At 73.3% G+C, this 55684-nt stretch carries 48 protein-coding genes (1 of these 48 cut by a window edge); 10 read left to right on the forward strand and 38 right to left on the reverse strand.

The genetic code is table 11. From position 1 onward, the window contains the following. The first annotated feature begins 127 nt into the window (after nucleotides 1-127). The 6 genes from ACFOY6_RS06520 to ACFOY6_RS06545 all read left to right on the forward strand — a co-directional run bounded on the left by ACFOY6_RS06520 (nucleotide 128) and on the right by ACFOY6_RS06545 (nucleotide 8250). Nucleotides 128-1285, forward strand: a complete 1158-nt coding sequence (locus ACFOY6_RS06520) for a beta-glucosidase (protein WP_379649659.1) — start codon at nucleotides 128-130, stop codon at nucleotides 1283-1285. A 125-nt stretch (nucleotides 1286-1410) separates the two neighbouring features. After that, the gene (locus ACFOY6_RS06525) at nucleotides 1411-3102 is read left to right on the forward strand and encodes an ABC transporter ATP-binding protein (protein WP_379649661.1); all 1692 of its coding nucleotides are present in this window, start codon (nucleotides 1411-1413) and stop codon (nucleotides 3100-3102) included. A gap of 86 nt (nucleotides 3103-3188) precedes the next feature. Then, nucleotides 3189-4409 carry a glycosyltransferase family 1 protein gene (locus ACFOY6_RS06530; RefSeq protein WP_379649663.1) on the forward strand — a complete coding sequence of 407 codons (1221 nt, stop codon included), beginning with the start codon at nucleotides 3189-3191 and terminating at the stop codon, nucleotides 4407-4409. Further along, the gene (glf, locus tag ACFOY6_RS06535) at nucleotides 4402-5547 is read left to right on the forward strand and encodes a UDP-galactopyranose mutase (RefSeq protein WP_379649665.1); all 1146 of its coding nucleotides are present in this window, start codon (nucleotides 4402-4404) and stop codon (nucleotides 5545-5547) included. Before ACFOY6_RS06530 ends, glf begins: the two co-directional genes overlap by 8 nt. Before the next feature lie 11 nt (nucleotides 5548-5558). Beyond that, nucleotides 5559-7640 (forward strand): sugar nucleotide-binding protein, encoded by a 2082-nt coding sequence (locus tag ACFOY6_RS06540; protein ID WP_379649667.1) that lies wholly within the window; start codon nucleotides 5559-5561, stop codon nucleotides 7638-7640. Between the two features lie 91 nt (nucleotides 7641-7731). Then, the gene (locus tag ACFOY6_RS06545) at nucleotides 7732-8250 is read left to right on the forward strand and encodes a ferritin-like domain-containing protein (protein WP_109518158.1); all 519 of its coding nucleotides are present in this window, start codon (nucleotides 7732-7734) and stop codon (nucleotides 8248-8250) included. An 86-nt stretch (nucleotides 8251-8336) separates the two neighbouring features. Here ACFOY6_RS06545 and ACFOY6_RS06550 read toward each other — a convergent pair whose 3' ends face one another. The 14 genes from ACFOY6_RS06550 to ACFOY6_RS06615 form a co-directional block, all read right to left on the reverse strand. Continuing rightward, a complete protein-coding gene (locus ACFOY6_RS06550; protein ID WP_379649668.1) occupies nucleotides 8337-8663 on the reverse strand; it encodes a DUF3325 family protein in 327 nt (108 codons plus the stop codon). Then, nucleotides 8660-10240 carry a PepSY-associated TM helix domain-containing protein gene (locus ACFOY6_RS06555; protein ID WP_379649670.1) on the reverse strand — a complete coding sequence of 527 codons (1581 nt, stop codon included), beginning with the start codon at nucleotides 10238-10240 and terminating at the stop codon, nucleotides 8660-8662. The genes ACFOY6_RS06550 and ACFOY6_RS06555 overlap by 4 nt, the downstream gene beginning before the upstream one ends. Next, on the reverse strand, nucleotides 10237-10500 hold the full coding sequence (locus ACFOY6_RS06560; RefSeq protein WP_379636626.1) for a DUF3649 domain-containing protein: 264 nt from the start codon (nucleotides 10498-10500) through the stop codon (nucleotides 10237-10239). The genes ACFOY6_RS06555 and ACFOY6_RS06560 overlap by 4 nt, the downstream gene beginning before the upstream one ends. Before the next feature lie 82 nt (nucleotides 10501-10582). Next, nucleotides 10583-12862 carry a TonB-dependent siderophore receptor gene (locus ACFOY6_RS06565; RefSeq protein ID WP_379649672.1) on the reverse strand — a complete coding sequence of 760 codons (2280 nt, stop codon included), beginning with the start codon at nucleotides 12860-12862 and terminating at the stop codon, nucleotides 10583-10585. A gap of 219 nt (nucleotides 12863-13081) precedes the next feature. Beyond that, on the reverse strand, nucleotides 13082-13663 hold the full coding sequence (locus ACFOY6_RS06570; protein ID WP_379636630.1) for a cytochrome b: 582 nt from the start codon (nucleotides 13661-13663) through the stop codon (nucleotides 13082-13084). A 107-nt stretch (nucleotides 13664-13770) separates the two neighbouring features. Beyond that, nucleotides 13771-14508, reverse strand: a complete 738-nt coding sequence (locus ACFOY6_RS06575; protein WP_379649674.1) for an SDR family NAD(P)-dependent oxidoreductase — start codon at nucleotides 14506-14508, stop codon at nucleotides 13771-13773. A gap of 82 nt (nucleotides 14509-14590) precedes the next feature. Beyond that, nucleotides 14591-14914: a DUF2218 domain-containing protein gene (locus tag ACFOY6_RS06580; RefSeq protein WP_109518164.1), complete on the reverse strand. Its 324-nt coding sequence runs from the start codon at nucleotides 14912-14914 to the stop codon at nucleotides 14591-14593. A gap of 111 nt (nucleotides 14915-15025) precedes the next feature. Beyond that, on the reverse strand, nucleotides 15026-16168 hold the full coding sequence (locus tag ACFOY6_RS06585; protein ID WP_379649677.1) for an ABC transporter substrate-binding protein: 1143 nt from the start codon (nucleotides 16166-16168) through the stop codon (nucleotides 15026-15028). Further along, on the reverse strand, nucleotides 16165-17013 hold the full coding sequence (locus tag ACFOY6_RS06590) for an alpha/beta hydrolase (RefSeq protein WP_379649679.1): 849 nt from the start codon (nucleotides 17011-17013) through the stop codon (nucleotides 16165-16167). Before ACFOY6_RS06590 ends, ACFOY6_RS06585 begins: the two co-directional genes overlap by 4 nt. Further along, nucleotides 17010-17723: an ABC transporter ATP-binding protein gene (locus ACFOY6_RS06595; protein WP_379649681.1), complete on the reverse strand. Its 714-nt coding sequence runs from the start codon at nucleotides 17721-17723 to the stop codon at nucleotides 17010-17012. The genes ACFOY6_RS06590 and ACFOY6_RS06595 overlap by 4 nt, the downstream gene beginning before the upstream one ends. Before the next feature lie 11 nt (nucleotides 17724-17734). Then, the gene (locus ACFOY6_RS06600) at nucleotides 17735-18484 is read right to left on the reverse strand and encodes an ABC transporter ATP-binding protein (RefSeq protein ID WP_379636836.1); all 750 of its coding nucleotides are present in this window, start codon (nucleotides 18482-18484) and stop codon (nucleotides 17735-17737) included. Beyond that, on the reverse strand, nucleotides 18481-19416 hold the full coding sequence (locus ACFOY6_RS06605) for a branched-chain amino acid ABC transporter permease (RefSeq protein ID WP_379636838.1): 936 nt from the start codon (nucleotides 19414-19416) through the stop codon (nucleotides 18481-18483). The genes ACFOY6_RS06600 and ACFOY6_RS06605 overlap by 4 nt, the downstream gene beginning before the upstream one ends. After that, complete coding sequence (locus ACFOY6_RS06610) at nucleotides 19413-20282, reverse strand: branched-chain amino acid ABC transporter permease (RefSeq protein ID WP_379649682.1); 870 nt, start codon at nucleotides 20280-20282, stop codon at nucleotides 19413-19415. The genes ACFOY6_RS06605 and ACFOY6_RS06610 overlap by 4 nt, the downstream gene beginning before the upstream one ends. A gap of 22 nt (nucleotides 20283-20304) precedes the next feature. Continuing rightward, a complete protein-coding gene (locus tag ACFOY6_RS06615; RefSeq protein ID WP_379649684.1) occupies nucleotides 20305-21543 on the reverse strand; it encodes an ABC transporter substrate-binding protein in 1239 nt (412 codons plus the stop codon). Nucleotides 21544-21723: 180 nt separating this feature from the next. On the opposite strand from ACFOY6_RS06615, the gene ACFOY6_RS06620 reads away from it, so the two are divergent. Then, entirely contained in the window at nucleotides 21724-22824 is a 1101-nt protein-coding gene (locus tag ACFOY6_RS06620) for a YncE family protein (RefSeq protein WP_379649686.1), read from the forward strand. An 80-nt stretch (nucleotides 22825-22904) separates the two neighbouring features. Here the strand turns inward: ACFOY6_RS06620 and ACFOY6_RS06625 are convergent, their stop codons facing one another. From ACFOY6_RS06625 to ACFOY6_RS06655, 7 genes are all read right to left on the reverse strand, one after another. Then, on the reverse strand, nucleotides 22905-26807 hold the full coding sequence (locus tag ACFOY6_RS06625) for an amino acid adenylation domain-containing protein (protein ID WP_379649688.1): 3903 nt from the start codon (nucleotides 26805-26807) through the stop codon (nucleotides 22905-22907). After that, complete coding sequence (locus tag ACFOY6_RS06630; RefSeq protein WP_109518172.1) at nucleotides 26800-27063, reverse strand: phosphopantetheine-binding protein; 264 nt, start codon at nucleotides 27061-27063, stop codon at nucleotides 26800-26802. Before ACFOY6_RS06630 ends, ACFOY6_RS06625 begins: the two co-directional genes overlap by 8 nt. Nucleotides 27064-27081: 18 nt before the next feature. Then, nucleotides 27082-28710, reverse strand: coding sequence for a (2,3-dihydroxybenzoyl)adenylate synthase (locus ACFOY6_RS06635; RefSeq protein ID WP_379649690.1), 1629 nt, complete (start codon nucleotides 28708-28710; stop codon nucleotides 27082-27084). A gap of 111 nt (nucleotides 28711-28821) precedes the next feature. Further along, a complete protein-coding gene (locus ACFOY6_RS06640; RefSeq protein ID WP_379649692.1) occupies nucleotides 28822-29739 on the reverse strand; it encodes an alpha/beta hydrolase in 918 nt (305 codons plus the stop codon). Continuing rightward, nucleotides 29736-30926 (reverse strand): amidohydrolase, encoded by a 1191-nt coding sequence (locus tag ACFOY6_RS06645; protein WP_379636663.1) that lies wholly within the window; start codon nucleotides 30924-30926, stop codon nucleotides 29736-29738. The genes ACFOY6_RS06640 and ACFOY6_RS06645 overlap by 4 nt, the downstream gene beginning before the upstream one ends. 47 nt (nucleotides 30927-30973) lie before the next feature. Continuing rightward, nucleotides 30974-32200 carry an MFS transporter gene (locus tag ACFOY6_RS06650; protein ID WP_379649694.1) on the reverse strand — a complete coding sequence of 409 codons (1227 nt, stop codon included), beginning with the start codon at nucleotides 32198-32200 and terminating at the stop codon, nucleotides 30974-30976. A 155-nt stretch (nucleotides 32201-32355) separates the two neighbouring features. Beyond that, on the reverse strand, nucleotides 32356-32748 hold the full coding sequence (locus ACFOY6_RS06655) for a winged helix-turn-helix transcriptional regulator (RefSeq protein WP_379636667.1): 393 nt from the start codon (nucleotides 32746-32748) through the stop codon (nucleotides 32356-32358). A gap of 100 nt (nucleotides 32749-32848) precedes the next feature. On the opposite strand from ACFOY6_RS06655, the gene ACFOY6_RS06660 reads away from it, so the two are divergent. Continuing rightward, the gene (locus ACFOY6_RS06660) at nucleotides 32849-33868 is read left to right on the forward strand and encodes a zinc-binding alcohol dehydrogenase family protein (RefSeq protein WP_379636669.1); all 1020 of its coding nucleotides are present in this window, start codon (nucleotides 32849-32851) and stop codon (nucleotides 33866-33868) included. A gap of 264 nt (nucleotides 33869-34132) precedes the next feature. Further along, nucleotides 34133-34960 carry an alpha/beta fold hydrolase gene (locus ACFOY6_RS06665; protein ID WP_379636671.1) on the forward strand — a complete coding sequence of 276 codons (828 nt, stop codon included), beginning with the start codon at nucleotides 34133-34135 and terminating at the stop codon, nucleotides 34958-34960. A 151-nt stretch (nucleotides 34961-35111) separates the two neighbouring features. On the opposite strand, the gene ACFOY6_RS06670 is transcribed toward ACFOY6_RS06665, so the two are convergent. The 15 genes from ACFOY6_RS06670 to ACFOY6_RS06740 all read right to left on the reverse strand — a co-directional run bounded on the left by ACFOY6_RS06670 (nucleotide 35112) and on the right by ACFOY6_RS06740 (nucleotide 50234). Next, on the reverse strand, nucleotides 35112-35519 hold the full coding sequence (locus ACFOY6_RS06670; protein ID WP_109518178.1) for a cytochrome C oxidase subunit IV family protein: 408 nt from the start codon (nucleotides 35517-35519) through the stop codon (nucleotides 35112-35114). Next, nucleotides 35516-36145 carry a cytochrome c oxidase subunit 3 gene (locus ACFOY6_RS06675; protein WP_379649697.1) on the reverse strand — a complete coding sequence of 210 codons (630 nt, stop codon included), beginning with the start codon at nucleotides 36143-36145 and terminating at the stop codon, nucleotides 35516-35518. Before ACFOY6_RS06675 ends, ACFOY6_RS06670 begins: the two co-directional genes overlap by 4 nt. After that, nucleotides 36142-37833: a cytochrome c oxidase subunit I gene (locus tag ACFOY6_RS06680; RefSeq protein ID WP_379649699.1), complete on the reverse strand. Its 1692-nt coding sequence runs from the start codon at nucleotides 37831-37833 to the stop codon at nucleotides 36142-36144. The genes ACFOY6_RS06675 and ACFOY6_RS06680 overlap by 4 nt, the downstream gene beginning before the upstream one ends. Beyond that, the gene (coxB, locus tag ACFOY6_RS06685; RefSeq protein ID WP_379636677.1) at nucleotides 37830-38804 is read right to left on the reverse strand and encodes a cytochrome c oxidase subunit II; all 975 of its coding nucleotides are present in this window, start codon (nucleotides 38802-38804) and stop codon (nucleotides 37830-37832) included. The genes ACFOY6_RS06680 and coxB overlap by 4 nt, the downstream gene beginning before the upstream one ends. After that, complete coding sequence (locus tag ACFOY6_RS06690; protein WP_379649701.1) at nucleotides 38801-39586, reverse strand: thioredoxin domain-containing protein; 786 nt, start codon at nucleotides 39584-39586, stop codon at nucleotides 38801-38803. The genes coxB and ACFOY6_RS06690 overlap by 4 nt, the downstream gene beginning before the upstream one ends. Beyond that, nucleotides 39583-39957 (reverse strand): hypothetical protein, encoded by a 375-nt coding sequence (locus ACFOY6_RS06695; RefSeq protein ID WP_379649702.1) that lies wholly within the window; start codon nucleotides 39955-39957, stop codon nucleotides 39583-39585. Before ACFOY6_RS06695 ends, ACFOY6_RS06690 begins: the two co-directional genes overlap by 4 nt. Further along, nucleotides 39954-41012 (reverse strand): hypothetical protein, encoded by a 1059-nt coding sequence (locus ACFOY6_RS06700; protein ID WP_379649704.1) that lies wholly within the window; start codon nucleotides 41010-41012, stop codon nucleotides 39954-39956. Before ACFOY6_RS06700 ends, ACFOY6_RS06695 begins: the two co-directional genes overlap by 4 nt. Next, nucleotides 41009-41503 carry a c-type cytochrome gene (locus ACFOY6_RS06705; protein ID WP_379649706.1) on the reverse strand — a complete coding sequence of 165 codons (495 nt, stop codon included), beginning with the start codon at nucleotides 41501-41503 and terminating at the stop codon, nucleotides 41009-41011. Before ACFOY6_RS06705 ends, ACFOY6_RS06700 begins: the two co-directional genes overlap by 4 nt. Then, nucleotides 41500-42018: a DUF3341 domain-containing protein gene (locus ACFOY6_RS06710; RefSeq protein ID WP_379649708.1), complete on the reverse strand. Its 519-nt coding sequence runs from the start codon at nucleotides 42016-42018 to the stop codon at nucleotides 41500-41502. Before ACFOY6_RS06710 ends, ACFOY6_RS06705 begins: the two co-directional genes overlap by 4 nt. Beyond that, complete coding sequence (nrfD, locus tag ACFOY6_RS06715) at nucleotides 42015-43367, reverse strand: NrfD/PsrC family molybdoenzyme membrane anchor subunit (RefSeq protein ID WP_379649710.1); 1353 nt, start codon at nucleotides 43365-43367, stop codon at nucleotides 42015-42017. The genes ACFOY6_RS06710 and nrfD overlap by 4 nt, the downstream gene beginning before the upstream one ends. Next, nucleotides 43364-46180: a 4Fe-4S dicluster domain-containing protein gene (locus ACFOY6_RS06720; protein ID WP_379649712.1), complete on the reverse strand. Its 2817-nt coding sequence runs from the start codon at nucleotides 46178-46180 to the stop codon at nucleotides 43364-43366. The genes nrfD and ACFOY6_RS06720 overlap by 4 nt, the downstream gene beginning before the upstream one ends. Next, the gene (locus ACFOY6_RS06725; RefSeq protein WP_379649714.1) at nucleotides 46168-46821 is read right to left on the reverse strand and encodes a cytochrome c3 family protein; all 654 of its coding nucleotides are present in this window, start codon (nucleotides 46819-46821) and stop codon (nucleotides 46168-46170) included. Before ACFOY6_RS06725 ends, ACFOY6_RS06720 begins: the two co-directional genes overlap by 13 nt. 317 nt (nucleotides 46822-47138) lie before the next feature. Further along, a complete protein-coding gene (locus ACFOY6_RS06730) occupies nucleotides 47139-48098 on the reverse strand; it encodes an aliphatic sulfonate ABC transporter substrate-binding protein (protein ID WP_379649716.1) in 960 nt (319 codons plus the stop codon). Between the two features lie 135 nt (nucleotides 48099-48233). Continuing rightward, nucleotides 48234-49223, reverse strand: coding sequence for a tripartite tricarboxylate transporter substrate binding protein (locus ACFOY6_RS06735; protein WP_379649718.1), 990 nt, complete (start codon nucleotides 49221-49223; stop codon nucleotides 48234-48236). Nucleotides 49224-49331: 108 nt separating this feature from the next. Further along, entirely contained in the window at nucleotides 49332-50234 is a 903-nt protein-coding gene (locus ACFOY6_RS06740) for a fumarylacetoacetate hydrolase family protein (protein ID WP_379649720.1), read from the reverse strand. Nucleotides 50235-50339: 105 nt separating this feature from the next. Between ACFOY6_RS06740 and ACFOY6_RS06745 the strand changes: the two genes are divergently transcribed. Further along, nucleotides 50340-51056 (forward strand): FadR/GntR family transcriptional regulator, encoded by a 717-nt coding sequence (locus ACFOY6_RS06745; RefSeq protein WP_379649722.1) that lies wholly within the window; start codon nucleotides 50340-50342, stop codon nucleotides 51054-51056. Nucleotides 51057-51231: 175 nt separating this feature from the next. On the opposite strand, the gene ACFOY6_RS06750 is transcribed toward ACFOY6_RS06745, so the two are convergent. Both ACFOY6_RS06750 and ACFOY6_RS06755 read right to left on the reverse strand, forming a co-directional pair. Beyond that, entirely contained in the window at nucleotides 51232-54408 is a 3177-nt protein-coding gene (locus ACFOY6_RS06750) for an efflux RND transporter permease subunit (protein ID WP_379649724.1), read from the reverse strand. 175 nt (nucleotides 54409-54583) lie between these two features. Next, nucleotides 54584-55684: the 3' portion of an efflux RND transporter periplasmic adaptor subunit gene (locus ACFOY6_RS06755; protein ID WP_109518192.1), read on the reverse strand. Its footprint extends 15 nt past the window's final position; 1101 of the gene's 1116 nt are visible here — the last part of the coding sequence; the start codon falls outside the window, past its right edge; it ends in the stop codon at nucleotides 54584-54586.

Here is a 55684-nt window from a genome sequence, read left to right on the forward strand (position 1 = left end):
ACAGGTCTCGACAACCCACACCCTACCGAGAACCATTGCGGTGGCCGCCTCCTCAAAAGCGGTCACCTCCTACACCACCACCCGGGACACGACCCCTGGGAATCCGAGCCGAGGTTGAACCCGACGCATGGTCGCCGATGCCACGCCTGCCTTGTTCCGCAGCTTTTTCCTCGGCGGATTTGAATGTTCCACGCACCGCCGGCGTGACGGCCGAAGGCTGGATCTTCTCGCCGGGACCAGACACGACAGGCTGGCTGCCGCCGACTACCAGGCTCTGCGCGAGCACGGCATCGCCGCCGCCCGCGATGGCCTGAGATGGCACCTGATCGAACAAGCACCCGGCGAATACGATTGGTCCAGCGTCCTGCCGATGCTGCGGGCGGCAGAGACAGCCGGCGTGCAGGTGATCTGGGACCTTTGCCACTATGGCTGGCCGGATGATCTCGACATCTGGTCGCCCGCCTTTGTCGAGCGCTTCGCGGCCTTTGCCGCTGCCGCGGCTCGGCTGGTGCGGGAGGAGACGGTAGCGGCGCCCTTTTACTGCCCGATCAACGAAATCTCTTTCTGGTCCTGGGCCGGGGGGGAGATGGGGCGCATCAATCCCGGCACGCGGAGACAGGGTGGTGCGCTGAAGCGCCAGCTGGTGCGGGCCGCCATCGCCGCCATCCGGGCCATCCGCGCGGAGGACCCCCGGGCCCGCTTCATCACCGCCGAGCCGCTGATCCATGTCGTGGCGGGCACCAAACGCGCGGCGCGCCATGCAGAGACCTACCGCCTCTTCCAGTTCGAGGCGGTTGATCTGCTGAGCGGCAGGGCGGAGCCGGAGCTGGGCGGCGCTGCCGACCTGATCGACATCATCGGCGTCAACTACTACCCCGACAACCAGTGGTACCATGGCGGCCCGACCGTGCCGCTCGGGCACCATGCCTACCGCCCGCTCTCCGACATGCTCGCCGAGGCGCACCGGCGCTATGGCCGGCCGCTGCTGATCGCCGAGACGGGCGCGGAAGGATCGGCGCGGGCAGCGTGGCTGCACTATGTCTGCGCCGAGGTCGAGGCCGCGCGGGCGGCGGGGGTGCCCGTCGGCGGGCTCTGCCTCTACCCGGTGCTGGATTATCCCGGCTGGGACAATGGGCGCATCTGCCAGACCGGGCTGTTCTCCATGGCTGGTCCCGAGGGGGAGAGGGCTGTGTTCCCGCCCCTGGCGCAGGAGTTGCGGCGCCAGCAGGAGTCCATGGGCCGGAAGTCCGAACATTCGCCGTCGCCCGATCCGGTGTTTTCATGACGGGAGGCCCTGCGGACAAGCTTCCCGAGGATGATGCCCGACGGCCGGCATACCTCCGTGCGCCCGGCGCCTTCATCCTGCGCTATCTGCGGGGCCGGCCGCTGCATTTCGCCGGATTGTTCATCATGGTCCTCGGCGCGGCATCCTGCGCCATCGGCCTGCAATATGTGACGAAGCTTCTGGTCGATGCCATGGCCGGTCCGCGCGAGGCCGTCGCCATCTGGACAACGGTGGCATTCTTCCTGGCGCTGATCGCCCTGGAGAGCATCCTGTGGCGGCTCAGCGGCTGGCTTGGCTGCCGCACCACCGTGGGTATCGGCGTCGATGTGCGCCTCGATCTGTTCGACTACCTGAACGGCCAGCCCATGCGCTACTTCGCCGAGAACCGGGCGGGTGCGCTGGGCCAGCGCATCACAGCCACTGCCGGGAACTTCGGCGCGCTGGTCAACACCGTCGTCTGGCGGGTGCTGCCGCCCTGCGTGGATTTCGCCGGAGCGCTGCTGGTGTTCAGCCTGGTGGACTGGCGGATGGCGGTGGTGCTCGGCGGCTTCGTGGTTCTCATCACGGCCGGGCTGATCCTGTTCGGCGAGCGCGGGCGGCCCCTGCACCGCCGCTATGCCCAGAAGGGCGGCGAGGTGGCGGGCGAGCTGGTCGACGTCATCGGCAACATGTGGGCAGTGAAGGCGTTCTCGGCCCGGGCGCGGGAGCGTGCCCGGCTGGCCGCCGGCTTCACCGCCGAGGCGGAGGCGCAGCGTGCCTCCTGGATGTACACGGAATGGGCCCGGCTGCTGCACGACGTGGCGTTGCTGGCCATGGCGGGATCGATGCTGTCCTGGGCGGTGACGCTGTGGAGCGGTGGCCGCATCACGCCGGGCGACGTGGTGCTGATCAGCACGCTGACCTTCCGCATCCTGCACGGCTCGCGCGAGATGGCGCTGTCGCTGGTCGACATGGCGCAGCAATTCGGCTTCATCGAGGACACCCTGCACGTCATCGCCCAGCCACAGACGGTGCGCGATGCCCCGCATGCGCAGCCTTTGCGTGCGGGAGAGGGAAGGGTGGAGTTCCGCGATGTGCATTTCTCCTACGGAGATGCGCGCGAGGCGGTCGATGGCCTGACCCTCTCCATTCCCGCAGGCCAGAAGCTCGGCATCGTGGGGCCGTCGGGCGCCGGCAAATCCACCCTGATCCATCTGCTGCAACGTCTCTACGACGTGCAACAGGGCGAGATCCTGATCGACGGGCAGGCCATCCGCGCGGTGACGCAGGACAGCCTGCGGGCAGCTCTGGCGGTGGTGCCGCAGGAGATCCTGCTTTTCCACCGCTCGGTGCGGGACAACATCCGCTTCGCGCGGCCTGACGCCAGCGAGGCCGAATTGCGGGCCGCCGCGCAAGCCGCCTGCTGCGATGGCTTCATCCGCCATCTTCCGCAGGGCTACGACACGCTTGTGGGGGAGCGGGGCGCGAAGCTGTCTGGCGGGCAGAGGCAGCGCATCGGCCTGGCGCGGGCCTTTCTGAAGCAGGCTCCCATCATCATCCTGGACGAGGCGACGTCGGCGCTCGACACGGAATCCGAGATCGAGGTCCAGCGCGCGCTGGTACGGATGGGGCGGGCGCGGACCGTCATCTCCGTGGCGCACCGCCTTTCCACGCTGAGCAGCTTCGACCGCGTCATCGTCATCCAGGGCGGCCGCATCGTCGAGGACGGGGCACCGGCGCTGCTGCGCGCGCAGGGGGGGCTGTTCCAGCGCATGTGGCGGCTGCAGGCAGAGGGGCTGTCGCTGGAGGAGGTGGACTGCTTGTCGATAATTCCTTGAAAGAAATGAGGCCGGGGCAGGAACCGGGGCCATAGGAGCGGGTTGCGGAGTGGTTCCGTTCCGCCCTTGCCAAGAGAGCCCCCCGCATGACCGCTGAGAATTCCGCTCCCGCCAAGAATCCATGGTCTGGTGGCAAGGCTCGTCCCCTGCTGGTCTGCTTCTCGCATCTGCGCTGGAATTTCGTGCAGCAGCGGCCGCAGCATTTGCTCAACCGCGCGGTTGCCGACCATCTCGTCATCTACTTCGAGGAACCTGTCTGGGAAGAAGGGCTGGAGACGGCACGGCTGGATATCCACGCGCAGCCGAGTGGCGTGCGGGTGGCGGTGCCGGTGCTGCCGGCCGGCCTCGGCGGCGACCAGGCCATCGAAGCGCAGCGCGGAATGCTCGACGAAGTTCTGGACGCGCATGCGGGCCAGGAGACGATCTTCTGGTACTATACCCCGATGGCGCTGCAGTTTGCCGGGCACCGCGAGCCGGACCTTTGCGTCTATGACTGCATGGATGAGCTCTCCGCCTTCCGTGGCGCGCCTCCGGAACTCGTCGCGCTCGAAGCCCGGCTGTTCGATCTGGCCGATCTGGTGTTCGCCGGCGGGCAGAGCCTTTACGAGGCGAAGCGCTCCCGCCATCCGAGCGTGCAGGTGTTCCCCAGCAGCATCGACAAGGCGCATTTCATCCGGGCGCGGCAGCCGGGCCGGCAGGATCCTGCCGACCAGCGCGACATCCCGCATCCGCGGATCGGCTTCTTCGGCGTCATAGATGAAAGGATGGATACGGCACTGGTCGCGCGCGTGGCCGCGCTGCGGCCGGAGTGGCATTTCGTGATGCTGGGCCCCGTGGTGAAGATCGACCCGGCGAGCCTGCCGCGCCTGCCGAACCTGCACTGGCTGGGCAGCAAATCCTATCAGGAGCTGCCCGCCTACCTGGCCGGATGGGATGCGGGGCTGATGCCCTTCGCGCTGAACGAGACCACCCGCTACATCAGCCCCACCAAGACGCCGGAATTCCTGGCTGCCGGCATCCCTCTCGTCTCGACCGCGGTGCGCGACGTGCAGCGCCCCTATGGTGCGCTGAGCCTGGTCGGGATCGCTGCGGGCGAGGCCGCGACGGTGCAGGCGCTGGAAGCCGCCATGTCCAGGCCCCGTGGGCCCTGGCTGGCCTCTGTCGATCGCTATCTCGCGGATCTGTCCTGGGATGCGACCTGGGGTGCGATGCACCAGCTGATGCGGCAGCGCGCCGAGCGCTCCCTTCCCATGGCCGTCACCGCCTCCGACCCGGCGGCCGGCACGGGGAGGCGGGTCCATGTTTGACTGGCTCATCGTCGGCGCCGGCTTCGCCGGCAGCGTGCTGGCCGAGCGCCTTGCCTCGCAGCGTGGCGACAAGGTGCTGGTGATCGACAAGCGCAGCCACATTGCCGGCAACGCCTATGACCGCCATGACGCGGCCGGCATCCTGATGCACCAGTACGGCCCGCATATCTTCCATACCAACTCGCAGGCCGTCTTCGACCATCTCTCGGCCTTCACCGAGTGGCGCCCCTACGAGCACCGCGTGCTGGCGCATGTGGACGGGCAGCTCCTGCCGATCCCGATCAACCGCACCACCATCAACAGCCTCTACGGCAAATCCTTCACCACCGAGGCGGAGACCGAGGCCTTCCTGCAAACCCTCGCCGAGCCGGTGGACGAGATCCGCACCTCCGAGGATGTGGTCGTCAGCCGTGTCGGGCGCGAGCTCTACGAGAAATTCTTCCGTGGCTACACCCGCAAGCAGTGGGGGGTCGATCCGTCGGAGCTGGACAAATCCGTCACGGCGCGGGTGCCGACGCGGGTCAATGACGATGACCGCTATTTCGGCGATCGCTACCAGTTCATGCCGGCCGCCGGCTATACCCGCATGTTCGAGCGGATGCTGGACCACCCTCGCATCACCGTCATGCTGAGCACGAACTTTGCGGATGTGCGCAAGCACATTCCGCACCGTCGTCTGATCTTCACCGGCCCGGTCGATGAGTACTACGATTTCCGGTACGGCCGGCTGCCCTACCGCTCGCTGCGCTTCGAGCATGTGACGCTGGACAAGCCATGGCACCAACCCGTGGGCGTGGTGAACTACCCGCAGACCGAGGATTACACCCGTGTCACCGAATACAAGCACCTGACTGGCCAGGAGCATCCGAAAACCAGCCTGACCTACGAGCGCTCCGCCGCAGAGGGCGAGCCCTATTACCCCGTGCCGCGCCCTGAGAATACGCTGCTGTACAAGCGGTACGAGGCGCTCGCCGATGCGGAGCGGGATGTCTGGTTCGTCGGCCGGCTCGCGACCTACCGCTACTACAACATGGACCAGGTTGTGGGTCAGGCGCTGTCCACCTTCCGCCGGATCGAGGAGGCGTTGCCTGTTCCGCCGGCGGGCCATCAGGTCGGGATGGCGGCTGCGGCTCCCTGAGGACGCCCGGCATGCCCCTGGACGCCACGCCGGCCCGGCCTGTCGAGGTCTGGGGCGGCGTCGAGGCCAGCATCGTCCGCATCGGCGAGCGCTGGCGCGACCAGGCGGTGGAGACCGGCCACCGGGCGCGGCCGGAGGATCTGGAGCGCATCGCGGCGCTGGGTATCGGCACGCTCCGCTACCCGGTGCTGTGGGAGAGCGTGGCGCCACGCCATCCGGAGGAGCGGGACTGGTCCTGGCACGATGAGCGCCTCGGCCGCCTGCGGCGGCTGGGAATATCAGTCATCGCCGGGCTGCTCCACCATGGCAGCGGCCCGCGCTACACCAGCCTGCTCGATCCGCTCTTCCCCGAGAAGCTGGCCGCCCATGCGGAAGCCGTGGCCCTGCGTTACCCCTGGGTCCGGCACTTCACCCCGGTCAACGAGCCGCTGACCACCGCGCGCTTCAGCGGGCTCTACGGCCATTGGTACCCGCATCGCAGCGACGCGCCGGCCTTCCTCCGCGCCCTGGTCAATCAGTGCCGCGGCGTGGTGCTGGCCATGCAGGCCATCCGGCGCGTGACGCCGGAGGCCTCCCTGGTGCAGACGGAGGATCTCGGCCGCACCTTCGCCACGCCGCTGCTGCAGTACCAGGCGGCGTTCGAGAACGAGCGGCGCTGGCTCTCCTTCGACCTGCTCTGTGGCCGCGTCGGTCCGCTGCACCGGCTGTACGCCTTCATGCGGGCGAACGGCATCGCCGCCGCCGAGCTGGACTGGCTGCGCGCGAATGCGCGGCCGCCCGACATTCTCGGCATGAACCACTACCTGACCAGCGACCGCTATCTCGATGAGCGCCTCGAGGCCTATCCGGCCTCGGCGCAGGGGGGCAATGGCCGGCACCGCTATGCCGATGTCGAGGCGGTGCGCGTCGACCTGCCGGCCGGCGCCCTGGGGCCGGCAGCGAGGCTGCGGGAGTTGTGGGACCGCTACCGCCGGCCTGTCGCCCTCACGGAGGTGCACCATGGCTGCACGCGCGAGGAGCAGCTTCGCTGGCTGGCGGAAGGCTGGGACGCCGCCGTGGCGCTGAAGCGGCAGGGGGCGGATGTGCGGGCGCTCACGGTCTGGGCGCTGCTGGGGGTGAGGGACTGGAACTCCCTGCTTCTGCGGCAGGATGGCTTCTACGAGCCGGGCGCCTTCGACATCCGCAGCACGCCGCCGCGCCCCACCGCGCTGGCGGCGGCCACCGCCGCGCTGGCCAGCGGCCGGCGCTTCCATCACCCGGTGCTGGACACGCCCGGATGGTGGCGGCGGCCCGGCCGGCACTACGTCACCCCCGCAGGCGGCGTTCCGGACACGGTGCGCGCGGCCCCCCCGGTGCTGATCACCGGCGGAGCGGGGCGAATGGCGCGGGTGCTGGCGCGGCACTGCGCCATGCGCGGCCTGCCGGCCGTGGCGTTGCCGCGCGCCGCGCTGGATATCACCGATCCGGCCGCCGTGGAGGCCGCGCTGGCACGGCACCGGCCCTGGGCGGTGATCAACGCCGCCGGCCATGGCCCCGAGGCCCGCGCGGCGCGCCCTGGCGAGGCCATGGGGGCAGGCGTCGTCGCGGCCGCCTGTGCCGCGTCGCGCCTGCCTTTCCTGCTGATCTCTGCGGGGCAAATCTTCGGCGGCAGTGGCCCGCGCGCCTTCACCGAGGAGGATACGCCCCTGCCATGCTGCCGCTTCGGCCACGACAAGGCGGCCGCCGAGGCGCTGGTCCTGGCGGCGCACCCCACCGCCCTCGTCATCCGTGCCGGCCGCCTCATCGAGATCGGCGCCGCCGGCGGCGCGCCCGATACGCCGGCAGCGGCCGTCAGCCACATGCCCGATCTGGCACAGGCCATGCTCGACCTGCTGGTGGATGGCGAAAGCGGCATCTGGCACCTGACCCACCCATCGGCGGAGCCATGCGCGGAGCCCGCGCCGGCGCCGCCGGAGGGTGGCACCGTCTGCCTGGCCTCCTGCCGTGGCCATCTCATGCCGCCGCTTGGCGCTGCGCTGCGGGCAGCGCTCTGGCCCGCCGCCCGGCCGCCCGTCGGCGCGGGCGAGGTCTTCCTGAACGGCAGCTCAGCGTGAGGGCGGGCCCCGCGCCGGTTGGAACCGTCCTCCTCTGCCCAGGTTGAGTCGTCTCGGCCCGGCATCGCCGGGTGGAACAGGGAGACAGGATGTGAGCGACACGCAGCAGAAGGCGCAGGAAGTCTACATCGCTGGCCTGCGCAACCAGCACGGGGTGGAGAAGCAGGCGATCCAGCTGCTGGAACGGCAGGTGGGGCGGCTGGAGAACTACCCGGAGATGGAAGCGCGCATGCGCGCCCACATCGCGGAATCAGAGCAGCAGGCGCTGCGCATCGAGGAGATGCTCGCGAGCTTCAACACCAGCCATTCCACCGTGAAGGACACCGTGCTGCAGTTCATGGGGAACATGGCGGCGCTGGCGCATGCCCCCGCCTCCGACGAGGTGGTCAAGAACAGCTTCGCCAACTATGCGTTCGAGCATTACGAGATCGCTTCCTACAAGTCGCTGCTGACGCTGGCCGAGCTGGTGGGCCATCAGGCCGGGCTCAGCGCGCTGCGGCAGTCGCTGCAGGAGGAGGAAGCCATGGCGCAATGGATCGACGAGCATCTCGGCCCGACCACCTTGACCTATGTGCAGCGCGCCGCGCAGGGCTACACGGCGGGCGTCTGAGGCGCGGCGCCGCGGGCCGCCCTTGCCGGCGCAGGATTGCCCGCGCCGGCATGGCGCAGCCCGCGCCTGCCGTCACGCGCCGGCCATCAAGCGCCGGCCAGGGTGGAGACGAGTCCCAGCACCAGGAAGCCCGCCGAGATGGCGGGCGCCGCGCGCGGCATGTAGCAGACCGACAGGACCAGCAGGTTGGCGGCCGCTGTCAGCAGGCCCAGCCAGAGCAGGGTTCCCATCCCCCATCCCTCCGCCAGGACCAGGGAAGCCAGGGCGGCGGCGAGCAGAAGGAAGCCGAGGCCGGACAGCAGCCTCCGCCGCCGGGGCGTGACGGCGCGCCGGCCCAGGATCTGCTCGTGATGCCGGGCCATCGCCAGGCACAGCGCGGTGAAGCCGGAATAGGCGAGGGCGAAGGCCATCATTGCGGAAGATCCGCCACGGGCCGCGCCGGGGCCTGACGGGCCGTCCGGCCGGACGGAGCCGGCGCCGGCCGGCGCCGCACCACCTTCCAGCACAAGCCTGCCAGCATCACGCCGCATGCGAGCAGGCCCAGGTCGAACCCCGCGCGCACCATGTCTCCGTCTTCCAGGGTCGCGAGGAGATGGCGCCCGGTCGAGATGGCGTTCAGCACGGGCAGCAGCAGGAACCCGGCCGCCCCGGCTGCGAGCTGCTCGGCCCAGGCGCGGCGGCCCGGGCGGAACAGTGGGTGCAGCAGGCACAGGCCCCAGGCGATGAAGAAGACATGCACCTCCCACGCCGCGCGCTCCGCCATGCCGGATGGCAGCAGCCGGTTGGCCCAGAAGAAGGCGGCCATGGCGAATGGCAGGCCCGCTATGGCGGCGATGTTGAGGTGCTCGACCAGGCGCGTGCCGAACCCGATCCTGCCCTGCCGCGCCGCCTGCTGGCGTTGCTTCACGGCCCAGAGGATGCACCCGGTGGCCACCATCACGGTGCCGGCAAGGCCGGAGAGCAGAAAGAGCGCGCGCAGCAGGGGGCCGGCGAAGCGGCCGATATGCAGCCCGTACATCACGCCGCGCAGCTCGGCCGCGGGACGATCGGTGCCGCTGGCGTGAAGGAGAGCGCCGGTGGCACCGTCGAAGGTCAGGCTCTGCGCGTTGTTGGAGATCCGCGCGGAATCCGCGCGCACCAGCTGGATGGTGGCGCTGGAATCGCCCGGATTGGCCACGACGATGCGCCCGATCGCGCTGCCCGGCCAATGCCGCTGCGCCTTCTGCACGAGGGGGGCGATGGGTACGAGCGGCGCGGCGCTGCCGGTGCGCTGGCGCTGCGGCGGGTTGCCGAAGGCCTCCGCGTTGAAGGCCGCGCGCTGGTCACCCGGATAGGCGGTCCCGACGCCCCAGGGCATCACCATCATCATGAAGAGCACCAGCCCGGTGTAGGTGATCATGAGGTGGTAGGGCAGCGCCAGGACGGCGCAGACATTGTGCCCATCCAGCCAGGAGCGCTGGCCCTTGCCGGGGCGGAAGGTGAAGAAGTCGGCGAAGATGCGGCGGTGCGTGATGACGCCGCTGACGATGGCCACCAGCATGAACATGGTGCAGATGGAGACGATCCAGCGCCCCCACAGCACGCTCACGTAGTGAAGCTGAAAGTGGAAGCGGTAGAAGAACTCCCCGCCCAGCGTATCCCGCGCCGCCACGGGCCGGCCGGTGTCGGGGTCGAGGACCTCGCTGCGGAAGCCGCGCCCGCGTGCGGCCGGGTCGCGCCAGAAGACGCGGGTGGTGGTCTCCCGCGCATCCGGCAGGGTGATGAACCAGGCCGGCGAGGCGGGGGCGATTTCCTGCATGGCGGCCACCGCCACGGCGGCATTGTGCGGGCCGGGCCTGGACAGCGCCAGCTCCGGCCGCATCCAGTAGGAGATCTCCGGCCGCAGATACGCCGCCGTGCCGGTGAGGAAGACGGCGAAGAGCACCCAGCCGACCAGCAGGCCGGTCCAGGTGTGCAGCCAGGCCATGGACTGGCGGAAGCCATCCTTCACGGTAGGTGACCCTGCAGGAGGAAAAGGACCAGGGCGAGGGCCGCCGCGACGGCCGCGAGGCCCGCCCAGGCGCGCAGGACGTCCGGGGCGGCGAAGGCCCAGACGATGGCGGCGGCATAGACGGCGAAGCTGGCCATGGTCGCGGTCAGCACCGCCTCCGCCCGCGGCATGGGCAGGCCGAGGGAGAGCGCGGCGGTGAACAGCGCCGCGACGGCATAGCCGCCCCCCGCACCCGCCAGCACGCGCAGGGCGATGCCCATTGCCCGGCGCAGCGCCGCGCCCGGCGGAAGCCGGGTGCGGAACGCCCGGCCGGTCCCTGCGGGAAATCCCGGCATGGGCCGGTCAGAACCGGTAGCGGACGGAGCCGGTGACGGTGCGGCCATAGCCATACCAGCAGCTGCTGTAGGCGAAGCAGCTGTTCACGTAGCGCGTGTCCGCCAGGTTGCTGACATTGACCGCCGCCTGCATCCCCTCGAGGTTCCGGCCGAGCTTGCCCAGGTCGTAGCGCAGCGCGGCGTCGAACAGCGTGGCGGCGTCGACCTTGAAGGTGTTGGCGTCGTTGCCCCAGGAGGAGCCGAGATACCGGACGCCACCACCGAGGCCGAGGCCCTCCAGCCGGCTTCCCTCCGGCAGGGTGTAGTCGAGCCAGGCGGAGGCCGTGTGGCGCGGCACGCCCCAGGGCGTCTTGCCTTCCAGCGCCACGGTGGAGCCGGTACGGGCGGGGACGAAGCCGTCATCCACGCGCGCTGTGTTGTCGCTGCGGCTGAATTCCACATCCTGGTAGGCGTAGGCCGCCGTCAGGCTCAGCCCGGTCATCAGGCTCGCCTTGGCCTCCAGCTCGATGCCGCGGGAGGTCGTCTCGCCGGACTGGACGCTGAACTGCGGATTGGCCGGGTCGGTGGACAGCACGTTCTGCCGCACCAGGTCGAAGGCCGCGACACTCAGCAGGAGATTGGTGCCCGGCGGCTGGTAGCGCAGGCCAACCTCGTACTGCCGGCCGCGCGTGGGGTCGAAGGGGTTGAGGAAGCGGTCGGTGCCGCTCTGCGGCTCGAAGCTCTCGCTGTAGCTCACATAGGGCGCGAAGCCGCTGTCGAAGAGATACACGGCGCCGACACGGCCGGTGAAGGCATGGTCGGTCTGGCGCGAGCTGCTGGTGCGCAGGCCGGTCGCGACGGCGCTGTTCTCGGTGGTGGAGTCCGACCAGTCGAGGCGGCCGCCGAACAGCAGCACCAGCCGCCCCAGCTTCACCTGGTCCTGCAGATACGCACCGAGCTGGTTCTGCCGCTGGCTGCTGTAGGTGCTGAAGCCGGGCCAGAAGGTGGCCTGGTTGGCATAGGCCGGGCTGAACAGGCTCTGCCGGGGCAGCCTCTGCCCCAACGGCGTGGTGGAGAGGGCGGAGCCCGTATAGGTGTCGCTCAGCACACGGTAGTAGTCGAGGCCGGCCAGCAGGGTGTGCTGCAGCGGGCCGGTGCCGAAGCTGAACTGCGCCTGGTTGTCGATCGTGAAGACGTCGAAATCGGCATCCGTGCCGTAGACCGAGCGGACCAGGCTCAGATAGTCCTGCGTGATGCCGGCGCCATAGACGCTCCGGTACTCGCCCTTGGTGTGCAGGTAGCGGAAGTTCTGGCGCAGCGTCAGCCAGTCGCTGGCACGATGCTCGGCCAGGTAGCCGGCCATGTAGTGCTCGCGGTTGGAGCGCTCCAGGTTCGGGTCGCCATCGTAGAAGCGGGTGCCGATGCGGCCGCGGGGGTTGTGGAGAACCGAGCCCCAGGCCGGCACGCTGCCGTAGGAGCCGGATTCCGGATCGCGCTGGTAATGCGCGAACAGGGTGATGCTGGTGTCCTTGCTCGGGCGCCAGGTGAGCGAGGGGGAGAAGAAGTAGCGGCGCTCCCGCGTTTCATCCAGCTCGCCATCGCCCTCGGCATAGGAGGCGATGAAGCGCCCGAGCCACTGCCCGTCCTCGTCCAGCTTCCCGCTGAAATCGCCCGCCGCCCGGTAGCGGTCGCGCGTCCCCGCCTCCAGCAGCACCTCGCGGATGCGCTCCTCCGTCGGGCGCTTGGTGATGGCGTTGACGAGGCCGCCGGGCGGCGAGGCGCCGTAGAGCACCGAGGCCGGGCCGCGCAGCACCTCCAGGCGCTCCAGCCGGTAGGCATCGATGCTGGGATTGGCGTCGCGGCCGCCCGCCAGGCGCATCCCATCGAGGTAGGTCGCCGGCGAGTAGCCGCGCAGGGTCAGCTGGTCGAGGCGCACGGCGGTGGAGCCGCGCGTGTCGGTCACCGCGCCGGCGGTGTAGCGCAAGGCCTGGTTTAGGTTGCGCGCATTGCGCGCCTCGATGTCGTCCGCGGTGACGACAGAGATCGATTGCGGCGTCTCGATGATCGGCGTGTCGGCCTTGGTGCCCGAGGCGCTCACGCCCGCGACGAACCCCTGCACAGGGCTGTGCCCCCGCTCGATGCCTGCCTGCACATTCACCTCGGGCAGGACAATGCTGCCGGAGAAGGCCTCGGCCGCTGTTCCTTCCTGCGCCAGGGGCAGGGCGGCGGGCATGGCGATGGCTGCCGCGGTCAGGGCCATCAACGCGCCGGCGCGCCGCGCCGGGCCCGGCTGTTCACCTTCTGTCATGGAAAATCGCCCTTGCCGCCAACGTGCTAATGATAATCGTTCGCATAATCTTTCTGGGCTGTAACAGGCAAGGGTTCGGGTTACAATATCTCCGGCCCTGGGAGGCTGGCGCCTGCCGTGTGGCCGCCGCGCCACAGGGCCCGCGGGGCGATACTTCCTGAACCGATCGGCAGGCAGCCCGCACCGGCGGAGGAGGAAGGGTACGGTGGCCCGCCCCGGTCAGCGCCGGCCGGCTTCCGTGCCGGCGGCCGGGAGAGAGGCCGCGCCGCCACCCATGCGCGCCCAGGTGCCATCCCGCCAGACGCGGTGGTGCACCAGCACCATGACGACATGCCCGGCCACGGCCGCCAGCAGCATCCAGGCCAGCAGGCCGTGCGCGAGATCCGCCGGCGCCATCAGGGCATCGATCCTCTCCCGCCCGCCCGGCAGGAGCGGCAGGCCGAACGGCGCGAAGGCCCGGCCGGACCCGTAGTGGCGCAGCAGCGCCAAAGCCGGCACGGCCAGCATCAGCCCGTAGAGCGCCAAATGGCCGAGCCGGGCCGCCTGCCCGGCAAGGCCCGCCGCATGGCGCGGCCGCCGCCGCAGGTTGAGCAGGCTCCAGGCGCCACGGGCAAGCACCAGCACGAACAGCAGGCTGCCGACGCTGACATGGCTGCCGACCATGAAGGCCGTCACCGGGGAGCGGCCGACCGTGAGCCGCACCGCCATTCCGGCGAACTGCCAGAGGAAGAGCAGGGCCATGCCCCAGTGCAGCAGGCGGCTGACCAGGCCGTACCGCGTCGGATCGTCACGCCATCGCACGGGCAGCAGGCTCCTGTTCCGCCATGAGGACCGGGGCTGCGAGCCGGCCGCCGCCCGTCCTGCCACGGGGCCGGCGGGCTGGTGGCAGGGCAGGGTGGCGGTGCGGCCTAGGTCTGGGTGCCGCCATTGACCTGCAGCATCTGCCCGTTGATGAAGGCTCCCGCCTCCGAGGCGAGGGTACGGGCGAGGGCCGCCACCTCGGCCGGGGTGCCGAGCCGGCCCGCCGGGATGCGCGCCAGCACCGCCGGCGGCCCCTTCGCCGTGTCCTCCCCGTCCTTGGCGGTGGGGCCGGGCGAGATGGCGTTCACCGTGATCCCGTGCCGGCCGAACTCCTTGGCCAGCGCCTTGGTCAGCCCCCACACCCCGTGCTTGGCGACGGAGACGGCGGCGTGCCCGTCATAGCCCTGGATGGCGTTCATGCCGGTGAAGCTGATGATGCGGCCCCAGCCGCGCGCCAGCATGCCGGGCAGGCATTCCCGCGCCAGCCAGCGCGCCGCCTCCATGTCGACGGAGAGGACCTGGCGCCAGGTCGCCTCCGTGGTGTCGAGGAAGGGGACGGCGGGGCGGATCGCCGCGTTGTTCACCAGCACATCGACCGGCCCGAGGCCGGCGGTGGCCTCCGCCACGATCCGCGCGCAATCCTCCGCGCGGCCGACATCGCCCATGACCACCAGCGCGGCCACGCCCAGCGTCCGCGCCTCCTGCGCCACGGCCTCGCAGGCCGCGCGGTCCGACGAGCCGTTGATGACGACGTCGAAGCCGTCCTGCGCCAGGCCCAGCGCCACGGCACGGCCGATGTTGCGGCCTGAGCCGGTGATGAGCGCGACCTTGCGTGTCTGGGCCATGGAACCGTTTCTCCCTCCGCGATGATGCGGCGGCGCGCAGTCTATGGGCCCCGCCCCGCCAGGGCCAGCCGCGGAAGGCCGGTCAGGCGGCATCCTGCCAGGCGAAGGCGAGCGGCGCCTCGCGGAAGGCGAAGCGGTCCAGATGCCGCTCCACGACGCCTTTCAGGCCCGCAAGCTGGCCCTCGGCGCTGGCGGCCAGGTGGCATTCCAGCCCGTCGGCGCGGGCGTGCAGCCGCAGCGTGGCGGCATCGGGCCAGTCCGCCCCCCGCGCATCGCGCGGGAACACGATCTTGCCCTCGTCGGCGGTGAACTCCACCGCGAGGTTGTGGCTCCAGTGCTTGCAGAGCTGCTGCAGGTAGCGGCTCGCATGGGCGGTGGGCACGGTGGCCCGGCTCTCGAAGCGCATCGGCTTTCTCCCAAGGATGGAGAGGGCTGCGGCCGCCCGGCGCCGTGGCGGCGCCGGGCTGGCAGGGATGGGGGGCTGGATGCCCCGGTCGTTCCCCGGCCATGCGGGGCGTCAGGGCGAACCTGGCGCCGCGCCGCGCAGGTCGGTCCAGTAGGTGCCCTGCATGGGTATGGCGAGGAACTCCGCGTTCAGCGCGGCCACCGTCGCCGCCGGGTCGAGATCGGCGCAGCGGGCGGGGTGGAACCAGCGGGCCAGCGCCTCCAGCATGACGATGTGGGCGGGCGTGTCGTTGAAGCCGTGCCAGATGGCATGCGCCCGGCCCGCCTGCACGGCGGGCAGGACGTCCAGCCTCTCGCGCTGCAGAACGGCGGCCAGTTCCCGCCGCGCCGGCGCCGCCTCCACCCCCGTGCCGAGCGGGATGCCGCCACGGCCGCCATACGGCCCGCCGGTCGCGATATACACCGCCGGGTCCTGGCTCAGGATGTATTCGAGGGAGAGCTGGCCGACATTCCCCGGCAGCGTGTCGGCGCCGATATTGTGCCCGCCGGCAAAGCGCACGATGGAATCGAACGCCCCCCGCCCCGGCGAGGCGCAGCAGGCCGTGCCCCCGGCATGGGCATGGACGAAGACGCGCGGCCTGTCCTCCCCAAGGCCGGCGAGGCGGGCCGAGATGCGCTCCATGCGCGCCATGTAGAAGCGGTCGAACGCCGCGGCGCGCTCCTCCAGCCCCAGCACCTGGCCCAGTATGGCCATGCTGCGCCGCGTGTCGCGCATCGGGTTGCTGAAGAAGTCGATGACGATGGCCGGGATGCCGGCGGCGGCGAGCCGGTCCAGCACGCTGTCCGACTCCGCGCGCAGCGCGCCGCCGCTGACGATCACCGCATCCGGCTGCGCGGCCAGGATGGCCTCGAGCGAGAGGCTGGCATTCTGGCCCGCCCGCGCGACGACGGGGATGGCATCGGCGCGCGGGAAGCGGGCGCGCAGCACCGCGTAGTCCGGCGGGTTCATGGTGCGCAGGTCGTCGCCCCAGCCGACGAGGAGGGAGACCGGGTCGGGGTGGAGCAGCCCCACCGCCAGCACGTGCCGCGCCTGCGCCAGCACCAGCCGCCGCGCCGGGCGGGGCAGGGTGACGGTGCGGCCGCGCAGATCCGTCACGCGGATGGGCGACTGGGCGCGCGCCCGGGTGGGCAACAGGGCGGGCGCGGCCAGCAGGGGCAGGGCCAAGGCATTGCCGAGAAGGGTGCGGCGGTTCATGCGGGGTCTCCTGCCCGGGGGAGGGCGAAGCGGGGGGCGCGGATCAGGGCGTGCAGCCGGGCGGAGCCATGGTCCTCGCCCGGGAACTCGGCGAATTCCACGGCCAGCCCGGCGCCGCGCAGCAGCGCGGCCAGCTCGCGGGCATTGCCGATCATGCGGCGGGCGGCGCGGATGGCGCCGCGCGGGCCTTCGTCGCTTTCCTCCTGCCCGCCCACCGTCACCAGCAGGCGGGTGCCGGCCGCCGCGGCGGGCGGCCGCGCGGCGAAGCGCCGGGCGGCGTCCAGCATCGCCCCCTCGCCCCACCACAGGGAGGGGCTGGCGATGACGAGGCTGCGGAACAGGCCGGGGCGCGCCAGCAGGGCGCGCAGCGCGAACAGCCCGCCCAGCGAATGGCCGAACAGCGAGAGCTGCCCCATGTCCACCGGGTGGCGGCGGGCCAGGGCGGGCAGCAGCGCCGCCTCGATGAAGCCGAGGAACGCCGCCGCGCCGGAGGTGGCGGGGTCGGTGCCCGGCAGCGCCGGCGTGTAGTCGCGCTGGCGGGCGGCAGGCTCGTAGGCCGCGCCCCCGGGGTGGCCGAGGCCCAGGATCAGCGCCGGGGCTGGCCGGCCCGGCGTGTTGCGCCAGGTGAGGGCGCGGTAGGAATCCACCGCCGTGCCGAAGCCGGCATTGGCGTCCAGCACCAGCAGCACGGGGTAGCCGGCGGGTGGCGGCGGCGCCTCCGGCCAGGCGAGATAGGCACGGTGCCGCCGTGCCGGATCGGTCCCCGCCGGCATGTCCCACCAGGCGGTGCGCGGCAGCGTGACGGGCGCGTCCTCGGCCTCCGGGAGCGGCAAGGGCTGGCTCATAGGCCGAGATGCTCCTGGACGAAGGGGCGGTCGGCGAGCAGGGCGCCGGACGGGCCGTCGAAGATGATGCCGCGCCCGGCCAGCACCACGGCGCGCGGGCAGAGCCGCAGGGCGAGGGGGAGGTTCTGCTCGGCCAGCAGCACCGTCAGCCCCTCCGCCCGCAGCCGCCCGACATGGTGCAGGATGATCTCCTCGGCCATCAGCGGCGCCAGGCCCTCGCTCGGCTCGTCCAGCACCAGCAGCCTGGGCTGGGTGAGCAGGGCGCGGCCGATGGCGAGCATCTGCCGCTCGCCGCCGCTGAGGGCGCTGCTGGAGGTGGCGCGGCGTTCCGCCAGGCGCGGGAACAGGGCGAGGACGCGCTCCAGCGTCCAGGCGCCGCGCGCGCCGCGCAGCGTGGCGAGGCGGAGGTTCTCGGCGACGGTCAAATTGGGGAACAGGCCGCGCCCCTGCGGCACCAGCGCCAGGCCGAGCCGGGCGATGCGGTGGGTGGGCCAGCCCGTCACGTCCTGCCCCATCACCCGCACCGTGCCGCCGAGGCGGGGGCCGAGGTTGAACAGCGCCTGGGCCAGGGTGCTCTTGCCGGCGCCGTTGCGGCCGAGCAGGGCCACCGCCTCGCCGGCGCGCAGTTCCAGGGAGAGGCCGCGCAGCACCTCCACCGCGCCGTGATGCGCGGACAGGCCGGAGAGGGCGAGCAGCGGGGGGCCGGGCATCGCGCCGTGCATCAATCCGCGAGGCTCCCGAGATAGGCGGCGCGCACCGCCGCATCCGCCCGCACCGCCTGTGGCGTGCCGGTGCGGAGCAGCCGGCCGAGATGCATGACCGCGATGCGGTCGCAATGGCCGAAGACGATGTCGATGTCATGCGCGATGAGCACGAGGGCGGTGCGGGAATCATGCCGCCGGACGATGCGCAGCAGCCGCTCCGCCTCGGCCTGGGAAAGCCCGGCGGTGGGCTCGTCGAGCAGCAGCAGGCGCGGCTCCAGGGCGAGCGCCATCAGCAGGTCGGCGATGCGCTGCTCGCCGTAGGAGAGGTCGGCCATGCGCTCGCCGCCGCCGCGCGGCAGGCCGCTCTCGGCCAGCAGGCGCTCCGCCTTTGCCTCCGCCTCCGCGTGGCAGGCCCGCGCGCCCAGCCAGCGCAGCCCATGCCCGGCGCGCTGCCGTGCCGCCATGGCGAGGTTCTCGCGCAGGCTGAGCGCGGGGAAGACCATCGCCTTCTGGAAGGTGCGGACCAGCCCGAGCGCGGCGCGCTTCTCCGGCGGCAGGCGGTTGACCGGCGCGCCGGCGAAGCGCACCGCGCCGCTGTCCGGCCGCAGGAAGCCGGTGACGACGTTGAACAGCGTCGTCTTGCCGGCGCCGTTGGGGCCGATCAGCCCGAGTGTCTCGCCCTCCTCCACCGCCAGGCTGATGTCGGACAGGGCGCGGAAGGCGCCGAAGCTCTTGCCGATGCCGGCGATCTCGAGCAGCGGGCTCATCCCCGCCTCCACCGCGCCGCGGCACCCGCGAGGCCGTGCGGCAGCAGCAGCACGATCAGCACGAAGATCACCCCGACGAAGAGCTGCCAGCGGTCGGTGTAGGCGCTGACATAGGTCTGCAGCGCCAGATAGACGGCGCTGCCCAGGAAGGCGCCCCAGAGCGAGCCGACGCCGCCGATCACCAGCATGATGATCATCGTGGCCGAGAGCGACCAGTGCACGCTCTGCGGCCCGACATAGAGGTTGAGGAACGGGTAGAGCGACCCCGCCGCGCCGGCGATGCCGCCCGCCGCCAGCATGGCGCGCAGGCGGATGCGCGCGGTGCTGTAGCCGAGCGCGCTCATCCGCAGCGGCTGCTCGCGCGCCCCCACCAGCGCGCGGCCGATCGGGGCGGCCACGAAGGAGCGGGCCAGTCCGTAGGCGGCCAAAGCGAGGCCGCCGGCCAGCAGGAACAGGGCGCGCGGGCCGTCCAGCCGCCAGGGGCCGAGGGAGAGCGGCGGCAGGCCGCGCAGCCCGTCCGCGCCGCCCGTCACCGCGCGCCAGTGGAAGGCCACCTCCCAGGCGATCTGGCCAAGCAGCAGGGTGAGGATCAGCAGGAAGAGGTGGCTGCTGCGCATGATCGCGACCCCCATCAGCGCGGCCAGGAGCAGCGCCGCGCCGGTGCCGGCGCCGAGCACCAGGAGGAGGTTGCCGCCGAGATGCAGCGCCGCGACCGCCGCCGCGTAGGCCGCCGTGCCGAACAGCGCCGCGTGGCCGAGCGAGACCAGCCCGCCGAAGCCCACCAGCAGGTCCAGGCTCATCACCGCCGTGCCGAGCAGCAGGATCTCGGCGAGGAAGCGGAGATGGAACGGGCCGGCCAGGGCGGCGGGCAGCGCCAGCGCCAGCAGGGCGGCCGCCATCGGCGCCGCCCGGGAGAGGAGCGCGCGCCTCATACCTGGCGCAGCGGCGGCGCGACGAGGCCGTGCGGGCGCAGCAGCAGGAAGCCGGCCATGGCGGAGAAGGCCACCACATTGGCGAATTCCGGGAACCACACCTTGCTGAAGGTGAGCGCGAAGCCCACCACCAGCGCGCCGGCCACCGTGCCGCCGAAGCTGCCGAGCCCGCCCACCACCACGGTGATGAGGGCGAGGATCAGCACCTCCTCGTCGAGCCCGGGATAGGCCGCCAGCATGCCCGCCCCCAGCGCGCCGCTCAGCCCGCCCAAGCCGGCCGAGAGCACCAGCACGGCGGCGAAGAGGCGGCGCGTGTCGATGCCCAGCGTCTCGACGATGCCGCGGTCGGTGACCGCCGCGCGCAGCGCCGCGCCCCACAGGGTGCGGTCCAGCAGCAGCCAGAGCAGCAGGCCGAGCACCGCACCCGCGCCGATCAGGAACAGGCGGTAGAGGGGGAAGGGCATGTCGAACAGGAAGACGACGCCGCGCAGCGCCGCCGGCAATTCGGGCGTCAGGATCTGCGCGCCGAAGCCCCAGCGCATGAGGTCGGCCAGGATGACGGAGATGCCATAGGTCAGCAGCACCTGCATCAGGTGCGGCCGGGCGTAGAAGCGGCGGAACGGGAATCGCTCCAGCAGCGCGCCGGCCAGGGCGGCGGCCAGGAAGGCGGCGGGGAAGGCCAGCCACCAGGGCGCCCCCGAGGCGAGCCAGAGCACCGCCACGTAGCTGCCCAGCAGGTAGAAGGCGCCATGCGCGAGGTTGACGAAGTTCATCAGGCTCAGCACGACCGAGAGGCCCAGCCCCGTCAGCAGCAGCAGGGCCGAGAAGGACAGGGCGTTCAGGACCTGGACGACGGCGTAGCCCATCGGGGCGCTTCCTCCGCGGGCCTCAGGCGTCCGGGCCCGGGTCGCGCAGCTGCGGGTAGGTGTGGACGACGGTGTTGACCATCCGCCCATCCTCGCCCCGCCGCGCTTCGTTGACATGGATGTCGAGGATCGCCTGGCCGTTGCGCGGGTCGAAGGGCATGGTGCCGAAGGCGGTCTCGACCGGCGCGCCGAACAGCGCGGCCCGCGCCGCTTCCCAGTCCGCGAGGGTGCCGCCCGTGCGCTCCAGCAGCGCCCGGATCACTTGGCCGCAGACATAGCCGGTGGTGCTGAACTCGCCGGGCAGGGGCTTGCCCGTCGCCATGTAGGCTTGGTTGAAGGCGGCGCTGGCCGGCGCGGTGGGCGACTGGTGGAAGGTGCTGAAGGCGCCGAGCGCGGCATCCCCCACGGCGGGCAGCACGTCCTCCTGGTCGAAGAAGGCACCGGGGCCGATCAGCGGCACCCGGCCGGCGAGGCGGTATTCCTGCCACTGGCGCAGGAAGCGCACGGCATCGCTGCCGGCGAAGAAGCCATACACCGCCTCCGGCCGCTCGGCGGCGATGGTGGTCAGCAGCGGGCCGAAATCGGCGCTGCCGAGCGGCGTCCAGAGCGGCCGGCCGAGGCGGCCGCCGAGCTGCCGGTAGGTCTCCACGAAGTCGCCGACATATTCGCGCCCGGCGGCGTAGTCGGAGGCGACGGTCAGCACCCGCGCGCCGCCCAGCTTCTCCTGTGCCCAGCGCGCGGCGGTGCTGCCCAGCATCCAGTTCGTCTTGGTCGGGCGCACGATGTAGGGGCTGGCGGCCTTGCGGGCGAGGTCGTTGGCCGAGCCGAGCAGGAAGGTCGGCGTGCGCGCCTCCGTCACCACGTCGCGCAGCGCCAGCGCCACGCCGGAGCTGATGACGCCGCAGAGCAGGTCCACCCGGTCCTGGCCGATGAGCTTGCGGGCGCGGCGGGCGCCTTCCTCCGGCCGGGCCTGGTCGTCCTCCACCAGGAACTCCACCGGGCGCCCGGCGAGGCTGTTGCCGGACTGCGCCAGGAGAAGCTGCATCCCGGCGCGCATGCTCTCGCCGAGCGCGGTGAAGGGGCCGGAGAGGGAGGTGATCATGCCGATCCGCAGCGGCCGCGCCTGGGCCAGGGCGGGCGCGGCGAGCGGCAGGCCCGCGAGCGCGGCAGCCAGCCCCCCCAGCACCTGGCGGCGGCCGGCGGCGGGGCGGGGCGCCGGGGTGGCAGGATGAAGTGCGTCCCGCGGATGCAGCATGCCCATGGTGGCCGGTCGTCTCCGGATGAAAATGCGAACTGTTCTCAACTTCTTCTCGCAGAGCCGTGCCCCTTTTACAAGGCCCGCCGGCGATGCGCCCTTCGCCGCGGCGATTGTCGCCTCTCCGGGTTGGTGTTAATGATAACCATTCGCAATTTGGCGCGATAGCCTCAGGAAAGGCCTGCAATGCCTCCCACCCATGCCAGCGCTCTCTCCGCCCCGCCGGTGCTCCGGCGCCGCCACGCGCTCGCCTTGCTCGGCGCGGCCGCCTTCGCCCTGCGCGCCGCGCCGGCACGCGCCGCCGCCACGGTGGAGAAGACCGTGAAGCTGGCGCCCGGCCTGTACGAGCTGGCCGTCAGCACCACCACCGACCTTGTGCACGTGGCGAGCACCGGCCCGCGCGGCGCCGACAGCGCCCGCATCCTCGGCCTCGACCTGCGCACGCTGGAGGTGCGCTCCACCATCGAGCTGGGCGCCGACACGGTGTTCGGCCTCGGCGTGAACGACACCACGGGCACGCTGTTCGGCACCGGCACGCGCAGCGGCCGGCTGGTCGCCATCGACCTGCGCAGCGGCCAGGTGAAGGCGCGGATCGGCGAGGGCGAGGGCGCGCATCTGCGCCACGTGGTGGTGGACGAGGCGCGCAACCGCGCCTTCGTCTCCGTCTTCGGCTACCGCGACAAGCCGAGCGCCATCTGGGTGGTGGACACGGCGGCCAACACCCTCGCCCACGTCATCACCGAGGGGCTGGAGGGCGGCATCTCCGGCCTGGCCTACGACCCGGCGGGGGACCGCCTCTTCGCCGGCGCGCTGGGGCCGAACGAGGTGGTGGAGGTGAGCCTGGCCCGCCGCGCCGGGGTGCGCCGCTTCGCCTCGGGCGGGGAGGGGCTGATCAACGTGGAATACCACGCCGCCAGCGGCCGCCTGTTCTGCGCCAACCAGAAGAGCGGGCAGCTCACCGTGCTGGACGCCGCCTCGGGGACGCTGGTGAAGGCGGTGGAGACGGGCGCGGGCGCGCTCGGCATCACCCTCTCGCCCGATGGCGCGCTGGCCTATGTGGCCAATCGCGGCGCCGGCACGGTGAGCCTGGTGGAGACGGGCAGCCTGACCGTAAGGGCTAGCCTGGAGACCGGCACGCACCCGAACACCGTGGCGGTGGACCCTCGTTCGGGCCTCGCCTATGTCAGCAACAAGGCGAAGGCCGGGCCGCGCCCGGCGCCGGGACAGGCGCCCGTCCCGCCGCCCGAGGACCCGCGCGGCGACACGGTCAGCCTGATCCGCGCCTGAGAGGTTCTTGAGAGGGGCTCTGCCCCTCTCAAACTCTCCCCGCCAAAGGCCTGAGGCCTTTGGAAACCCATTTGTCCGTTCTACGGGCCGAGGCGGCGGCGCAGCACGGGCGCGATCTGCGCCACGGCCGCGGCGCCGATCATCTCGCCATGCAGGGCCGGCACCTCCAGCACCTCCACCGATGCGGCGTGCGGCGCCCACATCGCGGGGGAGAGGGCGCGGCCGGCATGGTCGCGCGCCGCGCGGAAATGCAGCAGCGTGCCGTCGAACCGGCTATGGCGGTGGCCGCGGACGAGGCGGTTGTTGCCCTCCATCACCCGCATCACGCCATCCAGCACCGCCTCGGGCAGGCGGCCGAGCGGCGTGCCGCCCTGGCGCAGGAAGGCCAGCACTGGCTCGCGCCGCATCGGCAGCTCCGGATGCCGCGCCGGGTCGTGCCCGGCGATGGCCAGCAGGGCGCGGAACAGGGCGCCGGGCTCCGGCTCCGGCTCGGCGCGCCAGGCCTCGGCGGGGTAGGAATCGAGCAGCGCCAGCGTGCCGACGGCATGGCCCAGCGCCCGCAGCCGCACCGCCATCGCCTGCGCGATGATGCCGCCGACCGACCAGCCCGCCAGATGCACCGGCCCGCCCGCATGGGCGGCGAGCAGCCGCGCCACGTAATCCTCCGCCAGCGCCTCCAGGCTGGCGGGCGGCGGGCTGGCGCTGTCCAGCGCCGGGGCCTGCAGGCCCAGCACCGGGATCTCCGGCCCCAGCGCGCGGGCGAGGCGGCCATAGCACCAGGCGATGCCGCCCGCCGGATGCACCACGTAGAGCGGCGGCCTCTCCGCCTCGCCGCGCCCGAGGCGGATCAGCGGGCGCAGCCCGTCATCGCCGGGCGGCAGGGCATCGGCCTCCAGCAGCACGGCGAAGCGGGCGACCGTCGGGTGCTCGAACAGCGCGCCGAGGCCCGGGTCGCGGCCGAATTCCTCCTGCACCCGCAGCATCAGCTCCACCGCGAGCAGCGAATTGCCGCCGGCGGCGAAGAAATCCTCCTCCGCGCCGATCTCCGGCAGGCCCAGCGCCGCGGCGAAGAGGGTGGCGAGGCGTCGCTCCGTCTCGCCCTCCGGCGGGCGGCCCGGCGCGGCGGGCAGCTCGGGGGCGGGGAGGGCGGCGCGGTCCAGCTTGCCGCTGCTGTTCACCGGCAGGGCGGGCAGCGGCACCAGGGCGGCGGGCAGCATGTAGTCCGGCAGCCGGGCCGCCAGGTGCGCGCGCAGCGCCGCCGGGTCGTAGCCTTCGCCCGGCACGAGATAGGCGACGAGGCGCTTGTCCCCCGCCCGGTCCTCCCGCGCGATGACGCGGACCTGCGCCACCATCGGCGAGGTGCCGAGCGCCGCCTCGATCTCGCCCAGCTCGATGCGGAAGCCGCGCAGCTTCACCTGCCCGTCCGAGCGGCCGAGATAGAGGATGGCGCCATCATCCCGGAAACGGGCGAGGTCGCCCGTGCGGTACATCCGCGCGCCGGGGTGGAAGGGGTCGGGGATGAAGGCGCGTTCGGTCAGGTCCGGCCGGCCGAGATACTCCCGCGCCAATTGCACGCCGCCGATGAACAGGTGGCCCGTGACGCCCGCCGGCAGTGGCCGCAGCGCCTCGTCCAGCACGTACATCCGCGTGTTCCAGACGGGGTGGCCGATCGGTAGAGGGTTGCTCGTGTCGCCCGCCGAGGCGTCCCAGTAGGTCACGTCCACCGCCGCCTCAGTGGGGCCGTAGAGATTGTGCAGCTCCGCGGTCAGCGTGGCGTGGAAGCGGTCGCGCAGCTCCGCCGTCAGCGCCTCGCCCGAGCAGAAGACGCGGTGCATCGCGAGGCCCCGCGCGGCGGGGTGGGCCAGGAAGGCCGCCAGCATCGAGGGCACGAAATGCGCGGCGGTGATGCCCTCGTCGCGAATCAGCGCGGCGATCGCCGCCGGGTCGCGCTGCGCGCCGGGGGGCGCCAGCACCAGCGTGCCGCCGCAGATCAGGGGGAGGAAGAACTCCCAGACCGAGACGTCGAAGGTGGCGGCGGTCTTCTGCAGCACGCGGTCGGCGGCGGTGAAGCCGTAGTGCTGCCGCATCCACTCCAGCCGGTTGACGATGGCGCGGTGCTCGATGAGCACGCCCTTCGGCTCGCCGGTGGAGCCGGAGGTGTAGAGGGCATAGGCCGTATCCCCCGGCGCCGGGCCGGGCGGAGCCTCGCCCGATGCCGGCCAGGCGGCGGGGGGCAGCATCTCCACCGCCCCCGGCAGCGGCGCGGCGGCCAGGGCGAGGCGCGGCCGTGCGGAGGCCAGGATGCGCCCCAGCCGCTCCGGCGGGTGCGCCGGGTCCAGCGGCAGGTAGGCGGCGCCGGCGCGCAGCGTGCCCAGCAGAGCCACCACCAATTCCGGAGAGCGCTCCAGCGCCACGGCGACGAGATCGCCCGCGCCGATGCCGCGCGCGGCCAGGGCGGCGGCCAGCGCCGCGCTGCGGCGGTCCAACTCGCGATAGCTGAGGGTGGTGCCCCCGGAGCGCAGCGCCGCGGCCTCCGGCGTGGCCGCCATGGCGCGGCCGATCAGCGCGGCCAGGGTGGTGTCCGGCACCGGATGCGCGGTGGCATTCACCGCCTCGGTGAAGCGCCGTGCCTCCTCGGGCGTGGCGGTGGGCACGGCGTCCAGGCGCCCGGCCTCCAGCGCGGCGGCGATGAAATGCGCGGCGCGGGTGGCGTGCGCGGCGGCCTCGGCGGCGGTGTAGAGGTCCGGGTTGGCCTCCACGTCCAGGCGCAGCGTGGCGGCGCCGGGGTCGGTGCGCAGGTCGAAGGTGATGTCGTCCACCGGGCCGGTGCCCAGCAGGCGCAACTCCGCCGTGCAGCCCGGGAAGACGGGGATGCCGTGGAAGGGCTGGATGTTGATGATGGCGCCATGCAGCCGCCGCCCGGCGCCGACGCGGCCGAGATCGCGCCGCAGCTGCTCGCCCCGGTAGCGGCCATGCCGGCGCAGCCGCGCGAGCTGGGCCAGGACCGGCTCCACCGCCTCGGCCAGCGGCGCCGCCTCGTCCAGCCGGATGCGCAGCGGCAGCACGTTCATCTGCGTGGAGGGGGCGCGGGCGGCCGCGCTGCCGAAGCGGTTCATGAAGGTGGCGCCGACCACCGTCTCCTCCTCCCCCGCGATGCGGCGGCAATAGGCGCCGAGCAGGGCGGTGAGCAGGTCGGGCCAAGCGGCCTCATGCGCGGCGGCGAGGCGGCGCAGCGCCGCGCCCGTGGCGGCATCGATCGCGGCCTCGGCGCGGTGGGCGGAACGGGCGGTGCGCGCCGCGCCGGGGGTGAAGCCCACCGCTTCCGGTGCCCCTGCCATGGCCTGCCGCCAGTGGGCGGCATCGGCGGCACGGCGAGGCGAGGCGCGGTAGGCGGCATTCGCCTCCACCGCGGCGGCGAAGGGAGCCAGCGGCGCGCCCGGATCGGTGCCGGCCACGCGCGCGGCGTAGAGCGCGGCGACGCGGTGCACCAGCAGCTCCGTGCCATAGCCATCCAGCACCAGGTGGTGGGCACGCTGGTACCAGAGGTGGTGCGTGGGCGAGAGGCAGTAGAGCCGCTCGGCCGCGAGGCCGCCGCGCGCCGGGTCCACGGGCGTGTCCATGTCGCGCCGCATCGCCGCGCGCGCGGCGGCGAGCGGCTCCGGCGCGGCGGAGAGGTCCACCACCTCCAGCCAGGGGCGCAGCGCCGGGTCGGGCTGCTGCACCACGCCGGCCGGCGTCTCGCGGATACGCAGGGCGAGGCACTCGGCCTCCGCCACCATGCCGTCCACCGCCGCGCGGAAGGCGGCGCGGTCCAGCGGGCCGTGGAATTCCAGGTACTGCCCGGTGTTGAAGACCGGGTTGCCGGGGTCGATCCGCTGCGCGAACCACAGCCCTTCCTGCGCCTCGGTCAGCGGCAGGGGGGGGCCGTCCACCGCCGGGGGAAAGGTCAGCGGCGGCTCGGCGCAGCGGAGATCCTCAGCCATGGGCGGGCCGCGCCATCGTCCGCTCGGCCACCGCCCACCAGGCCTCCACCGTGAGCTTCTCGGCCAGCGCGCCGAAGTCGAGCGACAGCCCGGCCTGTCCCCAGCGCGTCACCAGGTCGATGGCGCGGAGCGAGTCCAGGCCCAGGTCGGAGAGGTCCTCGTCATCGCCGAACTCATCGGGCGCCATGCGCAGGGCGCGGGCGATGTCGGCGCGCATCTGCGCCCGCGTCAGGGGCGGGGTGGCGGCTTCGGCCATGTCGTGCGGTCCTCTTCCTCAGTCGGCATTCTCTTGGGCCAGCAGCCGGGCGCGCAGGCGGGCCCGCAGCTCGCGGCGGCTGATCTTGCCGGCGGCCGTGGTCTCGAAGGCCTCCACCAGCACGATCTGGTCCGGCACCTTGAACTCGGCGATGCCGCGGCCGCGCATCCAGGCCTTCAGCGCCGGGGCGCGCGGCCGCTCCCCCTGCGGGATGACGAAGGCGCAGCTCCGCTCGCCCAGGAATTCGTCCGGCACGGAGACGACGGCGGCGTCGAACACGTTCGGATGGGCGAGGAGGTGATCCTCGATCTCCTCGGCGGAGATCTTCTCGCCGGCGCGGTTGATGTGGTCACCGGCGCGGCCCTGCACCACCAGGTAGCCGCCGGGCAGGCGGCGCACCACGTCGCCCGTGCGGTAGAAGCCGTCCGGCGTGAAGGAGCGGGCATTGGCCGCGTCGTCATTGTGGTAGGCGCGGATGGTGTAGGGGCCACGCGCCAGCAGGTAGCCCGGCTCGCCCTCCGGCACCTCCTCGCCCATGTCGTCGACGATGCGCACCTCGTCATTCGGGCTGATCGGGCGGCCCTGCGTCTCCAGCACGATGTCGTCCGGGTCGTCGAGGCGGGTGTAGTTCACCAGCCCCTCGGCCATGCCGAACACCTGCTGCAGGCGGGCGGGCAGGGCGTCCTGCACGCGGCGCGCCGCCTCGGGCGTCAGCTTGGCGCCGCCCACCAGCAGCACCTCCAGGCTGGAGAGGTCGTGCCGCCCGGCGGCCGCGGCCTGCGCCCAGAGCAGCGCCAGCGGCGGCACGAGGCCGGTGATGGTGACGCGCTCCTGCGCGATGAGGGGGAAGGCGGTCTCGGGGCTCGGCGTCGGGCTCAGCACCACGCGGGCGCCGGCGTAGAGGGCGCCCATATGGCCGGGCGAGCTCATCGGGAAGTTGTGCGCCGCCGGCAGGGCGACGAGGAACACGCTCTCCGCCGTGACGCCGCAGATCTCGTTGCTGGCGCGGAAGCTGTAGATGTAGTCGTCATGCGTGCGCGGGATGAGCTTGGACAGGCCCGTGGTGCCGCCCGAGATCTGCAGGAAGGCGACGCTCGCCGGGTCCGGCTCCGGCGGCAGCGCGGCGCGGTCGCCGTCGAGGCTCTCGAAGGCGGTGAACTCCTCCGCCTCGCCGACGATGACGACATGCCGCAGCCCCGGCGCGGCCTCGCGCAGGTCGCGCGCCAAGGGGCGATAGTCGAAGCCGTCCGTGCCGCGCGCGGCGGCGATGTAGGCGCTGGCCTCGGATTTCGCGGCGAAATGCGCCAGTTCGGCGATGCGGTGCGCCGGCAGCGCGTAGACCGGCACCAGCCCGGCCAGGAACAGGCCGAACACGGCCGGGAAGAACTCCGGGATGTTGCCGAGCTGGACCACCACCCGCTCGCCCGGCCGCAGCCCGAGGGCGAGGAAGCCGGCGGCGGCCGCCTCGGCGCGGGCGTGCAACTCCGCATAGGTCCAGCGCTGCCCGCCGCCGATCACCGCCGGCGCCTCCGGCCGCTCGGCGGCGCGCTGGCGCAGGAAGCCGGGGAAGGTCTCGCCCCGCCAGTGGCCGGCCGCGCGGTAGCGCGCCGCGAATTCGGGGGGCCATTCCTGTCGCAGTGGGATCAAGGCGGGGGTCCGTTCTCGGCGGCGCCGGCGGGCGGGGGGCCGCCCGGCCAGCATTGATACTCATTCTCAATAGGCGCCTGCCGTGGCCGGGGCAAGCCGGCGCGGGGCCTCTCAGGGCGGGGCGCTGCCCTCCGGCATGCGGCCGGTGGCCAGCACCAGCGCATCGGCCACCGCCCCGGGCACCATGCTGCCATGCGTCTCGCCCTCCATGCGGCGGAAGCCGACGCGCAGTCCGGGGATGGCGGCCAGGGCGCGCGCCGTCTCCAGCCCGCCCGGCCCGTTGCCGATGGCGGCGCGGTAGGGACCCGGCCGCGATACCCCGGCCACCGAGATCAGCACGTCCATCGGCCGCGCCAGCCGCCCGCCGGCGGCGCGCAGGCCGGCCAGGAAGGCCGCCTGCTCATCCAGCACGGAGCGGCGGTTCCACCAGATGGAGGGGTCCGCCAGCGCATAGGCGTTGAACAGCTGCGGCCGCGTGAACAGCGCGTGCAGCCCGAGCAGCCCCCCCAGCGAGTGGCCGAACAGCGTCTGCCGCGCCGGGTCCAGCGGCAGGCGGGCGGCCACCGCCGGGCGCAGCGCCGCCTCCAGGAAATCGAGGAACCGCTCCCGCCCGCCGGAGGGTGGCGGGTTGTCGCGGCGCGGGCCGAAGGCCTCGGCGGGTGTGGGCGGCGTCAGGTCGAGGAAGCGCCGGTCGGGGTCGTGCTGCGGCTCGGCCGGGTGGTCGATGGCCAGCAGCGCCACGCCGGCGGCACCCGCCGCCTCGCGCGCCTGCCAGGCGAGCGGGAAGGTGCCGTTGCCGTCCAGCACCGTCAGCAGCGGGTAGCCCATGGCGGGCGGCGGCGTGGCCGGGCGCGCGAGCTGGATGGACCAGGGCGGCCCCTCGCCCAGGCCCAGCGCGAACCGCTCCACCAGCGGGTGCCCCTCCGTTCCGGCCGGTTCCGGCGTCCGCTGCGCCCGCGCGGCGCGCGCCGGCAGCAGCGTGGGAAGGGCAAGGGCGGCGCCCAGCAGCACCCGGCGCGCGGGGTTCATGCGCCCTCCCCCAGCGCGTGCTGCACAAGGCTGACCCAGTAGGCGGCACCGACCGGCAGCAGCGCGTCGTTGAAGTCGTAGCGGGGCGTGTGGACGTGGTGGAAGCTGCCATCCGCCGCCACGCCGTTGCCCACCAGGATGAAGGCGCCGGGGCGGGCCTGGAGCATGTAGGCGAAATCCTCGCCGGCCGTGATCGGCGGGTAGTCGGTGTCCACCTGCGCCGCGCCCGCCAGCGCGGCGGCGGCGCGGGCGGCCAGCGCCACCTCCGCCCCCGTGTTCACCAGCGCCGGGTAGTCGTGCCGGTAATCCACCTCGGCCGCGCAGCCATGCGCGGTGGCCAGCGCCTCGGCCAGCTCGCGCAGGCGCCGGCCCATGGTCTCGCGGATCTCGGGGCGGAAGGAGCGGCCGGTGCCGGAGAGGCGCGCCTCGGCGGGGATGACGTTCGGCGCCCGCGCGTCGCCGGCGGCGATGTGGCCGACGCTCAGCACCCCCGTCTCCCGCGCCGGCAGGTTGCGGCCGATGACGCCCTGCAACGCGCCGATGAAGGCGGCCAGCGGCTGGGTCGGGTCGGTCGCGCGGTGCGGCACGGCGCCATGCCCGCCGCTGCCGCGGAAGGTGACGGACCAGCTGTCCACATTCGCCAGCATCGGCCCGGTGCGCAGGCCGAAGTGGCCCAGCGCCAGCCCCGGCTCGTTGTGCAGGCCGAACACGGCATCGGCGGGGAAGCGCTCGAACAGCCCATCCTCCACCATGCGCCGCCCGCCGCCCAGGCCCTCCTCGGCGGGCTGGAAGATGAAGTGGACGGTGCCGGCGAAATCCGGGTTCCGCGCCAGTTCCTCCGCCGCGCCGAGCAGCATGGTGGTGTGCCCGTCATGCCCGCAGGCATGCATCACCCCGGGCGTGGCCGAGGCATAGGGCAGGCCGGTGGCCTCCTGGATCGGCAGGGCGTCCATGTCGGCGCGCAGCGCGATGCTGCGCGGCCCCGGCCGGCGCCCGCGCAGCGTGCCGACGACGCCGGTGCCCGCCAGCCCCTCCTCCACCGCGATGCCGCAGGCGCGCAGCCGGGCGGCGACGCGCGCCGCCGTGCGCCGTTCCTCGAAGCCCATCTCGGGGTGGCGGTGCAGGTCGTGGCGGAAGGCGGCGAGATCCTGCTGCCGGGCCGCGAGACGTTCGCTCAGGTGCTGCAAGGCGTTTGGCTCCGCTGGGCTGGGGGAGATGGCAGGGGAAGGGCGCGTCAGCGCGGGCCGGGCGCGGCCATGGTTGCGGCCGGCCGCCCCCACATGGAGAGCGAGACGGCCAGCAGCATCAGCGCCACCAGCAGGTAGGGCAGGCTGTGGCCGAGCGTGTAGAGCAGGCTTCCGGCCACCGGCCCCAGAACCATGCCGAGGCCCTGCGCCGCGCCAGCCGCGCCGGCCGCGCCGCCCTGCTCCTGCGGCCCCACGGCGTTGGCGACCATCGCCGAGAAGGCGGGGAACACCCAGCCCATGCCGGCCGCCGCCACGAAGTAGCAGGCCCCCAGCATCCAGCCCTGGGTGGCGAGCGCGACGCTGCCGAAGCCGGCCGCCGCGACCAGCGTGCCGAGGCCGATCATCCGCGCCGGGGCGATGCGGAGCCGCGTGGCCAGGGCCTGCGACAGCACCAGGGCGAGGCCCACCAGCATCAGCGCCGTGCCCGCCGCCTCCGCCGCCGCGTCGGGCGCCAGGCCGAGGCGGTCCAGCGCGTAGAAGCCGATGGTGACCTGCGCGATGGCCACGCTGAACATGGCGGTGAAGCCGGTGAGGAGCGGGTGGCGCAGCCGCGGGTCCCACAGCGGCAGCGCCTTGCGCGGCGGGCGCGGCTGCGCGGGCTGCGCCGGCACCAGCCGCCACAGCACCAGCAGCGCCAGGGGCGGCAGGGCCGCCGTGAAGAGCAGCGGCACGCTCAGCCCGTACTGGGCCAGCAGCGCCGCCAGCGCCGGCCCGACCACCAGCCCCGCGCCGCTGCCGGTGCCGAGCAGGGCCATCGCCGCCGCCCGGCGCTCGGGCGGCACCCGGTCGGCGATCAGCGCGCCGCTGGCGGCGGGAATGGCCGCGTAGGTGCCGCCGACCAAGGCGCGGCCCAGGGCCAGCCCGAGGAAGGCCAGGCCCTCCGGCAACTCCCAGCGCAGCGTCGCGTCGATCATCAGGCACAGCGCCCAGTAGGAGAGGGTGAAGCCCAGGGCGCCGACCAGCAGCACCGGCCGGCGGCCGTGCCGGTCGCTGGCCAGGCCCCAGGGGCGCGCGCCCAGCATCCACATGACGCCCGAGGCGGAGACGGCCATGCCGGCCTGCCACGGCGCCAGCCCCGCCACCCGCGCGATGGGGCCGATGAGGGCGACGAAGGCCATCATCGCCATGCTGCCGGAGAAGGTGGTGGCCATCAGCGCCAGCAGGACCCTGTCCTTCTGCGGGGGCGGTGCACCGGCGGCATGGTCACGGGTCATGGTCAGTCCTTGGCGCGGTGCCGGGGCGGGGCCTGGGGAAGGCGGGCGGCTAGGCGTGGGCCTGCCGTGCCCCGCGCAGGCCCACGCTTGGCCGCAGATGTGATAATGCGACCAATTCGCGATTGGCAAGGGCTGCCCCGCCTGCCCGCTGCGGCTCAGGGGTGCCCCGCCCTGGCGGCCCTCTCCGGCGCAGGCTTGGGTGCGCTGCCGCCGAACAGGCCGATATGCGCGTCGCCCCATCGCTTCAGGGCGCCGAGGACCGGCTCCAGCGTGCGGCCGAGCGGCGAGAGGTTGTATTCCACCTTGGGCGGCACCTGGGCATAGACGGTGCGGGTGACCAGCCCGTCCTGCTCCAGCTCGCGCAGCTGGTTGGTCAGCGTGCGCTGCGTGACGCCGGGCAGCCGCCGGCGCATCTCGTTGAAGCGCATCGTGCCTTCGAGCAGGTGGAACAGGATGACGCATTTCCACTTGCCGTCGATCAGGCTGACGGCCGCCTCCACCGGGCAGCCGGGGTTGCAGTCCAGCCGGGAATGGCGGGGCTTGGCCATGGGCGGTATCCATCTCGACACTAGGGGCGGTGCTTGTGCGTATCGACGTGAAGCGCCGGAACCTTACCTTCCGGCCAGAAGCATTGCGAGGAGCAGCCCCATGAAGGCCATCGCCTACCAGACCGCCGGCGCCATCGACCGCCCGGAGTCGTTGCAGGATATCGAGCTGCCGCGCCCCGAGCCGACGGGGCGGGACCTGCTGGTGCAGGTGCGGGCCGTGTCGGTGAACCCGGTGGACACCAAGGTCCGCCGCAGCGCCTCGGCCGAGGCCGGCCAGTGGAAGGTGCTGGGCTGGGACGCCGTCGGCACCGTGGTCGCCGCGGGTCCGGAGGCCAGCTTGTTCCGGCCCGGGGACGCCGTGGCCTATGCCGGCTCGATCATCCGCCCCGGCACCAACAGCGAGTTTCACCTGGTGGATGAGCGGATCGTCGGCCGCAAGCCCGCCAGCTTGTCCGACGCCGAGGCGGCGGCCCTGCCGCTGACCGCCCTCACCGCCTGGGAGGCGCTGTTCCACCGGCTGGAGGTGGCGCGCCCGGTGCCCGGCGCCGGCCACGCCATCCTGATCATCGGTGGGGCGGGCGGCGTCGGCTCCATCGCCGTGCAGCTGGCCCGCCGGCTGACGGACCTCACCGTCATCGCCACGGCCTCCCGCCCCGAGACCCAGGCCTGGGTGCGGGAGATGGGCGCGCACCATGTGCTGGACCACCGCCAGCCCCTGGCGGCGCAGGTGGCGGCGCTCGGCATCGGCGCGCCCGCCTTCGTCTTCTCGACCACGGAAACGCACCAGCACCTGGCCGAGATCGCCGAGCTGATCGCGCCGCAGGGCCGCTTCGCCCTGATCGACGACCCGGAGACGCTGGACGTGAACCGCTTCAAGCGGAAATCCGTCTCCATCCATTGGGAGCTGATGTTCACCCGCTCCCTGTTCCAGACGGCCGACATGGACGAGCAGGGCAAGCTGCTCAACGAGGTGGCGCGGCTGGTGGACGAGGGCACGCTGCGCACCACCCTGGCCGAGCATATGGGCCCCATCAACGCCGCCAACCTGAGGCGCGCGCACGCGCTGATCGAGAGCGGCAAGGCGCGCGGCAAGATCGTGCTGGAGGGCTTCGGCGGCTGAGGGCGCCGCGCCGGTGCCGGGCCGCCTCCCACGGAAGGCGGCCCGGCGATGCGGGCGATGAGCCGGCAAGGGGGGCCGGCAAGGGGGGAGCGCCCGTGGCCGGCGGCCCAGGGAAGCGCCGGAATGGACAAGAATTTTCCCCCCGCAAGGCCGATAGATGGCGCGCATGACGGCCACGCCACGGGACGCACCATCGCCGCAGCCTGCGGACGATCACGGTGGCCAGCCGGGCACGACGATCCGATCCACGCAGGAGCCAGAACGATGACCACCTTCACCACCGCGGATGGCACCGAGATCTTCTACAAGGACTGGGGCAGCGGGCAGCCGGTGGTCTTCCACCATGGCTGGCCGCTGAGCAGCGACGACTGGGACGCGCAGATGCTGTTCTTCCTGGCGCAGGGCTACCGCGTCGTCGCGCATGACCGCCGGGGCCATGGCCGCTCCACCCAGACCGACAGCGGCAACGAGATGGACACCTACGCGGCCGATGTCGCCGCGCTGGCGGCGCATCTGGACCTGCGCGACGCCATCCATGTCGGGCACTCCACCGGCGGCGGCGAGGTGGCGCGCTACGTGGCGCGGCATGGCGGCGGCGGCCGCGTGGCCAAGGCGGTGCTGATCGGCGCCGTGCCGCCGGTGATGGTCAGGAGCGAGAAGAACCCGGGCGGCCTGCCGCTCGAGGTGTTCGACGGCTTCCGCGCCGCCCTCGTCGCGAACCGGGCGCAGTTCTTCCGCGACATCCCGGCGGGCCCCTTCTACGGTTTCAACCGCCCCGACGCGAAGGTCTCCCCGGGCGTGGTCGACAATTGGTGGCGCCAGGGCATGATGGGCGGCGCCAAGGCGCATTACGACTGCATCCAGGCCTTCTCGGAAACCGATTTCACCGAGGACCTCCAGGCGATCGACGTGCCCGTGCTGGTCATGCATGGCGAGGACGACCAGATCGTGCCGATCGCGGATTCCGCCCTGCTTGCCATCCGGCTGCTGAAGCACGGCGCGCTCAAGACCTATCCCGGCCTGTCGCACGGCATGTGCACCACCCATGCCGATATCATCAACGCCGACCTGCTGGCCTTCATGCGGGGCTGAACCGCACCCGGCCCCCCGCCCCGGCGGAGGGCGGGGCGGGGGGCCGGCCAGGGCCTTTCCCGTTCGCACCGGCGCGCGGAGAAGGCTCTGGCTCATTGCTTTCACGAGCATTCTCGCGCGAGCAGGCGAAGCAGCCTGCTTGCGATCTGCTCTAGAAGCCGGAGCGGCCGCCCGCAGTCTCCGGCGGCTCCATCGTCCTGTCTTCCATGTGCTCCGGCTGGGTCAGCGGCGCGCGCGTGGCCTGGTCGGCGAAGACCAGTGCGGCCAGGAACCCCACCCAGAGCAGCCAGGCCCCGCCCGCCAGCCGCAGCAGCGGATCGGGGCGGCGCAGATGCATGAAGAACAGGCCGATCAGCAGCATCTTGGCGGCGGCGATGCCAAGGCTCACGGCCATGTTCCACCGGCCCATCGGCAGGTAGGCCAGGGCGCAGCTGGCCAGGGCCAGCCCCACCAGAACCAGCCACACCGGCAGGCTGCGCGCCAGGATGGCCCCGGCGCTGCGCGGCGTGGCTTCCCCCAGGGAGCGCTTGCTCGACCGCCTGCTCGAGCGCCCGCTCATGCCGCGCGCCCGTCGAGATAGAGCAGCGGGTAGAGAAACACCCACACCACGTCGATCAGGTGCCAGTACAGCGCCGCCGCCTCGAAGGCCGGGCTGCGCCAGGGGCGGCGGCCCAGCACCGCCTGGCCGGCCAGCCAGGCGATGGCGGAGAGGCCGCCCAGCAGGTGCAGCCCGTGCAGCCCGGTCAGCAGCCAGTAGAAGGCGAAGGCGACCCGCGCCGCCGGCTGCTCCAGCGCGAAGCCGGGGCCGGGCCAGAGCCCCTTCGCCAGGTCGGTGCGCCATTCCAGCCCCTTCAGGCACAGGAAGGCCAGGCCCAGCGCCAGGGTCAGCCCGAGCGCCCGGCCCGCCAGTTGCGGCAGCTCGGCCCGCGCCGCCTGGGCGCCGACCGCCATCGTCAGGCTGCTGGTCAGCAGCAGCAGCGTGTTGGCCGTGCCATAGACGATGTCGGCCTCGCGCCCGGCCGCGGCGAAGGCCGCCGGATGGAACCAGCGCGTGGCGATGAAGGCCAGGATCAGCCCGCCGAACAGCAGGGCCTCGCTGGCCAGGAACAGCCACATGCCGAAGCTGGCCGCCTCGCGCTGGCGGCGCAGGCTGTGCCACGGCTCGCGCAGCGCCCCGCCGCTCACAGGTTGCCGCCCTGGTTCTGGTGCGGCTCCCGCTCGGAATGGTGCGGGCCCTCCGCCTCGGGGTGGTAGAGATAGGGGCCCTCCGCCACCACCGGCAGCACGCCGAAATTCCCGCGCGGCGGCGGCGAGGCGGTGCGCCATTCGAGGCCCGTGGCATCCCACGGGTCGTCGGTCGCCCGCGCGCCGCGGAACAGCGAGAAGGTGAGATAGGCCATCGGCAGCAGGTAGGCCGCCGCCAGCAGCACCGCGCCGCAGGAGGACATGACGTGCCAGATCTGGAACTCGGGCGGATAGGCGGCGTAGCGCCGCGGCATGCCGGCGAAGCCCATGACGAACATGGGGAAGAAGGTGAAGGCGAAGCCGAAGAACATCAGGATGGCGGCGAAGCGCGCCCAGCCCTCCGGGTAGAGCCGCCCGGTGATCTTGGGCCACCAGAAGGAGAGGCCGCCATACAGCGCCGTCACCGCGCCGCCCACCATGATGAAGTGGAAATGCGCCACCACGAAGTAGGTGTCCGTCACGTGCACGTCGATCGGGATGGCGGCCAGGAACAGCCCGGTCAGCCCGCCCAGCGTGAACAGCCCTATGAAGCCGAGGGCGTAGAGCATCGGCGCCTCGAAGGTGATCTGGCCGCGGTAGAGGGTGAAGGTCCAGTTGAAGACCTTGATGGCCGAGGGCACGGCGATGACGAAGGACAGGAAGGAGAAGACCAGGCTGGCGAAGAGCGACTGGCCGGAGACGAACATGTGGTGCCCCCAGACCAGGAAGCCCACCACCGCGATCCAGAGGATGGCGTAGACCATGAAGGTGTAGCCGAAGATGCGGCGCCGCGCGAAGCAGGTGACGATCTCGCTGATCACGCCGAAGGAGGGCAGGATCATGATGTACACCGCCGGGTGGCTGTAGAACCAGAACAGGTGCTGGAACAGCAGCGGGTCGCCGCCCTGGGCCGGGTCGAAGACCGGCAGGCCGAAGGCGCGCTCGGCCACGATCAGCAGCAGCGAGGCGGCCAGCACCGGCGTCGCCAGCACCATCACCACCGAGGTGCCGTAGAGCGCCCAGACCAGCAGCGGCAGCCGGAACCAGTGCATCCCCGGCGCCCGCAGCAGGTGCACCGTGGCGATGAAGTTCAGCCCCGTGGCGATGGAGGAGAACCCCGCCAGGATGACCGCCAGCGCCGCCAGCAGCACGTAGCCGTTGGAGAACATGGTGGAGAAGGGCGTGTAGAAGGTCCAGCCCGTGTCCACCCCGCCCGCCACCAGCGCCACCACCAGCAGCAGGCCCGCGCCCACGAACAGGTACCAGCTCAGCAGGTTCACGCGCGGGAAGGCCAGGTCGCGCGCGCCGATCATCAGCGGCAGCAGGAAGTTGCCCAGCGTGTTCGGGATGGAGGGGACCAGGAAGAACCACACCATCACCGTGCCGTGCAGGGTGAACATGCGGTTGTAGGCGTCGGCCGTCATCAGGTCCTGCCCGGGCGTGAACAGCTCCAGCCGGATCATCACCGCGCCGAAGCCGCCGATGACGAAGAAGGCCAGCAGCGTGGCCATGTAGAGCAGCGCGATGCGCTTGTGGTCGGTCGTCAGCAGCCAGGAGCCGAGGCCCTGCTCCGCCGTCAGGTAGTTGTCGGGCCAGGGTTCGGCCGGCCCCTCCGCCGGGCGGACACGGCCCGCCGCCAGCTCGCTCACGGCTCGCTGCTCATGTTTCGTGGCTCCCCGGGAGACGCGCCCCGCGCCGGCATGGACATCAGGTAGGCCAGGATGGCCTGCAGCTCCCCCTCGCCGAGGATGCCGGCGAAGGGCGGCATGACCGGCTCGTAGCCGGCCGCGATGTCGCGGCGCGGCTGGAGGATGGAATCGCGCAGATAGGCCTCGTCCGCGCGGCGGACGCTGCCATCGGCCAGGGCGACCTGCCGGCCGTAGAGGCCGCGCAGCTCCGGCGCGTGGACGCGCGAGGCGGGCGCGTGGCAGCCGGAGCAGCCGACGCTCTCGAACAGCGCCCGGCCTTCCCGCGCCAAGTCGTCGGCCTGGGGCTGGGCGGCCCGCCAGCGCGCATAATCCTCCGGCTCCATGACGACCACCTTGCCCAGCATGCGCGAATGCAGGGTGCCGCAATACTCGGCGCAGAACAGCGGGAACTCGCCGGTCTGCGTCGGCTTCAGGGAAAGCTGCGTCATCCGCCCCGGCAGCACGTCCTGCTTCAGGCGGAAGGCGGGCACGTAGAAGGAATGGATCACGTCTTCCGAGCGCATCACCAGGCGCACCGGCTCGCCCCGCGGCAGGTGCAGCGCGTCGATCTCCCGCGCCCCGTCCGGGTGGCGGGCCTTCCACATCCATTGCCGGGCCAGGATGTGGATCTCCAGCGCGTCCGGGTCGCCGCGCTGCCCGCCGAGCACGGCGATGCTGGCCCAGGCGAACAGGAACATCGCCAGGAAGGCGGTCGCGGCGGTCCAGCCGACCTCGACCTCCTTCTGGATCAGCTCCGGCAGCTCGCCGCGCCGCGCCGCCGAGCCGCGCCGGTAGCGGATGGCGAAGCCCAGCAGCAGCGCCGCCACCAGCAGCACGATGGCGCCGCTGATCGCCAGCATGGCGATGACGATGGCGTCCACCCCCGCCGCCACCTCCGACGCCGCCGGGGGCCAGAAGGCGATGCCGCTCATGCCCGCCGCTCCCGCCGCAGCGCCCAGAGCATGAAGCCGCCGAGCGCCAGGCTCGTCGCCACGCTGCCCAGCATCAGCACGCGTCGGATCCAAGCGGTCCAGACCCCCCGCGCCGCGTCGAAGCCGTAGCAGAACAGGCGCAGCCGCTCGCCGAGGCTGCCCAGCCGCCCCTCCGCCGCCTCCACCAGCGCCAGGCGCAGGGCGGGCGGGTCCAGCGCCAGCCCGCCCAGCACGCGGGAGAGCCGCCCGTCCGGCGCCAGCACCAGAACTCCCAGGGGGTGCGCGTAGCTGTCGGTCTCCGCGTCGTAGCGGGCCTCGTAGCCGAAGGCGGAGCGCGCGGCCTGCAGCGCCGCCGCGTCGCCGCCCAGGAAGCGCACGGCGCCGGCAGGGGCGGCGGGGAAGTGCAGCGCCTTCATGGCGGCGGCCGCGGCGGGGCCGTCCTTCGGGTCGAGCCCGAGCGCCAGCACCGTGTAATCCGCGCCGGCGCGCAGCCCGGTCTCGGCCAGGGCGGCGGCGGCAAGCCCCAGCGCCGTGCCGCAGAGCACGGTGCAGGTGTAGTCGGCGAAGACCAGCACGGCCGGGCGGTCCTGCTGCGCCGCGCCCGCCCGCACCGGGTGCCCGGCCTCGTCGCGCAGGGCCAGCCCTGGCGGCAGCGCGGCCCCGGGTGGCGGGTGCAAGGCCACCCCGGCCAGTTGCGCCTCCGTCAGCGCGGCCCGGGCGCCGCCCGGCAGCAGCGCCGCCAGCCGCGCCGCCAGCAAAGCCGCCCCGGCCAGCCGCCTCATGGCGCGGCCTCCCGCCGGGTGGGCGGCGGCGGCGCGGCGGGCGGCTCCAGCGGGTCGTAGGCCGCCGCGCCCCGTGCGGCGATGAGCGCCATCGCCTCGGCCACCGCGCGGCGCGGCGGATCGTCGCCGGCCTCGAGCTGGGCGGCTTGCGCGGCCCGGAAGTCGCGCAGCGCGGCGGCGGGGTCGGTCTCCAGCCGCGGCGGCGCGAAGCGCTCGGGCGGGCTGTAGCGCTCCGGCGCCTGCGCCCAGCGGTAGAGGAGGAACAGCCCGGCCATCACCAGCGCCAGGAAGGCCGCCGTGCCCAGCCCGACGCCCAGGATGGCCCAGGACCGCAGCGCCAGCGTCTCGCGCCGTTCCAGGGGATTGCTCATGCCGCCCGTCCCTGCGGGGCGGGGGCCAGCCATGCCGCCAGCGGCCGGTAGGCCAGGCCGAGCCACAGCCCACCCATGGACAACATGGCAAGGGCGGCGGCCGGCAGGCTCCACGGCCCCGCCGCCGGCGCCACCAGCCAGGCGTGGTGCAGCGACAGCCCCGCCAGCAGCCAGGGCGCCAGCCGCGCCTGCGCCGCCGGGCTGCGGCGCAGGCCGCCCGGCAGCAGCACCAGCAGCGGCAGCAGGCCGGAGAGCAGCAGCGACAGGGCTTCCAGCCAGAGCCAGGGGGATGCCTGGCGCGCCAGGTACCACGCGGCCTTGTGCGGCAGGTTGCCGTACCAGATGACGAGATACTGGCTGAAGCCGAGATAGAGCGCGCCCAGCACCGCCGCCAGCAGCAGGCCACCGAGATCGGCCGCCGCATCCTCCCCCGTGCCGCGGCACAGCGCCGCCCAGGCCAGCGCGGCCAGCAGCTGCGAGACCAGCAGCGACAGGCCGAAGGCGGTGGAATGGAAGTGCGGCGCCAGGGACAGCACCCAGTCGAAGCCGAGCAGCGTCACCGCCACGCCGTGCAGGACGAGGCCGAGCGCGGCAACGCCCTGCCGCGCCGGGCCCTGCTCCAGCCGGAGCAGCAGCCAGGCCAGGGCCGACCACAGCAGCAAGGCCAGCCCCGTGCGGAGGATGAAGCCGGCAGCGTTGAGATAAAGCCGCGCTACATCCGGATGGCCGGCGAGCTCCGGCTCCGCCACCCAGGGGTAGAGCACGCCGAGGCTGAGCAGCAGGGGCAGGGCCAGCGGCAGGAACAGGGGCAGGCTGCCCGCGGCCGGTGCCAGCACGGGCCGCAGCGCCGTGCCCCAGCGCCCGCCGGTCAGGGCATGGATGGCCAGCAGCGCCAGCGCCCCGAGCGCGATGCCCAGCCAGAACAGCAGCGCCGCCAGCCAGCCCGCCGCCAGGGCGGGCCGTGCCGCGGGCCACAGCAGGAGGGCCAGCCCCAGCACCGCCGTGCCGCAAAGCCCGAGGGGCAGCGCCGGCCCCTGCCAGGGGGGCGGCCTCACGGGGCGGCCTCCGCCGCCCGCGGCAGGCGGGAGAGCTGCAGGGCGCGGATATAGGCCACCACCGCCCAGCGGTCGGGCGGCGCCAGCCGGTCGCCATAGCCGTACATGATGCCGTAGCCATCGCCGATCACGTCGTAGAAGTGCCGGGCGGGCGCGGCGCGCAGGCGGGCCGTGTGGTAGCTGGGCGGGGCGGGGAAGCCGTGGCGGACGATCATGCCGTCGCCCGCGCCGGCGGCGCCGTGGCAGGGGGTGCAGAAGATGGCGTACTGCGCCTCCCCCCGCGCCAGCAGGGCGGGGGTCGCGGGCGGCGGCGTGGCGGCGGCGGCCTCCCGCGCCAGGTCGCCCTGCGCCACCACGCCCTCCGGCGGCGGGCGGGCGGTGGTGCCGTCCTGCCACAGGCCGCTGCGCTCATAGGTGTCGAGCCGCCGCTGCTGCGCCATGTCCAGCTTGCAGCCGGCGAGCAGCAGCAGGGCGCAGGCGGCGGCCCTCACGGCTCCACCGCCCGCACGGAGAGGGGGCCGAGCCCGTCCAGCAGCGCCGCCAGCCGCGCCGGCTCCAGGCCCGGCTCGTCCACCGCCAGGAAGAAGCCGTCCTGGCTGGCGCGCGCGAAGCCGCGTGCGGCGAAGACCGGGTGGTGCAGGCGCGGCAGGCCGGTGCCGAGGAAGAAGCCGAGGAAGCCGGCGACGCTGGCCGCCAGCACCCCGCCCTCGAAGCTCAGCACCAGGAAGGTGGGCCAGCTGTTCAGCGGCCGGCCGCCGAGGTTCAGCGGATAGCCGATCACGGCGCTGTACCAGCACAAGGCATAGACCAGCGCGGCCGCCGCCAGCCCCGCCCCCAGCATCACGGGGCGCAGGCGGGGGCGGGGCAGGGCCAGCGCCTCGGCCAGCTCGGGCACGGAGAAGGGGGTGTGCGCGTCCAGCCCGCGCAGCCCGGCCTGCCGCGCCCGCCGCGCCGCCGCCACCAGCGTCTCCGGGTCGCGGAACTCGGCCAGCAGCAGGCCGCTCATGCGCCGCTCCGCTGCCGCCGCAGCAGCTTGCCCATGTCGTGCATGGCGACGGCCGGCAGCAGCCGCGCGAAGCCCAGCATCAGGAAGGCGAAGAAGCCGAGCGAGCCGGCCAGGATCAGCCAGTCCCAGAGAGTGGGAGAGAACACGCCATGCATCGAGGGCAGGTGCCCGTGCGACAGGGTGTTCCAGATGATCAGCACGCGCTCCAGCCACATGCCGATGTTCAGCACCACCGCGACGCCTACCACGGCGGGGATGCTGCCGCGCAGGCGGCCTGACCACAGCAGCTGCGGCACGAGCAGGTTGCAGCCGAGCATGGCGAAGTAGAGAGGCGCGTAGGGGCCGGTGAAGAGCGCGCGCAGATGCTCGCGTTCCGCCCGATCCTCCGCCTGCCACGCGGAGAACCATTCGGTGCCGTAGCACAGCGCCATGCCGAGCGAGCCGGCGAGCAGCACCTTGCCCATGACCGCGAAGTGCCGCGGCGTGATGATCGCCTGCAGGCCCAGGCCCCAGCGGATCAGCGCCGCCAGCACCACCACTATGCCGAAGCCGGAGAACAGCGCGCCGACCACGAAGTAGGGCGGGAAGATCGTCTCCTGCCAGCCGGGCATCAGGCTGGCGGAGAAATCCATCGCCGCCACGCTGTGCACCGAGACGACGAGCGGCAGGGCCATCGCCGCCAGGGTGCGGTAGAGCGTGTCGTGCAGGTGCCAGTGGCGGGCCGAGCCGCGCCAGCCCAGCGCCAGCACGCCGTAGATCACCTGGCCGGCGCGGCTCTGCGCGCGGTCGCGCAGCGTCGCCAGGTCCGGGATCAGGCCGAGATAGAAGAACATCAGCGAGAACGTCAGGTAGCTGACGATGGCCGCGAAATCCCACACCAGCGCGCTGCGCCACTGCGGCCAGAGGCCCTGGGTGTTGGGGTAGGGGGTCAGCCACAGCGCGTAGTGCGGCCGCCCCAGATGCAGGATGGGGAACAGCCCGGCGATGCCCACCGCGAACAGCGTCATCGCCTCCGCGAAGCGGTTGATGGCCGCCCGCCAGGGCTGCCGCGTCAGCAGCAGCGCCGCCGAGATGAAGGTGCCGGCATTGCCGATGCCGATCCACCAGACGTAGTTGGCGATCGGGAAGCCCCAGACCACGGCGGTGTTGTTGCCGAGGATGCCGATGCCGCGCAGGAACAGCCAGGCGGTGCAGCCCGCGAGCAGCAGCGTCAGCATGCCCGAGACGGCGAAGGCGATGCGCCAGGGGCGCCCGGCGCGGCGCCGCATCAGCGGGTCCGCCACCAGCCCGACCAGCGCGCCGTAGCTGGTGCCGCGGGGCAGCAGCGCCTCCTCCGGCCCGGCGCTCATGCCCCGGGGTCCTCCAGCGCCGGGTTGGGGTTGCGGATCTGCGCCAGATAGGTGGTGCGCGGCCGCGTGCCGAGATGGCCGAGCAGCGCGTAGTGCTGCGGCTCCCGCCGCAGCGCGGCGACGGCGGCGCCCTCCTGGCGCAGGTCGCCGAAGATGATGGCCGTGGTCGGGCAGGCGGACTGGCAGGCGGTGCGCACCTCGCCCTCGCGCAGGGCGCGGCCCTCGCGTTCCGCGGCACGCCGGGCGGCGCTGATGCGCTGGGTGCAGTAGGTGCATTTCTCCATCACCCCGCGCACGCGCACCGAGACCTCCGGGTTGCGCTGCGCCGCCACCACGGGCGCGCCCTGGTTGGCGTATTCCTGCCCGTCGGCATAGCCGTGGAAGTTGAAGCGCCGCACCTTGTAGGGGCAGTTGCCCTGGCAGAAGCGGGTGCCGACGCAGCGGTTGTAGACCTGCACGTTCAGCCCCTCCGCATCGTGCACCGAGGCGGCGACGGGGCAGACCGGCTCGCAGGGCGCGGCCTCGCAATGCATGCAGGGCACGGGCTGGAAGCCGGGGCGCGGCCTGTCCTCCGGCCCGTGGCTGTAGGTGTCGATGCGCAGCCAGTGCATGTCGCGGCCGCGCGCCACCTCCTCCGGCCCGACCACGGGGATGTTGTTCTCCGCCTGGCAGGCGGTGATGCAGGCGTTGCAGCCGATGCAGAGGGTGGTGTCGATCACCATGGCCCAGGCCGGCGTGCCGGCGGGCAGGGCGGGCGGGTAGAGGCTGGGGGGCGGCGGCTCCTCCACGGGCGGGGCGGCGGCGCGGGCGCGGAACTGCTCCAGCATCATCGCCGGCAGCAGCGTCTCCGCCTCTCCCTCCAGCCGGTGCATGTCCTGCAGCCGCAGCACCGCCTCGCGGCGCCCGGCGCGCTCGAGCGTGACCCCGGGCGCCGACCAGGCGGCGCCCTGCCGCAGCGCATAGGCATCCGCCCCCACCGCGTCGCCGATGGCGCCGGCGCGGCGGCGGCCATGGCCGAGATGCAGCAGCACCACCCCCGGCGCCATGCCCGGCTGCGGCAGCACCGGCACCTCCAGCGAGCGCCCGCCGAGCCGCAGCCGTGCCACGTCGCCCTCGGCCAGGCCGTGCCGCGCCGCCTCGGCGGGCGCCATCAGCGCGGCATTGCCCCAGACCTGGCGGGTGAGCGGCTTCGGGCATTCCTGCAGCCAGGGATTGTTGGCGAAGCGCCCGTCCCACAGCATGGGGTCCGGCCGCAGCAGCAGGGTCAACGCCCCGTCCGGGGCGGGCGGGAGCGCCGGGGCACGGGGCACCGGGCGCGGCAGGGGGGGCGCGGCGCTGCCCGCCACCACGCCGTCATGCAGCGCCTGCCGCCAATGGGCCTCGAAGCTGCCGGCGGGCCATCGCGCCGCCCAGGTCTCGCGCAGGGCCGTGTGGCCGTCGAGGTCGAGCCGCCCCGCCATCGCCCCCAGCAGCCAGGCCGCCGGGCGGGTGCCGTAGAGCGGCCGGATCAGCGGCTGGGCGATGCTGGCCGTGCCGTCCGGCGCCCGCGCGTCGGACCAGTCCTCCAGCGGATGATGCCCGGGCAGGTGCCACTGGCAGAGCGCGGCCGTCTCGTCCCGCCAGGGGCCGAGATGCAGGGTGAAGGCCGCGCTCTCCCGCAGCAGGCCGGCGAAGCCGAGATCGGCCGGCGCGTCATAGGCCGGGTTGGCGCCGAGGATGACCAGCATCCCGGCCTCGCCCTGCCGCAGCGCCGCGGCCAGGGCGGGCAGGTCCTCGGGCTGTTCGGGCGGGGGCGCCAGCCAGTCGATCGGCGCGTCCAGCCGGTCGTTGATCCAGTGGACGAGGGCCTGCCATTCGGGCGGCGTCCAGGGGCCGGCCAGCACCAGCGCCGCGCCCGGCGCGGCGGCGAGGTCATCCGCCAGGGCGTCGAGGAAGCGCGCCGCCTCGGGCGGCAGCGCCGGGGCGGGCAGGCCGGCCCCGAGCCGCGCCGCCAGCGCCACCAGCACGTCCCGCACCCCGGCGGGGGGCAGCGCCAGCCGGTGGTCCGCCTTGGCGCCCGTGACGGAGAGGCCGGATTCCAGCGCGTAGAGTCGGGCGAAGGGCTCGTCCCGTCCGCGCCGCGCGGTGCGGCGGGCGGCGAAGGCGCGGGCGTGGTGGATCTGGTCCGGGCCCGGCCCCAGCGGGTCGGCCTCCAGCGAGAGGATCACCCGCGCCGCCTCCGGCCGTGGCCGCGCCACCAGTGGGGCGCCGAAGGCCAGGGCGGCGCCGGCGAGAGCGTGTTCCTCGCCCACCGGCTCGTGCGCGTGCCAGTGCAGGGCGGGGAAACGCTGCCGCAGGGCGCCGATCAGCCGCAGCAGGGTGGGCGAGGTGAGATGGCCCGTCAGCAGCCGCAGCCCGGCGCCGCCCGAGGCCTCCAGCGCCCGCAGCCGCGGCAGCAGGGCCTGCAGGGCGGCGTCCCAGCTGCTCACCCGCCCGCCCTGCCGCACGGCGCGGGAGCGGTCGGGATCGTAGAGGGAGAGGATGGCGGCCTCGGTGAAGGCATCCGTGGCGCCCAGGCTGGCCGGGTGCAGCGGGTTGCCCTCCAGCTTCACCGGCCGGCCCTCGAAGACGGTGGCCACCACGCCGCGCGCATAGCCGTTCAGGGTCAGGCTGGTGGCGAAGTGCCGCGGCACCCCCGGCGTCACGCCCTCCGGCTGCAGCACGTAGGGCAGGATCTCCTGCTCCGGCTCGCCACACCCCGTCAGCGCCAGGGCCGAGGCGAGCAGCCCGAGGGCGGCCTGGCGGCGGCCGAGCGGCGGCGTCAGCGGTGGCATCGCGAGCAATCCGTCAGGTGCTCGGCGCGGATGCCGTAATGCGCCAGGAGGCGGCGGCCGCGCTCGGCCTGGTCCGGCGGCGGCGTCCACTGCATGTCGAAGACCCGGTCCTCCTCGCGCAGCCAGCGCGCCGGGTTCCGGTGGCAGTCGAGGCACCATTCCATCGTCAGGGGCGCGGCCTGCGAGATCTGCTGCATGGTCTGCACCGCACCATGGCAGGTGCTGCAGCCGACGCCATTGGCCACATGCACGCTGTGGTCGAAGAACACGTAGTCCGGCAGGTCGTGGACGCGCTTCCAGGCCAGCGGCCGGTTCTCCGCCAGGCTCCGGCGCACCGGCGCCAGCATCTCCGCCTGCGTCCAGACCTGGGAATGGCAGGTCATGCAGGTGTGGGTCGGCGGCAGCCCGGCGAAGCGGGAGCGCTGCACCGTGTCATGGCAGTAGCGGCAATCCAGCCCCAGCCCGCCGACATGGTGGGCATGGCTGAACTGGACAGGCTGCGCCACGACCCTGCCCTGGCCCGTCGCATGGGTGGTGAAGGGCCAGGCGAGGAGCAGCACGACGGCAAGGCCGAACGCCAGGACGATGGCCGCCAGAGCGAAACGCAGCAGGGTATCGGCGCTCTGGCTGAAATGCTGCATCCAGGCTCATCCAAGTTCCGCGCCCGCATCCGGAAAGGCGCCGTTCCTGCGCCAGCGGGGGAGGCACATGGCATGAAGGCGCGAGCCGGCGTTCCGGCGTCACCGGTCGGGCATTAAATCTCTGTCACGGGAAATCCCTGTGACGGGCTGGGAGGCGGCGGCTGGCCTTGCCATCCCCGCAACGGCGGACCCGGCAGCGCCGGGCTGCGGGCCGGCCCGCCCCCGCGGTGCCAGGGCCGCCATCCCGCGTGCTCCGCATCGCCCGGCGCTCCCCCTCGGCAGGGCCGGTGGAGGCGGCCAGCGCGGCGCTGCCGCTGTCAGCCCTCCAGCCTCACCACGGCGGGGGCGATGTCCGGCCGGCGCCGCACGATGCGGTTGGCCACGTACCAGTCGGCGATGCGCTCGATCTGCGCCACATCGGCCTCGGTCGGCGCCCGCATCGGCACGGCGTTGTTGGCGCCGATGGCGGGGGCCAGCGCCTCCGGCAGGCCCATCGCCTCGGTCCAGATCCGCCCGGCCTCGGCCGGGTTGGCCTGGGCCCAGTCATTGTCCGCGCGGCAGGCGGCGAAGACGGCCTGCAGCAGCGGCCGCCGGTGCGCCGCCATGTCGCTGTGCGCCATCAGCGTCACCGCGTTGTCCGAGCCGATCGCGGCGCCGTCGGCCAGCACCCGCGCGCCGTGGCTGCGCTGCGCGATGGTGATGAAGGGGTCCCAGCTGGCCCAGGCGTCGACATGGCCCTGGACGAAGGCCGCGCCGCTGTCGCTCGGGCTGAGATAGGCGCGGCGCACGCCGGCGGGGTCGATGCCCGCGCGCTCCAGCGCCCGCACCAGCAGGTATTCGCCCGTGCCGCCGCGGTTGACCGCGACGCTGCGCCCGCGCAGATCCGCCAGGGTGCGGACCGGCGAATCCTGCCGCACCAGGATGCCCTCCGCCGCCGGCGCGATCTTCTGGCAGGCGAAGATCAGCATCGGGATGCCGGCCGAGAGCGCGGTGACGCAGGCGGGGGAGCTGCCGGCGGTGATGTCGATGCTGCCGGCGTTCAGCGCCTCCAGCGCCGGGGCGGCGGCGGCGAAGGGGCCGGCCCATTCCACGCGCGCGCCCTGCGCCGCGGCAGCCCGTTCCAGCGTGCCGCGGGCACGGCCGGTGGTGATGTCGTTCGGCGCCCGCAGCCAGCCGATGCGCAGCACCGCCGGACCGGCGGCGCGCGCGCCGGCGCCGCGCAGGAAGGGCAGGGAGAGGGCGCCGGCGCTCAGCCGAGCCAGGGTGCGGCGATGCATGGCGGTGTCCTCGCGGCGGCGTCCGGGCAGCGGCGCCCGGAGGGTGAGAAGGTTCTGGCCGCGCGGTGTCTAGCAGATGGCAGGCCACGGGGCGCCCCCCTGACCGCCTCCCTAGCGCTCCCCATGCCGCGCGCCCTACTCCACCTTGCCGATGCGCTGCACGGCGCGGATCAGCCGCGCATTGTCGGCGGCGAAGAAGCGGGCGAACGCCTCCCCCTCCTGGTAGGCGACGGGGCTGCCGGCGGCCTCCAGGGCGCGGCGCAGCTGCGGCCCCTCGCAGGCGGCGCGCAGCGCCCCGCGCAGCCGCGCCTGGACCGGCTCCGGCGTCGCGGCGGGCACGAACAGCCCGGTCCAGATGTAGAACTCCACCTCCGGGAAGCCGCGCTCGATGAAGGTCGGCACCGTCTCGAAGCCGGGGATGCGCTGCGCCCCCCAGCAGGCCAGGGCGCGCAGCCGGCCCTCGCGCAGATGCGGCAGCACCGGGCCGGGGCCGGAGGCCAGCGCGTCCAGCGTGCCGGACAGCAGCGCGGTCAGCGCCGGCCCGCCGCCCTGGAAGGGCACGTGCAGCAGGTCGAGCCCCGCCGCGCCGGTCAGCATCGCCATGGCGACGTGCAGGGTGGAGTAGTTGCCGGCCGAGCCATAGGTGATGGCGCCGGGCCGCCCCCTGGCATCGGCCACGAACTCTTCCAGGCTCTGCCAGGGCGCGCCGGCGGGCACCACCAGCAGCGTGGGGTCGGCGGTGATGCGGGCAATTGGCGCAAATTGGTCGACGGTGTAGGCCGGGGTGCGGCCCTGGATGTGCTCCGCCTCCGGCAGCACGCTGAGCGAGGAGAGGGCGAGCAGCGCCGTGTGGCCGTCCGCCGGCGCCCGCGCCACGCTGGCGGTGCCGACGATGCCCCCCGCGCCGGCGCGGTTGACCACCGGCACGGGCTGGCGAAAGGCGCTCTCCAGGGCAGCGGCCACGGGCCGCGCCGTGACATCGGCCTGCCCGCCCGGCGGGAAGGCCACCACCATCTGGATGGCGCGGGACGGATAGGCTTCCGCCGCGGCGCCGGTGTTCTGGGCAAGGGCGGGGCGGGCGGCGGACAGGGCCGCGCCTCCGGCCAGGAGATGTCGTCGCAGCATCATCGTTTCCTCCCCGGGTTTTCTCCCCGGCTGGGCCGGTGGCTTCTTCTTGGCCCTTGGCCGGGCCTTGGCGTCCGGCGGCCTGGGCCGCCGGGGCAGGCGCTTGGTTCAGGCCACGCGGCGCAGCGTGTTGCGGATGCGGCCGATGCCGCTGATCGCGCACTCCACCACGTCGCCCTCGCGCAGGAAGCGCGGCGGCCTGAAGCCGATGCCGACGCCCTCCGGCGTGCCCGTGGCGATGACGTCGCCCGGCAGCAGCGCCATGCTGCGCGAGATGGTCTCGATCAGCGTCGGGATGTCGAAGATCAGGTCGGCGGTGCTGGCATCCTGGCGCGGCTCGCCATTGACGGTGCAGGTGACGCGCATCGCGCCGGCCTCCACCGCGTCGGCGGTGACGATCCAGGGGCCCATCGGGCAGAAGCCGTCGATGCCCTTGCCCAGCAGCCACTGCTTGTGGGTCTGCTGCAGGTCCCGCGCCGTGACGTCGTTGACCACCGTGTAGCCGAAGACATGCGCCATGGCCTGCGCCTTCGGGATGGCGCGGCCGCCCCGGCCGATGACGACCGCCAGCTCCGCCTCGTAATCCACCCCGCCATCGAGGCCGGGCAGCAGCGGGATGTCGGCGGCGGGGCCCGAGATGCTGGTCCAGGGCTTGGAGAAGATGATGGGCGCGGCGGGAATGGCGTCGGCCGCCCCGGCGGCGCTGGAATCATAGCCGCTGCTGGCGAATTCCCGCGCATGGGCGTGGTAGTTCTTGCCGACGCAGAAGATGTTGCGCGGCGGGCGGGGCAGGGGGGCGGTCAGCAGGGCCGGGTCCAGCGGCTGGCCGGGGCCGGAGGGCGCCGGGCGCGCGCCGCTCTCGGCCAGGTGCGCGATGGCGGCCGTCATGTCCCGCGCGGCGGCCTCGGGCAGGCCCGGCAGGGCCTCGGCCAGGGGATGGAAGCGGTCGCCTTCCGCGCTGACCAGCGCAACGAGAGGACGACCCTGGACAAGCAGCGTGGCGAGGCGCATCAGGAACCTTTCTCTGGAACTGAACCAATATCAGGCTTATATTGATCCAATTATGATCCATATTGATCAGCCATTCCGGACCCGTCAAGCCGCCGGGGCCGGCGCGTGAGCGAGGCCCTCTCCCCCCCGCGCGGGCGTGGCGACGCCGAGCGGCTGCGCCACAGCCTCGCCCAGGCGCTGCAGGCCGGCCGCTGGCAGCCGGGCGAGAAGCTGCCCACCGAGCGGGCGCTCGGCACGCAGTATGGCATGGCGCGGAACACGGTGCGCCGCGCGCTGGACGCGCTGGAGGCAGAGGGGCTGATCCACCGCCATGTCGGCCGCGGCACCTTCCGCACCGGGGCGGCGGCGGAGACGGCGCCGGCCTGCCCGCCGCTGCCGCTGGAGCAGGCGGAGGCCTTCGGCCCGGCCGAGGTGGTGGAATGCCGCCTGGCCTTCGAGCCGGAGCTGGTGGCGATGGCGGTGGCCCGCGCCAGCCCGGCCGACCTCGCGCGGATGGAGGCGTGCTGGCAGCAGGCCGAGGCCGCCGCCGACCTCGCCGCCTTCGAGCACTGGGACGGTGCGTTGCACGACGCCATCGCCGTGGCCACGCACAACCGCGCGGCGATGGCCCTTTCCCGCTCTCTGGCGCGGGTGCGGCTGCAGGCCGAATGGGGGGCGCTGAAGGCGCGCGGCGCGACGCCCGCCCGCCGCGCCGCGCTGCAACGGCAGCACCGCGCCATCATCGACGCGCTGCGCCAGCGCGACCGCGCCGCCGCCCGCGGCGCCATGCGCGCGCACATCCTCTACGTGCAGCGCTACATGTTCGAGGAGGAGGAGGGCTGAGCGCGGCGCCGCTCAGTCGTCATCCCCGCCGCCGCCACGGGTCTCCGGCATCGCGAACAGCACCAGCAGGAAGGCCGGCAGCCCCGTGGCGCCCAGCCCCGCGTAGGCGATTCCGCTGCCGAGCCAGGAGGCCCCCGGGGCGGCCCGTCACGGGCCGCCCCGGGGCGTGGCAAGGCTAGCCGGCCGCCCCCGCCGGCGCCGCGGCGCGGCGCTGCCGCGAGGCCATGGCGCGCGCCACCACGTAGAAGAGCGGCGTGAACACCAGGCCGAAGACCGTCACCCCCAGCATGCCGGCGAAGACGGCGGTGCCCAGGCTCTGGCGCATCTCGGCGCCCGCGCCGGTGGCCACCGCCAGCGGCAGCACGCCCAGGATGAAGGCGAGCGAGGTCATCAGGATCGGCCGCAGGCGGGTGCGGGCGGCGGCCTCGGCGGCCTGCCAGCGGGTCATGCCCTCCGCCTCCGACGCGCGGGCGAACTCGACGATCAGGATGGCGTTCTTGGCGGCGAGGCCGACCAGCACCACCAGCCCCACCTGCACCAGCACGTTGTTGTCGAGCCCGCGCCAGACCACGCCGGCCAGCGCCGCCAGCACCGACATGGGGGCAATCAGCACCACCGCCAGCGGCAGCAGCCAGCTCTCATACATCGCCGCCAGCAGCAGGAAGACGAACACCACGGCCAGGCCGAAGGCGATCGGCGCCGTGTCGCCCTGCGTGGTCTCCTGCAGCGCGATCTCGGTCCACTCGAAGCCGAAGCCCTCGGGCAGCTCGCTGGCCAGCACGGCCTCCATGGCGGCGATGGCCTGGCCGGTGGAGATGCCGGGCTTCGCCGCGCCCTGGATCTCGGCCGCCGGGTAGAGGTTGTAGCGCGGCACGCGGTAGGGCGCCGTGTCGTCGGCGAAGCTGGCGAGCGCGCCGATCGGCACCATCTGGCCGTCATCGTTGCGGGTGCGCAGCAGCGCCACGTCGCGTGGCGTCAGGCGCTGCGCCTCCTCCGCCTGGGCGGTGACGCGGTAGGTGCGGCCGAGGATGTTGAAGTCGTTGACGAAGGAGGAGCCGAGATAGACCGAGAGCGTCTCCGCCACGCGGGAGACCGGCACGCCCAGCATCTCCGCCTTGCTGCGGTCCACCTCGGTGCGCAGCGTCGGCGTCGCGGTGTTGAACAGGGTGAAGGCCATGGCGATCTCGGGCCGCTGGAAGGCGGCGCCGACGATGCGGTTGGTGGCCTGCTCCAGCGCGCGCGGCCCCTGCCCGGTGCGGTCCTGCACATAGAGCTTGAAGCCGCCGCCGGTGCCGATGCCGGGCACCGAGGGGGGCGGGATGACCAGGGCCATCGCCTCGCGCTCCTGCCCGAGGCGCGCCTGCACCTCGCCCAGGATGGCGCCGTAGGAGAGGCCCTGCGCGATGCACTCCTCGAAGGGCTCGAGCGTGATGAAGATGACGCCGCTGTTCGGCGCGTTGGTGAAGGTGGCGCCGTCGAAGCCGACGAAGGCGACCGCGCCCTCGACGCCCGGGATCTTCAGCACGGTGTCCGAGGCGCGGCGCACCACGGCATCCGTGCGCGCAAGGGCGGCGCCGGGGGGAAGCTGGAAGGCGGCGATGAGGTAGCCGCGGTCCAGCGGCGGGATCAGGCCCGTGGGGGTGGTGCGCACGGTCTGCCCGGTGGCCAGCAGCAGCCCGGCATAGAGCACCAGCAGCAGCGCCGAGAAGCGCAGCAGCCGGCGGGTGAGGTTGCCGTAGCCGAGCGAGAGCGCGTCGAACATCCGGTTGAAGCCGCGGAAGAACAGCCCGACGGGCGCCGCCGCCCAGCGGCGCCAGCCCGTCGGGGCGGCGCCATGCGCGTGCGGCCGCAGCAGCAGCGCCGCCAGGGCGGGCGAGAGGGTGAGCGAGACCAGCGCCGAGATCAGCGTGGCCACCGCGATGGTGACGGCGAATTGCTGGTAGAAGGCGCCGGCGATGCCGGAGATGAAGGCCGTGGGCACGAACACCGCGCAGAGCACCAGCGCGATGGCGAGCAGCGCGAAGCCCACCTCGTCCATGGTGCGCTCGGCGGCCGCGCGTGGCTGCATGCCGTCCGTCAGGTGGCGCTCGACATTCTCGACCACCACGATGGCGTCGTCGACGACGATGCCGATGGCCAGGATCAGGCCGAACATCGACAGCGTGTTGAGCGAGAGCCCCAGCGCCGACATCGCCGCGAAGGTGCCGATGATGGAGACCGGAATGGCCAGCAGCGGGATGACCGCCGCGCGCCAGGATTGCAGGAACAGGATGACGACGACCACGACCAGCAGCACCGCCTCGGCGAAGGTGTGCAGCACCGCCTCCATCGACTGCGCGATGAAGCGGGTGGTGTCGTAGACGATGCTGTATTGCAGCCCGGGCGGGAAGGAGCGGGAGAGCTCCTCCATCGTGGCGCGCACCGCATCGGCCGTGGCCAGGGCGTTGGAGCCGGGGCGCTGGAACAGCGGGATGGCTGTGGCCGTCTGGTTGTTCAGGTAGGCGTTGACCGTGTAGTCCTGGCTGCCCAGCTCGACGCGGGCGATGTCGCGCAGCCGCACCGGCGCGCCGCCCTCGCCCGTGGCCACCACCGTGCCGGCGAATTCCTCGGGCGAGGTCAGGCGGCCCAGCGCCTGTACGTTCACCTGGAAGGCCTGGCCCTGCGCTGCGCCCGTGGGCGGCTGGTTCAGCCCGCCGGCGGCCACCTGCATGTTGGCGCGGCGCAGCGCCTCCACCACCTCGCCCGGCGTCAGGCCGCGCGCGGCGACGCGCGCCGGGTCGAGCCAGATGCGCATGGCGTAGTCGCGCGCGCCGAAGATCTGCACGTCGCCGATGCCCTCCAGCCGGGCCAGCCGGTCGCGCACGTTCAGCGTGGCGTAGTTGGAGACGTATTGCTGGTCGCGCGAGCCGTCGGGCGAGAGCATGTGCACGACCATCAGCAGGTCGGGCGAGGCCTTGCGCACCTGCAGGCCGAGGCGGCGCACCTCCTCGGGCAGTCGTGGCTCGGCGACCGCGACGCGGTTCTGCACCAGCACCTGGGCGGCGTCCACGTCGACCCCCTGGCGGAACACCACCGTCACCGTCAGCCGCCCGTCGCCGGTCGATTGCGAGGAGAGGTAGAGCATGCCGTCGGTGCCGTTGATCTCCTGCTCCAGCGGCGTGGCCACCGTGGCGGCGATGACCTCGGCCGAGGCGCCGGGATAGTTGGCGGTGACCGTCACCGTGGGTGGCGCGATCTCGGGATATTCGCTGATCGGCAGGCGGAAGGCGGCGATGGCCCCGATCAGCGTGATGGCGATCGAGATCACTGCGGCGAAGACCGGCCGCGCGATGAAGAAGCGGGCGAAGCGCATGGCTTGGCGTCCAACAAAGGGGGAAGGGCAGGGGGAAGGAATTCCCCGTGCGGGGCAGTGCCCCGCACCCCCTTCTTTTTTCTGTCAGGGCCGGCCTCCGTTGTCGGCCGGCGGCAGCCTGTCAGAAAAAAGAAGAGGGGGGCCGGGGGGAGAATTCATTCTCCCCCCGTCTTGGCTACCGTGCGGCCAGCCGAGCCGGTGCCACCTCCGCCGTGACCCTCGCCCCCGGCCGCGCCAGATGCTGCCCGGCGACGATCACCCGGTCCTCGGGCGAGAGGCCCTGGCGCACCACGCGCAGCCCGTCCACCACCGGCCCCAGCGTCACCGGCCGCGCCTGCACCGTGCCGTCCTGCGCCACGGTCAGCACCATGCGGCTGGCCTGGTCGGCGGCGATGGCGGCATCCGGGATCAGCAGCACCTCGCCCTCGCCGGCGCGCAGCCGCAGCCGGGCGAACAGGCCGGGCGCCAGCAGCAGGTCCGCGTTGGCGAGCTGGGCGCGGGCGCGCAGCGTGCCGGAGCGGCCTTCCAGCGCGCTGTCGATGAAGTCGAGCCTGCCTTCGCGCGCCCAGCCCGTCTCGTCGGCCAGCCGCAGCTGCACGGCGGGGCTGGCGCCCGGGCGCGTGACGCCCTGGCGCGCCAGCCGCAGGTAGTCGGCCTCGCTCATGTCGAACACGGCGTAGATGGGGTCGAGCGTCAGGATGGTGGTCAGCAGCGTGCCGCCGGCCTGCACGAGGTTGCCGGCATCCACGCGGCGGTCGGAGGCGCGGCCGGGCTGGGGGGCGCGCACCTCCGTCCAGCTCAGTTCCAGCTCGGCCTGCCGCAGCTGCGCCTGGGCGGCGGCGAGCTGCCCCTCGGCCTCGCGCTGGGCGGCGCGGCGGGTGTCGAGCTGCGCCTGCGGGGCGATGCGGTCGCGCACCAGCGGCGCCGTGCGGTCGATGTCCTGCCGCGCCAGGTCGAGCTTGGCCTGGGCGCGGGCGATCTCGGCCCGCGCCGCCTCGACGGCGATGGCGAAGGGCCGCTGGTCGATGGTGAACAGCAGGTCCCCCTCGCGGACGACCTGCCCGTCGCGGAAATGCACCTTCTGCACCTGGCCCGAGATGCGCGGGCGCAGCTCGACGCGGGCCGAGGGCTCGAGCCGGGCGATGTGCTCGTCCCATTCGGTGACCTGGCGGCGGAGCGGCTCGGCGACGGTGACAGCGGGCGGGGCGGGCTGGGCGGCGGCCGCCAGCGGCAGGGCAAGCGCCAGAAGGCCCAGAGCCAGGGGATTGATCTTGCG

It is taken from the genome of Teichococcus aestuarii (assembly GCF_042651065.1).
Lineage (GTDB): Bacteria > Pseudomonadota > Alphaproteobacteria > Acetobacterales > Acetobacteraceae > Pseudoroseomonas > Pseudoroseomonas aestuarii.

Excerpts from the sequence above, each read along its gene's own strand:
- ACFOY6_RS06585 (WP_379649677.1), bottom strand. The coding sequence starts at position 16,168 with ATGAACCGCCGCACCCTTCTCGGCAATGCCTTGGCCCTGCCCCTGCTG.
- ACFOY6_RS06575 (WP_379649674.1), bottom strand. The coding sequence starts at position 14,508 with ATGGCCCAGACACGCAAGGTCGCGCTCATCACCGGCTCAGGCCGCAAC.
- ACFOY6_RS06730 (WP_379649716.1), bottom strand. The coding sequence starts at position 48,098 with ATGCATCGCCGCACCCTGGCTCGGCTGAGCGCCGGCGCCCTCTCCCTG.
- ACFOY6_RS06530 (WP_379649663.1), top strand. The coding sequence starts at position 3,189 with ATGACCGCTGAGAATTCCGCTCCCGCCAAGAATCCATGGTCTGGTGGC.
- ACFOY6_RS06650 (WP_379649694.1), bottom strand. The coding sequence starts at position 32,200 with ATGACCCGTGACCATGCCGCCGGTGCACCGCCCCCGCAGAAGGACAGG.
- ACFOY6_RS06625 (WP_379649688.1), bottom strand. The coding sequence starts at position 26,807 with ATGGCTGAGGATCTCCGCTGCGCCGAGCCGCCGCTGACCTTTCCCCCG.
- ACFOY6_RS06525 (WP_379649661.1), top strand. The coding sequence starts at position 1,411 with ATGGTCCTCGGCGCGGCATCCTGCGCCATCGGCCTGCAATATGTGACG.
- ACFOY6_RS06740 (WP_379649720.1), bottom strand. The coding sequence starts at position 50,234 with ATGCGCCTCGCCACGCTGCTTGTCCAGGGTCGTCCTCTCGTTGCGCTG.
- ACFOY6_RS06550 (WP_379649668.1), bottom strand. The coding sequence starts at position 8,663 with ATGATGGCCTTCGCCCTCGCCTATTCCGGCTTCACCGCGCTGTGCCTG.
- ACFOY6_RS06540 (WP_379649667.1), top strand. The coding sequence starts at position 5,559 with ATGCCCCTGGACGCCACGCCGGCCCGGCCTGTCGAGGTCTGGGGCGGC.
- ACFOY6_RS06710 (WP_379649708.1), bottom strand. The coding sequence starts at position 42,018 with ATGAGCGGCCTGCTGCTGGCCGAGTTCCGCGACCCGGAGACGCTGGTG.
- ACFOY6_RS06670 (WP_109518178.1), bottom strand. The coding sequence starts at position 35,519 with ATGAGCGGGCGCTCGAGCAGGCGGTCGAGCAAGCGCTCCCTGGGGGAA.
- ACFOY6_RS06750 (WP_379649724.1), bottom strand. The coding sequence starts at position 54,408 with ATGCGCTTCGCCCGCTTCTTCATCGCGCGGCCGGTCTTCGCCGCAGTG.
- nrfD (WP_379649710.1), bottom strand. The coding sequence starts at position 43,367 with ATGAGCGCCGGGCCGGAGGAGGCGCTGCTGCCCCGCGGCACCAGCTAC.
- ACFOY6_RS06600 (WP_379636836.1), bottom strand. The coding sequence starts at position 18,484 with ATGAGCCCGCTGCTCGAGATCGCCGGCATCGGCAAGAGCTTCGGCGCC.
- glf (WP_379649665.1), top strand. The coding sequence starts at position 4,402 with ATGTTTGACTGGCTCATCGTCGGCGCCGGCTTCGCCGGCAGCGTGCTG.
- ACFOY6_RS06630 (WP_109518172.1), bottom strand. The coding sequence starts at position 27,063 with ATGGCCGAAGCCGCCACCCCGCCCCTGACGCGGGCGCAGATGCGCGCC.
- ACFOY6_RS06590 (WP_379649679.1), bottom strand. The coding sequence starts at position 17,013 with ATGAGCCAGCCCTTGCCGCTCCCGGAGGCCGAGGACGCGCCCGTCACG.
- ACFOY6_RS06605 (WP_379636838.1), bottom strand. The coding sequence starts at position 19,416 with ATGAGGCGCGCGCTCCTCTCCCGGGCGGCGCCGATGGCGGCCGCCCTG.
- ACFOY6_RS06565 (WP_379649672.1), bottom strand. The coding sequence starts at position 12,862 with ATGACAGAAGGTGAACAGCCGGGCCCGGCGCGGCGCGCCGGCGCGTTG.
- ACFOY6_RS06520 (WP_379649659.1), top strand. The coding sequence starts at position 128 with ATGGTCGCCGATGCCACGCCTGCCTTGTTCCGCAGCTTTTTCCTCGGC.
- ACFOY6_RS06660 (WP_379636669.1), top strand. The coding sequence starts at position 32,849 with ATGAAGGCCATCGCCTACCAGACCGCCGGCGCCATCGACCGCCCGGAG.
- ACFOY6_RS06725 (WP_379649714.1), bottom strand. The coding sequence starts at position 46,821 with ATGCAGCATTTCAGCCAGAGCGCCGATACCCTGCTGCGTTTCGCTCTG.
- ACFOY6_RS06615 (WP_379649684.1), bottom strand. The coding sequence starts at position 21,543 with ATGGGCATGCTGCATCCGCGGGACGCACTTCATCCTGCCACCCCGGCG.
- ACFOY6_RS06695 (WP_379649702.1), bottom strand. The coding sequence starts at position 39,957 with ATGAGCAATCCCCTGGAACGGCGCGAGACGCTGGCGCTGCGGTCCTGG.
- ACFOY6_RS06560 (WP_379636626.1), bottom strand. The coding sequence starts at position 10,500 with ATGGGCATCGCCCTGCGCGTGCTGGCGGGTGCGGGGGGCGGCTATGCC.
- ACFOY6_RS06735 (WP_379649718.1), bottom strand. The coding sequence starts at position 49,223 with ATGCTGCGACGACATCTCCTGGCCGGAGGCGCGGCCCTGTCCGCCGCC.
- ACFOY6_RS06690 (WP_379649701.1), bottom strand. The coding sequence starts at position 39,586 with ATGAGGCGGCTGGCCGGGGCGGCTTTGCTGGCGGCGCGGCTGGCGGCG.
- ACFOY6_RS06640 (WP_379649692.1), bottom strand. The coding sequence starts at position 29,739 with ATGAACCCCGCGCGCCGGGTGCTGCTGGGCGCCGCCCTTGCCCTTCCC.
- ACFOY6_RS06580 (WP_109518164.1), bottom strand. The coding sequence starts at position 14,914 with ATGCGCTTCGAGAGCCGGGCCACCGTGCCCACCGCCCATGCGAGCCGC.
- ACFOY6_RS06665 (WP_379636671.1), top strand. The coding sequence starts at position 34,133 with ATGACCACCTTCACCACCGCGGATGGCACCGAGATCTTCTACAAGGAC.
- ACFOY6_RS06620 (WP_379649686.1), top strand. The coding sequence starts at position 21,724 with ATGCCTCCCACCCATGCCAGCGCTCTCTCCGCCCCGCCGGTGCTCCGG.
- ACFOY6_RS06595 (WP_379649681.1), bottom strand. The coding sequence starts at position 17,723 with ATGCCCGGCCCCCCGCTGCTCGCCCTCTCCGGCCTGTCCGCGCATCAC.
- ACFOY6_RS06720 (WP_379649712.1), bottom strand. The coding sequence starts at position 46,180 with ATGCCACCGCTGACGCCGCCGCTCGGCCGCCGCCAGGCCGCCCTCGGG.
- ACFOY6_RS06655 (WP_379636667.1), bottom strand. The coding sequence starts at position 32,748 with ATGGCCAAGCCCCGCCATTCCCGGCTGGACTGCAACCCCGGCTGCCCG.
- ACFOY6_RS06610 (WP_379649682.1), bottom strand. The coding sequence starts at position 20,282 with ATGGGCTACGCCGTCGTCCAGGTCCTGAACGCCCTGTCCTTCTCGGCC.
- coxB (WP_379636677.1), bottom strand. The coding sequence starts at position 38,804 with ATGAGCGGCATCGCCTTCTGGCCCCCGGCGGCGTCGGAGGTGGCGGCG.